The organism is Nonomuraea sp. C10, from assembly GCF_008017515.1.
Taxonomy (GTDB): Bacteria; Actinomycetota; Actinomycetes; order Streptosporangiales; family Streptosporangiaceae; genus Nonomuraea; species Nonomuraea ferruginea.
The window spans coordinates 404,714-460,763 of sequence record NZ_VPFF01000003.1 but is presented as its reverse complement, the minus strand read 5'-3'; the positions used below and the strand labels follow the sequence as shown (position 1 = coordinate 460,763).

Here is a 56,050-nt window from a genome sequence, read left to right as displayed (position 1 = left end):
CCTGCCCGCTCTACGCCTGCCTCCTGCTCTCCGACCTGTGGGGTGAGAGCTGGACGATGGTGGCCCGGTCGGCCGGGGTGGTGCTGTGGGTCGCGATGATCGGGCTGGCCGCCTCGCACGGCGGGCTGTGGCGCCTGGAGCGGGTGACCAGCCACCGCATGGCCCGCGCGTTCGTCCTGGCGGTGCTGGTCATCGCCGTCACCTGCGCCGCCATGGCGGCCTGGGCGGCCCTGCCCACCGGGCGCACCACCGTCACGGCCGTGGTCGCGGGCTGCGCGCTGGTGACGGGATGGGCCGCCCGGCCGCTCGTCCGGCACGCCGTCCTGGCCGTCGAACGCGCCTTCTACGGGCCGCGCGCCCGGCCGCACGAGGCGGTGCGGGCGCTGGCCGTCCGGTTGCAGCAGGCCCCGCACCCCGGCGACGTGCCCGAGCAGATCTGCCGCGGCGTCGTCGAGGATCTGGGGTTGTCGGGCGCGCGGATCGCGCTGGAGACCCGCGCCGGCGCCCGCCTGCTGGCCGCCGCCGGGGCCCCGGTCGACGGCCCGGCGCAGGTCTTCCCGCTGCGTCACCACGGGGAGGTGGTGGGCAGGCTGGAGGTGGCCCGCGACGGGGCGAGCACCCCGGCCGAGCGCGACAGCGAGCTGCTGGCGCTGCTCGCCGACCAGGCCGGGCCGGCGCTGGCCGCGCTGCGGTTCGGCGAGGAGGCGCAGGCGGCCCGTGAGCGGCTCGTGCTGGCGCGTGAGGAGGAACGCCGCCGCCTGCGGCGCGAGATCCACGACGGTCTCGGCCCTCAGCTCGCCGCGGTGCAGCTCCGGCTCGGCGTCGCGCAGGCGTGCGGGCAGGCGTCTCCCGCCGCGCGGGCCCATCTGGGCACGGCGGCGGAAGTGCTCGTCGAGGCGCTGGCCGAGATCCGTCGCATCACGGCGGGGCTGGCTCCCGCCACGCTGGTCGAGCGCGGCCTGCTGGACGCCACCCGCATCCTGGCGCACCGCCTCACCACGGACTCTGTACGGGTCACGGTCACGGCCGGGCCGCTTCCCGCGATGGCCCCGGCGGTGGAGACGGCCGCGTACCGCATCGCCGCCGAGGCCGTGACCAACGCGGTGCGGCACGCCCGCGCCCGCCACGTCGAGGTGGCCTTCACCACCGCCCCCGGCGCCCTCACCGTCACCGTCACCGACGACGGGACCGGCTTCGGCGCGGACACGATCCCTGGCACCGGCCTCCTCTCGGTCACCGAACGCGCCGAGGAGGTCGGCGGCCACGCCGACCTCCACCCCACCCCCACCGGCACCACCATCACCGCCACCCTCCCCACCCCACCCCCACCGGCCCTTCCAGACCACCCCGGACGTCCGGACCGTGGTCATCCCCCCGCCCCCAGCAGTGGGATCGTGGTCGCCCCCCGGACCACCCCGCCTCCGGCGGTGGGGTCGTGACCGTCACCCCCTGCACCTCCGGACTGACCTCGGCGGTGGGGTCGTGAGCGCAGCCCTCCCGGTGCTCCGGACCGCCCTCGGCGTCCGGATTGTGACCGTCACCCTTCCGGACCTTCGCCCCGCCCTCGGCGTCACCTTCCGGCTCCTCCGAACTGACCTCAGCGGTGGGATCGTGGGCGCCGCTCTCTCGGTCTTTCGGACCGTCCTCGGTGGCGGGATTGTGGCCGTTGCACTCCCGGTCCTCCGGACCGCCCTCGGTGTCCGGATCGTGATTGTTCCGATCCCGGACCTAGGCCTCGCCTCCGGCGGCGGGATCGTGACCGTCACCCCCCGCACCTCCCTGACTTCGGCGGTGGGATTGTGAGCGCTGCCCTCTCGGCCCTCCGGACCGCCCCCGGCGTCCGGAGGGTGATTGTCCCGCTCCTGAGCCTTCGCCCCGCCGCCGGCGGCGGGATCGTGACCGTCACCCCCCGGCTCCTCCGGACCGCCCCCGGCGGCGGGGTCGCTGGGCTTTCTGGTTTCCGTCGGTGTGCCGGGGTTTTTGGTTCGGGGGAGGGTTGGATGAGTGAGGGTGGGTCGATGGCTGGTGCGGGGCCGTGGCGGGTGTTGGTGGTTGACGATCATCCGCTGTTCAGGGAGGGGCTGGCGGCGGCGCTGGGTCTGGACGGTGAGTTCGTGGTGGTGGCGCAGGCCGCCACCGGGGAGCAGGCGCTGGTGGAGGCCGAGCGGACGGGCCCGGATCTCGTGGTGATGGACCTGGGCCTGCCGGGACAGTCCGGCATCGAGACCACCCGCCAGCTGCTCAGGGCGCGGCCGGAGGTCAGGGTGCTGGTGATGACGATGTCGGAGGACGACGACAGCCTGCTCGCCGCCATGCGCGCCGGCGCCCGCGGGTACCTGCTCAAGGGCGCTGTACGCGAGGAGATCCTGCTCGCCCTGCGTACGGTCGGGCTGGGTGGCGCGGTGTTCAGCCCGCACATGGCCGGACGGCTGGCCGGGTTGTTCGCCGCCCACTCCGCCGCGCCGGCCAGGGAGGCGTTCCCGACCCTGACCGGACGCGAGCGCGAGGTCCTCGACCTGCTGGCCCGCGGGCTCGGCTACGGGCAGATCGCCCAGCGGCTGTTCGTCACGGACAAGACCGTGCGCAACCACGTGGGCTCGATCTTCGCCAAGCTCCAGGTCCACGACAGGGCGGCGGCGATCGCCCGGGCGAGGGACGCGGGGCTGGGCTCGGGATGACCGGAGGGCCGCCATCCCGGGCCCGCCCGCCGGGTCACCGGTCGGTCCACAGGTTCCACAGCCAGCCCTCCGCGCACTGGTACCGCGACCAGTGGCCGCGGTCGATGCCCTGCTGGCCGGCGGTGATGCAGTCGCTGTGGAAGAGGAACTTGCCCCGGTGGATCGGCAGGTGGTCGGCGGCCGCGGAGGCGGCGAGAGGGGCGGCGGCCATCGTGACGACGAATCCGGCGATGGCGAGCAGCTGCTTCATGGTGATGTTCCCTTCTGGATGTCGGGGCCGGTGGTGGTCACCGGCTCTTCCGGACATCTGAAGCTTCGCCCGCCCCCGTTCCCGGGCGCATGGGTCACCTGACCTGTCCGTTCCCGGGTTCTGATACACCCATTTTCGTACCAGTGTTGTGACGGTGCGTTGACGAGCTGCCGCAATTCAGAGTGATTACGGTATTTGGCGTGGCAGGATTGTCGGTGAAGGGGTGGGGCGACGGAGGCATAGAGGAGCGCTTATGCCGACTTATCGCAATATGAGAGGTCTGACCGAAATCGTGGGCGGGGATTTCCAGCGGACCGGGCCGACCGCGTTGCGCATATTGGTGGGCTCGCAGCTGCGCAGGCTGCGGGAGGAGCGGAACATCACCCGCGAGCGTGCCGGTTACGCCATTCGCGGATCGCATTCCAAGATCAGCCGGATGGAGGGCGGGCGCTGCGGGTTCAAGATCCGCGACGTGGAGGACCTGCTCACCCTGTACGGCGTCGTCGAGCGGGCCGAGCGCGCGACGCTGCTGCTCCTGGCCGAGCAGGCCAACCGGCACGGCTGGTGGCACGACTACCGCGACGTGGTGCCCGACTGGTTCGAGGAGTATCTCGGGCTGGAGCAGGACGCGGAGCTGATCCGTACGCACGAGATCCAGTACGTCCCCGGCCTGCTGCAGACGGAGGACTACGCGCGCGCGGTGATCGCCAGGGGCCACGGCGGCGAGAGCCGCGAGCGGGTCGAGTCGCGGGTCGCGCTGCGGATGCGCCGCCGGGAGCTGCTGGCTTCCTCCGGCCGCAGGCTCTGGGCCATCGTGGACGAGGGCGCGCTGCGCCGGCTGGTCGGTGGCCGCGACGTCATGCGCGCCCAGCTCGGCCACCTCGTCGAGATGGCCGGGCTGGCGCACGTCACCCTGCAGGTGCTGCCGTTCAGCGTCGAGGTCGCGGTCGGCGGCGTCGGCCCCGTCACCCTGCTGCGCTTCCCCCAGGCCGAGCTGGACGACATCGTCTACCTCGAACAGCTCGCCAGCGCCCAGTACCTCACGAAGGACGCGGAGGCGCACCCGTACCGGCATCTGCTGAACGAGCTCAGCGTGCACGCGCCCCCGCCCAAGGCCACGCCGGGCATCCTGCGCCGGATCATGGAGGAGCTGTAGGGCCTACGGTTTGCGGGCGACGCCGACCAGGGCGTCCACCTCCTTGAGCTCGGCCAGCGGGTCAGGGTCGGGCCGCCAGAAGGGGATGGACGCCACCCCGGGCTCGACCAGCTCCAGGCCGTCGAAGAACGCGCCGAACTCCTCCCTGGAGCGGAGGTTGTAGGGCACCGCGTCGCCCTCGTTGTAGTCCTCCTGGGCCTGGTCGAGGGCCTCGCCGGTGACGAGGTTGACGCCGTCCCACAGGGCCAGGTAGCTGCCGGGCGGCAGCCCGTCCATCAGCCTGGCCACGATCGCGTGCGCGCCCTCCTCGTCGGTCACGAAGCCCACGATGCCCATCAGCATCAGCGCGACGGGCTGGGTGAGGTCCAGCGTCTTGGCCGCGGCGGCGAGGATCGCCTCGGGGTCGCGCAGGTCGGCCTCGACGTAGTCGGTGGCGCCTTCCGGCGTGCCGACCAGGAGCGCGCGGGCGTGGGTCAGCACCAGCGGGTCGTTGTCCACGTAGACCACGCGGCAGGTGGGGTCGGCCCGCTGCGCGACCTCGTGGGTGTTGTCGACCGTCGGCAGTCCCGTCCCCACGTCGAGAAATTGGCGGACACCTGCCTCATTGACCAGATAACGCACGATACGGGCGAGCAAGTGACGAGATAGCCGAGCGATATGCACAATGTCCGGAAATGCTTGGCTGAACTGGTCGCCCGCCACGCGATCGACGTCGTAGTGGTCCTTGCCGCCGAGCCAGTAATTCCACATCCGCGCGGCATGGGGAACGGTGGTGTCGATTCGGGAGCCGGGGGGAGGGGTTTCACCCGTCATGTGAGTTACTCCTCTTTTGTCGGGATGCGCCGATCTTCAACGTAGCCGCCGCACCCCTCCCTTTTCCAGCGGCCGGTGTCAGAGGGCTCCGGTGTTCTGCGCGGCCTGGTAGACCTCCATCGCCTCGTCCCCGAAGAAGGGGCCGAACATGAAGCCGGGCGCGAAGTCGTACGTGAAGCTGTTGACCGAGTTGAGCATGCCCAGCCCGGTCGACTCGTTGAACCCGAGGAACCAGCCGCCGCCGCTCGACCCGCCCGTCATGTTGCAGCGCACCCCCTGGCCCCTGGTCGCGACCGGGTCGTTGAACGCCCGCCCGCTGCAGTAGATCAGGGTCGAGCCGTCGAACGGCGACGCCGCCGGGTAGCCGAACGCGAACATCTGCCGCTGCCGCGCCTGGTTGAACGCCACCCCCTGCCCGCCCACGACGTCGGTCAGCGTCCGTCCCTGCAGCGGCGCCACCACGGCGGCGGCGATGTCGAAGTTGATGTCCTCGCGGGCGTTCCACTGCTGCGTGGTGAACAGCCTGGTCGCCACCCAGGTGCCGAAGGGGCGGCGGCCGTTGTCGAAGGCCGGCACGAAGGCCACGTTGCGGTGCGCGGCGCCGTTCAGCTTGACGCAGTGTCCCGCGGTCATCACCACGCTCTCGTTCGCGCTGGTCACGGCCGTTCCCGAGCAGGAGGCGTTGGCGCCCTCGGCGGTGGTGAAGAACAGCCGCCCGCTGGTGCGCACGACGGCCCCGCCGTCGGTCCACCGGAGGCCGGGGCTGTTGGGCACGGCTTGCTGGGTCTGGGTGCCGCGGGCCTGGTTCCCGGAGCCCTGGGTGCGCCACGGCGTCCGCTGCGTGGCCCGCTGCCCTGTCTGAGCCGCATCGCCCCTGGCCGCCCAGGGCTCACCCCGGGTGGGCCCGCTCGACCGGGCGGCGCGCCGGGGTGCCGCCATGGTGTCCATCGGCTGCGCGGCCAGCATCCGCTGCGTGGTCCAGTACTGCAGGACGGTCCTGCGCTCCGACGACGAGTCCGCGCCGGACCACCGGACGGGCCGGTGATCGGCCGTACCGGTTGCCTGTGCCTGCGCGGGGACGAGCGCGCCCGCTAAGGCGAGCGCGGCGACGGAGAGCAGGGCGACTCTGCGGTGCATGAAGTACCTCCCGAAGACCGGAATCTGCCATCAGGAGGTACGCACGGACCCGCCCATCTTTCTCAAGCCGATCACATATGGGTATGGCGGGACGCTCGGAAACAGGGCGGTCGTCGGCCCGTGAGGTAGGGTGGGTTCACCGCGCAAGCCGTTCGCTCACCTTGGAGCCCCAGCTCAGGTGACCGGCTTCGGGTAGCCGACCTCCCCTCTTCGGCCCCGTCGCGCGCCCCCGACGTTTTTCATCTCCGAACGGAGAACCGCATGACCATCCGTACCACCGTCCAGGTGTCCGGTGAGATCGACCTTCACACGGGCGTGAAGCTGCGCCGGCAACTGCTGAACGCGCTCTGCCACGCCACGGACACGCTCGTGCTCGACCTGTCGCGGGTCACCTTCTGCGACGCCTCCGGGCTGTCCGTCCTGGTCGAGCTCCGCAACCGGGCCCGGGCCAAGGGCGTCACCATCCAGCTGGCCGGGCCGAGCCCGTTCATGTCCCGGCTGCTGCGCATCACCGGCCTGTACGGCGGCCTCGTCGAGGCCGCCTGACCACCACCCCGCGGCGGCGGCACTTTGTCCAATCGGACGCGAAAGTCGGTCATCCCGCCGCCGATTGGGTCCTCCTCTATCGGCGTAACCCGGGTTACATTCACGTTGATCTGCCCTCACTTATCCCTCACGTTGACCGAAGGGAGAGGCATGAGAGCGAGAACCGCGATCGCGGCCATGACTGCTGCGGCGATCCTCATGCCGGCCGCGGCCGCCCAGGGCGCGGAGACCACCAGCGCCCCGCCCCCCGATGACCGGTTTCAGAAGGTGACGCTGAACGACAACCCCGGCGAGCCGATGGACCTGGCGGTGTTACCCGACTCCAGGGTGCTCCACACGACCAGGAAAGGCGAAATCTGGTTACACGACCCGAAGACCGGGCTCAACACGCTGGCCGCCGACCTCGACGTCTACCAGCATGACGAGGAGGGCCTGCAGAGCATCGCCCTCAGCCCCGGCTTCGGGAAGGGGTCCAAGAAGGACGACTGGGTCTACCTCTACTACTCGCCGCCGCTCGACACCCCGATCGACGACCCCTCGACGCCCGGCGTGAACGAGGGCGACGCCCCGTTCACCGGCGCCCCCGAGGACTTCGAGCCGTTCGAGGGTCTGATCCGGCTGTCGCGGTTCCGCTTCACCGGCGCCACCGTCGACCTGCGCACCGAGCAGCGCATCCTGGACGTGCCGGTGGACCGCGGCATCTGCTGCCACGTCGGCGGCGACATCGTCTTCGACGCCAAGGGCGACCTCTACCTGTCGACCGGCGACGACACCAACCCGTTCTTCTCCGACGGCTACACCCCGATCGACGAGCGGGCCGACCGGAACCCGGCGTTCGACGCCCAGCGCAGCTCCGGCAACACCAACGACCTGCGCGGCAAGATCCTGCGCATCAGCCCGCGCGACGACGGGTCCTACGCGATCCCGTCAGGCAACCTCTTCCGGCGCGGCACTCCCGGGACCCGGCCCGAGATCTACGCGATGGGCCTGCGCAACCCGTTCCGCATCGAGCTGAACCGGTCCAACGGTGACCTCTACGTCGCCGACTACTCGCCCGACGCCCGCAACGCCGATCCCGCGCGCGGCCCGGCCGGCACCGGGAAGTGGACGGTCATCCGCAAGGCCGGCAACTACGGCTGGCCCTACTGCGCGACCGCGCGGCTCCCGTACACCGACTACGACTTCGCGACCGGGACGTCCGGCGCGGCGTTCGACTGCGCCGCGCCCGTCAACGAGTCGCCGCACAACACCGGGCGGCGCGAGCTGCCTCCCGTCGTCCAGCCGGACGTGTGGTACTCCTACGGCCAGTCGGCGGAGTTCCCCCAGCTGGGCACCGGCGGCATCGGGCCGATGGCCGGCCCCGCCTACGACTTCGACCAGCGTGACACGCGCGGCCGCGACGCCGTGGGCTGGCCGCGTCACTACGACGGCGTCCCGCTGTTCTACGAGTGGACCCGCGACTACGTCAAGGCGTTCCACCGGGGCGGGCGGATCGAGGACGTGCTCCCCTCGTTCGTCTTCGACAACCCGATGGACATGGAGTTCGGCCCCGACGGCGCGCTCTACGTGCTGGAGTACGGCGACGGCTTCTTCCAGGAGAACCCGGACGCCCAGCTCGCCCGCATCGACTACATCGGCAACACCGGCAACCACACCCCCGTCCCGGCCGCCTCGGCGTCGGCGACCGCCGGGCAGGCGCCGCTCACCGTCCAGTTCACCGGCGCGGGCACCACCGACGCCGACGGCGACAGGCTCAGGTACGCCTGGGACTTCGACGCCGACGGCAGGGTGGACTCCCGCAGCCCCGAGGCCGCGTTCACGTTCACCGAGAACGGCCTGTACAACGCCACGCTCCGGGTCAGCGACCCGAGCGGCAGGTCGGCCTCGACGTCGGTGCGGATCGTGGTCGGCAACGACACCCCGGTCGTCGAGATCCTCCGCCCGGCCGAGGGCGACCCGTTCGCGTTCGGCGACGTGGTCGAGTTCGAGGTGCGGGTCACCGACGACCAGCCGGTCGACTGCGCACGCGTGACCGTGGACTACATCCTCGGCCACGACGACCACGGCCACCCGCAGACCACGGCCCGCGGCTGCACCGGCTCCATCCAGACCACCGAGCCAGGCGGCCACGACCCGGAGAACGACGACCTCACCGGCGTCTTCGTCGCGGGCTACACCGACCCGGGCACCGGTGGCCTCCCCGAGCTGACCGGCACCGACCAGGTCGTCCTCCAGCCCACCCGTTAGGAGAACCCCATGTGCTACGGCTACGGCCCCAGCCGGCGGTCGCTGCTCGCCGCCGGGCTCGGCCTCGGCGCGGGCGCGCTCGCCGCCGCCTCCCCAGCCGCCGCGGCGTCGCCGCACCGGCCGCACCACAAGCACCGCGTCCCCCCGGGCCAGATCAGCATGCAGCTCTGGACCGTACGCGACGACCTCGCGCAGAACTACGACGCCACCCTCGCCTACCTCGCCGAGATCGGCTACCCGCGGATCGAGGTCGCGCTCGGCTACTTCGGGCGTACGGCGAAGCAGCTCCGCGAGTTCCTGGACGGGCTCGGCATCCGGGCCACCTCCAGCCACGACGGCATCAGCCCGGATGACGCCGCCCTGGAAACCAAGATCGAGAACGCGCTGACCCTCGGCCAGACCTACATGGTCGTGCCGTACCTCAACTCCGACAGCCTGGACCAGTGGAAGGCCTGGGCCGAGCGGATGAACGTCGAGGCGCGGGCCGCCCGCGAGGCCGGGCTGAAGTACGGCTACCACAACCACGCCCACGAGTTCACCATCGACCTCGGCGGCGGCCGGACGCCGTGGGACGTGCTCACCGCCGAACTCGACCCGCGCCTGGTCCACCTGGAGATCGACATCTACTGGGCGGTGACCGGCGGCGTCGGCCGCGGCGCCCGGGACCCGGTGCGGTTCGCGATCGACGTCATCAAACGGGCGCCGCAGCGCGTGCTGCAGTACCACGTGAAGGACCGTCACCTGGACGGCGACATGGCCGACCTGGGGACGGGCACGATCGACTTCCGGCGGGTGTTCGACGCGCACCGCGTCAACGAGTACATCGTGGAGAACGACACCCCGGACGTGACGCCGAGGCAGACGTCCGAGGTCGGCTACCGCTACCTGAGGAAGCTCCGTTACTAGGGACGGCGACCGGGCGGCCCCCCCGCGGGCCCGCCCGGTCCACCCTCCGGGCGACACTGGAGCCGTGCTCGACGAACTCGGCTCCGTGCCCGCCTTCGACCGCTTCGCCACCGTCGACGAGGTGAACGCCCGCCTCGGCTCACTCGCCGACAGTCATCCCGGCGTGGCGACCCTGCGCAGGATCGGCACCTCCCGTCTCGGCGACCCGCTGCTCTGCCTCACGGTCGGCGACGGGCCGAGACACGCGATCGTCGCGGCCGGCCCGCACCCGAACGAGCCCATCGGCGGGCTGACCGTCAGCCACCTGGCCGCCCGGCTCTGCGCCGACGGCGAGCTGCGCCGCGGCAGCGGCTACACCTGGCATCTCGTCGCCTGCCTCGACCCCGACGGCACCCGGCTCAACGAGGGCTGGTTCGCCGGCCCGTTCACCAGGACCCACTACGCGCGGCACTTCTACCGGCCCGCCCCGGACGAGCAGGTGGAGTGGACGTTCCCGTTCGCCTACAAGCGCTCCTACTTCGACCGGATGCTCCCCGAGACGCTGGCCCTCATGCGGCTGATCGACGACACCCGGCCCGCCTTCTTCACCACCCTGCACAACGGCGAGACCGGCGGCGTCTTCTACTACCTGAACCGGCCCGTCCCCGAGCTGCACCAGGTGCTCAAGGAACTGCCCGGCAGGTACGGGGTGCCGCTGCACGCCGGTGAGCCGGAGCATCCCGCGGTCAGGTCGTTCGAGCAGGCGATCTACCAGGCGCCCACGATGGAGGACGCGTACGACTACCTGGAGGCCAACGGGCAGGACCCGGTCCCGCTCATCGGCGGCGCGGCCAGCGACTCGCACATCAAGAAGTACGGCACGCTCGGGCTGACCGCGGAGATCCCGTACTGGACCGACCCGTCGGCCGCCGACACCTCGCCCACCGGCCGCTCCTACCGCGACCTGATCGGGGCGCAGGCCGTGGGCCTGCGCGAGACCCACGAGGCGCTCGCCCGGATTCTCGCGGCGGCGCAGGGCGACCTGGTGACGTCCTCGCCGTTCCTGCGGGCGAGCAGGGCCTTCATCCCGATGCTGGCGGGCATGGCCGAGACCGACGCGGTGCGGGCCGGCGACCCGTCGAGCGACCGGCCGGCGACCGTGGCCGAGGTGTCGTCCTGCCGGGAGAGCCTGTCCAGCATGCGGCTGCGGTTCGGCGGGATCCTGCTGCGGGCGCTGGAGGGCGAGCTGGCCGTCGGCAACGTCGCCCCCGCCGTCCGGGCGGCGGCCGGTGAGCTGGCCGAGCTGCACGCGGCCTGGTGCGCGGAGGGCGAGAGCCCGGCCCGCGCGATCCCGATCCACGACCTGGTGGCCATCCAGTACGGCGCGGTCCTCGCGGGCGCCGCGCACGCTTGATCCGTTTTCGTACCCGTTGGTAGCTATACGCTGTCGCGCGTGACCATCGCCGTACCGGCCCAGCTGGGCACCCGCCGCTGGACGGCGGTGATCGTGCTCGGCTTCGTCGGCCAGCTCGCCTGGACCGTCGAGAACATGTATCTCAACGTGTTCCTGTACGACACGATCAGCGACGACCCCACGGCCATCGCCACCATGGTCGCCGCCAGCGCGGTCACCGCGACGGTCGCGACGCTGCTGATCGGCTCGCTGTCCGACCGCACGGGCCGCCGCCGGGTGTTCATCGCCGCCGGTTACGTGCTGTGGGGGCTGTCCACGGCGGCGTTCGGGCTGGTCACCGTGGACACCGTGGCGAACCTCGCGCCGGCCGCGAACGCCGTGCTGGTCGCCATGGTCGCGGTCATCGTGCTGGACTGCGTCATGTCGTTCCTGGGCTCCGGCGCGAACGACGCCGCCTTCCAGGCCTGGGTGACCGACGTGACGCGGCCGGCCAACCGGGGCCGGGTGGAGTCCGTCCTGGCGATCATGCCGCTGGTGTCGATGCTGGCCGTCTTCGGCGCCCTCGACCCGCTCACCAGGGCCGGGCAGTGGCGGGAGTTCTTCGTGCTGATCGGCGCGGTCATCACGGTGGTCGGGGTGGTGGCCTGGTTCCTGGTCCGTGACCGGCCGTCCGTGCCCCGGGCCCGCGACGGCGCCCTGGCCGCCGTCTTCCACGGCCTGCGCCCGAGCGCCATGCGCGCCAACCCCGGCCTCTACCTGCTGCTGTCGGCGTGGGCGGTCTGGGGCGTCTCGACGCAGGTCTTCCTCCCGTACCTGATCATCTACGTGCAGCGCTACCTGCAGATCGAGGCGTACGCGGTCGTCCTCGGCGTGGTGCTGACGGGCGCGGCGGCGGTCACCGTCGGGTTCGGCCGGCTGATCGACCGCGTCGGCAAGGCGCGCTTCCTGCTGCCCGCCGTGGCCGTCTACGCGGCCGGGCTGCTGGCGATGTGGGCGGCGCGCGGGATGGTGCCGGTCATCGCGGCCGGGCTGGTGATGATGTCCGGGTTCATGCTGGTCGCCGCGACCATCGGCGCGCTCGTGCGCGACCACACGCCGCCGGAGCGCGCCGGGCACGTGCAGGGGCTCCGGATGGTGTTCGCGATCCTCATCCCCATGCTGATCGGACCGTACGTCGGGGCCCTCGTCATCCGGGGCGCGGACGCGTACTACGAGGATCTCGGGGTGCTCAGACAGGTGCCCACTCCCGCGATCTTCCTGGCCGCCGCCGCGGTGCTGCTGCTGATCGCCGTCCCCGTCCGGATCCTGCGCAAGAGAGAGATCGCATGAGCACGCTCACCCGCTGGGGCCGGGACCTCGACCCCGACGCGGTCCTGCCCGAGTACCCGCGCCCCCAGCTCGTCCGCGACAGCTACCTCAACCTCAACGGCCGATGGGAGTACGCCATCACCGGCGACGGCGAGGAGCCGGTGACGTACGACGGGCCGATCGTGGTGCCGTTCTCGCCCGAGTCGGCGCTGTCCGGCGTCGACCGGCGGCTGATGCCCGGCCAGACCCTCTGGTACCGGCGCGGCCTCACCCTGCCCGACGGCTTCGGCACCGGCGGCAGGGTGCTGCTGCACTTCGGCGCGGTCGACCAGACCTGCCGGGTGCTGCTCAACGGCGTCGAGGCGGGCCGCCACACCGGCGGCTACCTCCCGTTCGGCTTCGACGTCACCGACCTCCTGCGCGACGGCGAGAACGTCCTGACCGTCGCGGTGCGCGACGACACCGACACCGGGCAGCACGCCCGCGGCAAGCAGAAGCTGGAACGGGGCGGCATCTGGTACACGCCGCAGTCGGGCATCTGGCAGACCGTGTGGGCCGAGCGCGTGCCCGCCACGCACGTCGAGCGGCTCACCCTCGTCCCGCACCTGGACGAGTCGTGCGTCGAGGTGACCGTGCACGCCGCCGAAGGGGAGGCGGACGTCGAGATCCTCGCCGCGGGGACCGTCGTCGCCCGCGCCACCGTCCCCGCCGGTCGGCCGGTGCGGGTCCCGATCCCGGACGTCCGGCCGTGGAGCCCGGAGGACCCCTTCCTCTACGACGTCACGGTGGAACTGGGCGCCGACCGGGTGCGGAGCTACGTGGGCATGCGCTCGTACGGGGTGGGAACCGACGCCGACGGGGTGCCCCGGCTGCTGCTCAACGGCCGCCCGTACTTCCACGCCGGGATCCTCGACCAGGGCTACTGGTCCGACGGCATGTACACGGCGCCGTCCGACGAGGCGATGATCCACGACATCGCCACCATGAAGCGGCTCGGCTTCACCATGCTGCGCAAGCACATCAAGATCGAGCCGCTGCGCTGGTACCACCACTGCGACCGGCTCGGCATGATCGTCTGGCAGGACATGGTCAACGCGGGCGGACGCTACCATCCGCTGGTGGTCACCGCCCCGGCGGTCGTGCCGTTCCATCTGCCCGATCGTTTCTTCGGGCGGGCGCACCGGGAGCGGTTCCTCGCCGAGCTCCGCGAGATGGTGGAGCACCTGCGCAACGTGGTGAGCATCGCCGTCTGGGTGCCGTTCAACGAGGGCTGGGGCCAGTTCGACGCCGCCCGCGTCGCGGCGGAGGTGGCCAGGCTCGACCCCACCCGGACCGTCGACCACGCCAGCGGCTGGCACGACCAGGGCGCGGGCGACCTGCGGAGCCTGCACGTCTACTTCCGCCGCTTCCGCGTGCCGCGCCGCCGCGACCGGCGGGTCCTCGTGCTGTCGGAGTACGGCGGATACGGCCTGCGGGTCGACGGCCACACCTTCAACGACCGCAACTTCGGCTACCGGCGCTACGACACTCCCGACCGGCTGGGCGCGGCCTTCGCCCGGCTGCACGCCGAGCAGATCGTCCCGGCGATCCCGCGCGGCCTGAGCGCCACGGTCTACACCCAGTTGTCCGACGTGGAGGACGAGCTGAACGGGCTGCTCACCTACGACCGCGAGGTGCTGAAACTCCCCGAGGACCTGGTCCGCGCGGTCAACCTGCGACTCACGCTCGACCGAACCCCCTGAGGAGAGCCCCTGTGGACAACCCCCTGGACCTGCTCCGCGCCGACGACCGGACGGCCGCCTGGCTCGCCGGGCTGGAGGCCGACGATTCACCGGACGTCGAGGTCGTCCTGCCGGACGCCTTCACCCTGCTCGACCTGGCCGTGCCGCACGAGGACGTCAACGAGATCCTCGCGCTGGCCAAGACGATCAGGGCCGACCCCGGGCTGTGGTGGCTGCTGGAACGCTGCGCCCGGCGGCTGGTGCGCGGCATCGGGCTGATCGACCACCCCTTCGACCTGCCGTACCTGCCCGCCGGGCTGGGCGCGGCCGGGCGCTACTTCCACCTGTTCGTCTTCGTCGCGGCGCTCCCGCACGTGCGCGCCTACCACCGTGAGCGCGGCGTCCCGGCGGACGTCTCCCGGCACACCCTCGCCGACCTCGGCCGCAACGTCGCCGTCCACCGCAGGCGGCACGGCGTCGGCGGCGTGATCCAGCCCTCCTGGATCAAGATGCACTACCGGGGCGAGATCTACCAGCTGGCCCGGCTGCAGTACCAGCGCGCCACCCTCGGCACCCGCATGGGGACCCTCATCGAGGGCGTCATGCCCGGCGCCCCCTCACTGAATCTGCATATTCCCGACTTCTCCGGGCCGTTGACGCCCGCCGCCTGCGACGACTCGCTGGCCCGCGCCCGCGCCTTCTTCCCTCGCCACTTCCCCGACGAAGAGCCCACCGTCGCCACCTGCTACTCCTGGCTCCTCGACCCCCAGCTCGCCGACCACCTGCCGGAAAGCTCCAACATCGTCGCCTTCCAGCGCCGCTTCCGCCCCGGCTACCCGGCCGAGCAGCCCAACGACGGGGGCCCGATCGAGTTCGTCTTCGGCGACCCCGACCTGCCGCCCGACCAGCTCTCCCCGCGCACCACGCTGGAGCACGCGATCGTCGCCCACCTGCGCGCCGGCGGCCACTGGTACGAGGGCAACGGCTGGTTCCCGCTCTGACGGGGTCCGGAATCCGCCCGCCGGCAGGCCGTACAGGAGCACGCGGACGTGGTCCGTGGCGTCGTCCATGCCGCGCCGCAGGTCGCGTAGCAGCGTGTCGGCGGCGTGCGGGCAGTCCGCCGGCCCGCCCCGGGCCAGGTCGATCGTCCTGGCCATCGCGACGAGCGTCCGGCCGAGCCCGTCGTGCAGGCTGCGGCTCAACCGGCGACGCTCCTCGTCCCTGGCGGCCACGTCGAGCTCCTCGGCGCGCTTCAGCTCGCCGGCCGTCCACAGGGTGTGGGCGAGGCGGGCGGCGTACGGCACGAGCGCGGCCAGCGCCCGGTCCCGGCACGCCCAGGGCAGACGCCGGGGACCGACGAGCAGCCGTCCGACCTGTTCGCCGTGCCACACCAGCGGCACCTCGCGGGCCTCGGCGCCGGCCCGCCCGCTCTCCACGGAGGTCTCGCCGTCCGCCACCTCCACCGCGACCCCTCGGACGGCCAGCGCGTCACGCGACACCGCCACCACCGAGGCCAGCGCCTCCTCCGGGGCGCTGTGCCGCAGACACCGGTCCAGCCGATCGGCCAGTCCCCGGACAGACGTCCAGGGGAGGACCGGCAGCCGGGACAGGCCCTTGCGCAACGGCAGGCAGAGCGTGCCCGCGAGGAGCACCGCCGCCAGGTCGTATCCGGCGACCATGCCGCTGATGCCGACGTAGAGTGCGCCGGCGATGGCCGCGGGCGCCAGCCGGTCCGTCACACCCGCGTGGAGATCAGGCTGCCGACCCCGCGCCACTCGGCGTCCGGCATGCGCAGCACGCGCAGCGCGATCCAGCCGTAGGCGGCCAGGTGCAGCAGGGCGCCGGTGGACTGCACGACCGGCGCCTGGTCCATGGTGACGAACGGCACGATCGTGCCCGCCAGCGCGGCGACCGGCACCCACCAGGGCGCGACCTTGACCACGGCCAGGGTCACGAGCAGCGTGATCAGGCCGACGTGCAGCAGGAACCCCGGCAGCAGCATCCCGAACACGAATCCCGGCAGCTCGCCGGCCCGCTGGGTGACCGCCTCGGCCTGCGCGTCGGGCAGGACCTGCGCCAGGGCGAGGTCGTAGAAGTCGGTGGTGAAGAGCGTCAGCCCGTGACCGGCGCCGACCAGCCCGAGCGCCGCCCCGATCCCGCTCGCCCGGGGGGCGCGCTCGCGCAGGAGGTGGGCCAGGGCCAGCACGACGGGGATGAGGGCGAGCGCCGCCCACACGTAGAGCAGCGCGCTGACCTGCACGGCCGTCTCGTGCGTACGGAAGACCGCGGGAGCGTGCTCGGCCCCGGGAGGCGAGGTCAGGAAGGCCAGGAACTCGAAGACGGGCCAGGCGAGGAGGGCGATGCCGGCGACGATCCGGCGGAACGAATCAGGATTTTTCAACACTTGCCCAGCGAATCCGAACCCCGTCCCGCCACGCCCGGGCACTCGTCCCCGTCCATCCGGGAGAAATGCCACGGAACTCCCGGGACACCGTCCCGGTGAACCGGGACAGAGGACGTATACCGTTTGTCCCGAAATATGGGTTTGACCAGGGCTGCGGCTGGACGGGAGGGACGGATGGCGACGGCGCGTGTCGCGTGGGCGTGGTGTGCGCTGACCCTGGTGCTGGCGGCGACGGCCGCCACCCTGGCCTTCGCCAACGGCGCCGCCCCGCTCCCGGTGGTCCACCTGCTGTTCGTGGCGGCGTGCGCGGTGGCGGGCGGGCTCATCGGCGCCCACCGCCCCGGTCACATGGTGGGCCGGCTGCTCGCGCTGAGCGCGTTCTGCTTCGCGCTGATGGAGGCCTGCGGCCACTACGCGATCCTCGGCCTCACCCACCCGGGCCTGCCGCTCGCGGCGGCGCTCGCCTGGCCGCAGACCTGGCTGTGGATACCGGCCAACCTGGCGGCCACCCTGATCCCGCTGTACTTCCCCGGCGGCCGGCTGCCCTCCCCGCGCCTGCGCCCGCCGGTCAGGGGAGTGGTGTCCGCCGCCGCGCTCGCCGCCGTGCCGAGCGCGCTCCGCCCGGGCGACAACCTCCAGGTGGGGATGGGCGCGGCGGTGCCCAACCCGCTCGGCGCCCCCGCCCTGGCCGCCCCCGCGTCGGCGGCCGAGGCGGTGCTGACCGTCCTGCTGGCGGCGGTGTTCGTGCTGGGCGCCGCGAACCTGGCCGTACGGGCCCGGCGCAGCGAGGACGCCGAGCGCCGCCAGATCGCGTGGCTCGTGTACGTGGTCGCGCTGGAGACGGTGGTGATCGGGGCGCGGCTGGTCGCCGGGCTGACCGACGACGACCCCGCCTCGGTGTGGCCGTCGACCAGCGTCCTGTGGGAACTGGTCGGCATCGCGGGCGCCACGCTCATCCCGGTCGCCATCTGCGTGGCCATCCTGCGCCACCGGCTCTTCGACATCGACCTGGTCATCAACCGCACCCTGGTGTACGTGCTGCTGTCGGGCTGCGTGACCGGCGGCTACATCCTCGTGGTCGGCTACCTCGGCGCGCTCTTCCCGGCCGGGGACCTGCAGATCTCCGTGCTGGCGGCCGGGCTGGTGGCGCTCGCCTTCGCGCCGCTGCGCGAACGGCTGCAGAGCTGGGTCAACCTGCTGACCTACGGCGAGCGGAACGACCCGTACGCCGCGCTCACCCGGCTGGGCCGCAGGCTGGAGAGCACCGCGGACCCCGGCACCGTGCTGCCGGGGATCGCCCGGTCGATCGCCGAGGCGCTGCGCCTGCCGTACGTGGCGGTGGAGACCAGCCAGGGCGCCCGCTACGAACACGGTGAGCCGGCCAGGGCCGCCGATCCGGTGCGGCTGCCGCTGACGCACAACGGCGAGCGGGTCGGCGGCCTGGTGCTCTCGCCGCGGCCGGGCGACAGCGGGTTCGGCCCCCGCGACCTGCGCGTGCTCCAGGACCTGGCCCGGCAGGTCGCGGTGGCCGTGCACGCCGTGCGGCTCTCCGCCGACCTGCGACGCTCCCGCGAACGGCTGGTCATGGGCAGGGAGGAGGAGCGGCGGCGGCTCCGGCGTGACCTGCACGACGGGCTCGGCCCCACCCTGGCCGCGCTGACCATGCGGGCCGAGGCGGCGCACGACCTGGTCACCGACGAGCGGGCGCGGCGGCTGCTCGCCGAGATCGTGGACGACGCCGAGACGGCGCTGGCCGACGTGCGGACCCTGGTCGACGGGCTGCGCCCGCCCGCGCTCGACTCCCTCGGCCTGGCCGGGGCGCTGCGCGCGCACGCCATCAGGCAGCCGGCCGGCCTGCGGGTGGACGTGCACGCGCCGCACGACCTGCCCGCGCTGCCCGCCGCCACCGAGGCCGCCGCCTACCGGATCGCGACCGAGGCCCTGGCCAACACCCGCCGCCACGCGGGCGCGACCCGTTCGTGGCTGCGCGTCGAGATCGCGGACGGGACGCTCAGGCTGGAGATCTCCGACGACGGCCGCGGCATCGGTCCGGACGACCGGGACGGATCAGGAGTCGGGCTCGCGTCCATGCGCGAACGGGCCACGGAACTCGGCGGATCATGCACGATCGAGGAACGCCCCGGAGGCGGCACCCGCGTCCGGGTCGAACTCCCCGCGGAAGCGGAAGGGACCGGCGATGACCCAGGATCCTGTTAGCCGACGACCACGCGGGCGGGGAAGGGGACGGGCGGCGACCCAGGATCCTGGTAGCCGACGACCACGCGGGCGGGGAAGGGGACGGGCGGTGACCCACGATCCTGGTGGCCGACGACCGTGCGGGCGCGGAAGGGGACGGCGATGATCAAGGTCTTGGTGGTCGACGACCATGCGGGGTTCCGCGCCGGGTTGCGGACTCTGCTGGCGACGGCCGAGGGGATCGACGTCGCGGACGAGGCGGGCAGCGGGGAGCAGGCGCTCGCGCTGGCCGGGCGGATCCAGCCGGACGTGGTCCTGATGGACCTGGACATGCCCGGCATGGGAGGCATCGCGGCCACCGAGCGGCTGACCCGCGACCACCCGCACATCAGGGTCCTCGTGCTCAGCATGTCCGACGACGACGACTCGGTGTTCGCCGCCGTCCGGGCCGGGGCCCGCGGTTACGTCGTCAAGGGCGCGCGCCGGGCCGAGCTCGTCCGGTCGGTGCAGACCGTGGCCGAGGGCGGCGCCGTGTTCGGTCCGGCCCTCGCCTCCCGCCTCGTCGGCTACTTCTCCGCGGGCGAGCGCGCCGAGCCCGCCCTGCCCGGCCTGACCCCGCGCGAGCGGGAGATCCTCGCCCTGATCGCCGGCCACCTCACCAACCCGCAGATCGCCGCCCGGCTGGGGCTGAGCCAGAAGACCGTGCGCAACCACGTCTCGGCCGTCTTCACCAAGCTCCAGGTGGCCGACCGCGCACAGGCGATCATGCGCGCCCGGGAGGCGGGCCTCTGACGCTCAGCCGATGAGGCCGCGCCGGAAGGCGACGGCGACGGCCGCCGCGCGGTCGTTCACGCCGAGCTTCGCGTAGATGTGCAGCAGGTGGCTCTTGACCGTGGCCTCGCTGACGAACAGGCGCGCGGCCACCTCGCGGTTGGTCGTGCCCTGCGCGATCAGGTCCAGGACCTCCAGCTCGCGGGCGCTCAGCGGGTCGGCTGGCGTGCGCACCTGCCCCACCAGGCGGGTGGCGACGGACGGGGACAGCACCGACTCGCCCCGCGCCGCCGTGCGCACGGCCCTGATGAGGTCGTCGCGCCGGGTGTCCTTGAGGAGATAGCCGGTCGCGCCGGCCTCGATGGCGGGCAGGACGTCCCTGTCGGTGTCGTACGTGGTCAGGACGAGCACCCGGGCCCCGATGCCGAGCCTGGTGAGCTCCTTGATGGCGGCGACGCCGTCCATCCCCGGCATGCGCAGGTCCATGAGGATCACGTCAGGGCTCAGCGCCCGCGCCAGCTCGACCGCCCGGGCGCCGTTCTCGGCCTCGGCGAGCACCTCGAAGTCCGGGTCGCCGGCGAACATGCCGCGGATGCCGTCGCGCACGATGGGATGGTCGTCGGCGATCAGCAGCCGGATCGGGTCGTCAGCCACGCGCCACCGCCGGGACGCTCGCGGAGATCGCGGTGCCGCCGCCGGGCTCGGTCTCGATCTCCAGGGTTCCGGCCAGGCGGCTGACGCGCCCGCGCATCGAGGTCAGGCCGAAACCGCCGCCGTCCCGTACGCGTTCGAGGTCGAAGCCCGCGCCGTCGTCGCGCACGTCCAGCGTCACCATGTCCTCCATGTAGGAAAGGGTCAGCCCCACCCGGGACGCGCCCGCGTGCCTGGCCGCGTTGGCCAGGGCCTCCTGCGCGGTGCGGAGCAGGGTCTCCTCCACCTCCGGGTGCATGGGACGCACGGTGCCGGTGGTGGTGAAGTCGGCGCGCACCCCGTTGAGCTCGCTCCACCGGGCCACGACCTCGCGCAGCGCCTCGGGCAGCGGGGCGGCGTCCAGCTGGCCGGGGCCGACCGCCTGGACGGAGCGCCGGGCCTCGGCGAGGCTCTCCCGCGCCAGCCGCAGGGCGTTGTCCACGTTGCGGCGCCAGTCGCCGGCCTGGTGTGCCGCCTGGAGCTGGGTGATGATGCCGGTCAGGCCCTGGGCGAGGGTGTCGTGGATCTCCGCCGCCATCCGCTGCCGCTCGTCCATCACGCCCGCCTCCCGGGCCTGGACCAGCAGCTGCGCATGCAGGCCGGCGTTCTCCCGCAGCGTCTCCTCCAGCCGCGTCACCATCTGCTTCCGCTCGGCGCTGCGCGCGGCCGTGATCTCGCCGACGAAGCTGAACAGCCCGACCGCGGCCACGATGGCGGCGGTGAGGAGCAGGTACGAGAGGATCTTGGACGGGACGGGGTCCGGCGGCCCGCCGAAGAAGGCCGTGACGCTGATCGCCGCCGTGGCGGTGACCCCGGCGAAGCGCCACATCCCTTTCAGGTACTCCCATGAGTGCAGGTAGCCGATGAAGCCGAAGAAGCCGGCGAACCACACCGCCTGCGTGCACAGCACGCCGATCAGGACGATCAGCCCGATCACGTAGACGACGCCCCGCGGGACCAGCCGGAGCCACAAGGCGGCCAGCGCCGCCAGCGCCACGACCCGCCATGGCGGGCCGTCCTCCGTGAGGAGCGCGAGCATCGTGCTGGCTGCCAGCAGGACGTACGGTGCTGCCGTCAGCTGGCGCTCCAGCAGGCGCTCCCATCGATCGAGCTGCGCCGTCATGCCTTACTCCCAGCGAAAGAACCTGGCCGCGATCATACTGACGACCAGCGCGTACCCGGCCATCACCAGCAGCGGCAGCGGATCGGCCGGACTGCCCGCCCAGATGTCCTGCAGACTCTGCCGGAAAGCCCCCAGAGGGGTGTATTCGCCGACGCGCACCAAAATATCGGGCATCTGGTGCGTCGGCTGCATCAGCCCGGCCAGAAAGGCCATCGGGAAGTACAGCAGGACGCCGATCCCGTTGGCGGACCGCCCGTTCGGGGCCAGCGCCGCGATGAGCAGCCCGATGGCGAACAGGGAACCCGCCCCGAGCAGGAAGACCAGCGCGACCAGCGGCCACCGGGAGGGCAGGTGGGCCCGCAGGACGCCGCCCGCCACGCCCAGCAGCAGGCCGCAGGCGGCCACCGCGAGCACGAGCTGCAGGATCAGCTGCACCACCAGCATCCGCACCGGGCGCACCGGCGTGGCCGAGAGCCGGCGCAGGATGCCCCGCTCACGGTAGGTGGCCAGGGTGGTGGGCAGCATGTAGAGGCCGACGAGCCCCACCGCGATGGCCAGCGCCATCGGCACCAGCACGGTGTCGCCGGGCTCGATCGAGCTGCCGAAGACCACGAGGATGAACAGCGGGATGAGCAGGGCGAAGATCGCCCCGGGCTCCCTGGTGAGCAGCTTCAGTTCGACGAAGGTCAGCTTGGTCACGGGTCCTACTCCTTGGTGCCGAAGGAACGGCCGGTCAGGGCGATGAAGGCGTCGTCGAGGGTGCGCTTGTCGATGCGCAGGTCGCTCACGAGGACGTGGTGCCTGGCGAGGTGGGCGGTGACCGCGGTGGCGAAGTCGGCCCGCCCGCTGACGACCACCCGGTCGCCGGTCCTGCTCACTCCGGTCACCCCCGGCAGGTCCGCCAGCCCGGCGGGCTCGCCGTCCATCAGCGTGAAGCTCATCCGGTGCTCGGCGTCGATCCCGTCGATCAGGCCCGCCGGGGTGTCGAGGGCGACGACGCGGCCGCGGTCGAAGACGGCGACCCGGTCGCAGAGCTCCTCGACCTCGTCCATGAAGTGGCTGACCAGCACCACCGTCACGCCGCTCGCCCGGACCCGCTTGATCAGCTCCCACGTGGTGCGCCGGGCCTGCGGGTCGAGCCCGGTGGTCAGCTCGTCGAGGAAGGCCACCCGCGGGTTGCCGACCAGCGCCAGGGCGATGAACAGGCGCTGCTTCTGGCCGCCCGACAGCTTCCCGAACCGGGCGTCGCGCTTCTCGTCCAGCCCCCACTCGGCCATCAGCTCGCGCCAGTCGCGCGGCCGGGCGTAGAAGGAGGCGTAGAGGTCCAGGGCCTCCCACACCTTGATGTTCTCCGGCAGCTGCGTGTGCTGGAGCTGCACGCCGATCCGCTCGCGCAGCCGCCTGCCGTCCTTGGCCGGGTCGAGCCCCAGCACGCTGATCGACCCGTCGTCGGGCTGCCGCAGCCCTTCCACGCACTCCACGGTGGTGGTCTTGCCGGTGCCGTTGGGGCCGAGGATGCCGAAGATCTCGCCCTCTTCCACGGAGAACGACACCCCGTCCAGAACCGTCAGCTCCCCGTACGACTTGCGGAGCCCGTTGACTTCGATGACTGCCATGGCTCAAGCGTCGTCCGCCGGCGGCTCCGGCGAATCGACCCGCCGGCCATGATCCGCCGCGGATCCGGCTGGCGCGGAAATCAACCGATCGGTTGATGCGCGGCCGAATCCGGAGCTGAAAGTTTCACCGGCGGTTGACGAACGCACCGCCCGCCGCACATGATCACGCTTGTCTCCTGGTCAGGAGGAGGCGTCGAGTGATGACCGTCGAGTGATGACCGTCCAGTGATGACCACTGCCACGGCGAGGTGCACCGATGCCGAGAACCCTGCTCCGGGCCGCGTCCGCGATCGTGCTGACGCTGGCCGCCCTGAACATCCCTGCCGCCCATGCCCAGGACGCCGCCCCTGTCGAGGTGACCGTCAACACGCGTGCCGCCCTCGCGGCCGTACCCGAGACAGGCATCGGCACCAACCATGCCATCTGGGACACCCACCTGGGCTCGGACCAGACCGCCGACCTCCTCAAGGAGGCGGGCGTGAAGCTGCTGCGCTACCCCGGCGGCTCGTACTCCGACATCTACCACTGGGCCGACCACACCGCCCCCGGCGGCTACGTCGCGCCGAACACCGACTTCGACACCTACATGGCCGGCGTGCGCCGCACCGGGGCGAAGGCGATGGTGACCGCCAACTACGGCACCGGCACGGCCGAGGAGGCCGCCGCCTGGGTCAGGTACGCCAACGTCACCAAGGGCTACGGCGTGAAGTACTGGGAGATCGGCAACGAGAACTACGGCAACGGCCACTACGGCGCCGCCTGGGAGGCCGACGACCACCCCGACAAGAGCCCGGCCGAGTACGCCCGCCACGTCGTCGCCTACGCGGACGCCATGAAGGCCGTCGACCCCACCATCAAGATCGGCGCCGTGCTCACCACCCCCGCCAACTGGCCCGACGCGATCGTGGCCGAGGGCGACGCGGGAAGCTGGAACCAGGTCGTCCTGTCTGCCGCCGGATCCAAGATCGACTTTGTGGTCCTGCACTGGTATCCGGGGGCCCTCGACCGTACGGGACACGTACCCGACATGGTCCAGCTCGCCCGCGAGCAGATCGCCCGGTACGCCGGCCCCGGCGCCGAGCGGATCGGCATCGCGATGACGGAGTTCAACACCGGCTCGAGCAGCAACGGCACCAACACCCAGCCGGGCGCCCTGGCCGCCGCCGACGCGTACGCGACGCTGCTGGCCAACGGTGTGTTCACGGTCGACTGGTGGAACGTGCGCAACGGCATCGGCGCCGTCACCGAGGTCGAGGGGCACACCGACTACGGCGACTTCGGCCTGCTGTCGAGCGCGGCCTGCACGTCCGACGGCTCGGTCTGCGAGCCCGCGCTGAACACCCCCTTCGCGCCCTACTACGCGCTCCAGATGGTCAGCCGGTTCGCCCGTCCCGGCGACCAGTTCGTCCGGGCGGCGGCCGACCAGCCCGCGGTCTCCGCGCACGCCGCCCGCCGCCCCAACGGCGAGCTGGCGGTCATGCTGATCAACACCTCGCGCGACACCTCGTACGCGGCCGCCCTCGACTACGAGGGCTACACCCCCGCCGCGGGGGCGGCCACCGTGCTCACCCACACCAACGGCGCCACCGCGATCACCACCGAGACCGCGGGCACTCCCGCCGGACGGCTCCTGCCGCCGCTGTCGCTCACCACGATCGTCCTGCGTCCCGCCGCCCCGCCGTCCGGCCCCGGCGCCCCCGGTCAGCCCACCGCCACCACCGTGACCGACACCACCGCCACCATCACCTGGCCGCGCGCCACCCCCGGCGCCCGCCCGGTCGCCAAGTACGAGATCCACCGCCAGCACGGCGCCGTCACCGAGCAGCTCGGCGAGACCGGCGGCACCTCGTTCACGGCCGCCAACCTCAGGCCCGGCACCCGCTACACCGTCAACGTGATCGCCCGCGACAGCGGCGGCGGCCTCTCCTGGTCCTCTCCGCCGCTGACCTTCACCACCAAGGCCCCCGCCACGAGTTCCTGCACGGCGAAGCTGACCGTGCAGTCGGACTGGGCCAGCGGCTACGTCGGCAGCATCGAGATCACCAACACCGGCGCCCCGGTCAACGGCTGGACGCTGAACTTCGCCTGGCCGAGAGCCTGGCAGAGCCTCGGCAGCGGCTGGAGCGCGACCTGGACCCAGAACGGCCAGGACGTCAAGGCCGTCAGCGAGCCGGGGAGCGGCGCGCTGGGCACGGGTGCGACGACCACGATCGGCTTCGTCGGCAATTACACCGGCCCGAACGTCCTGCCGTCGGTCTTCACCTTCAACGGAAGGGTCTGCGGCACCGGCTGACGCGTCATGAAAGGGCATCGAAGGCCACGATTCGATCGACGGCCTTCGATGCCCTTCAAGTCTTTCTGAAACCAGTGGGACTTGTAGTGATTGATCCCTATTTGGGTGCTAGCGTCCTAATTGAAGGATCAATCGAAAAGGGGGAGACGTCGTGAGTAGCGGATATGGCGGCTGCCGCCGCCGTCGGTACCGTCGCTGCCGCCGCAGAAGGTGGTGGGGCTACTGGAACGACTGGGACTACTGGGACGACGGCTGGGGCTACTGGTGGTGACCGCAGTCCCGACCTGACGGATCGCGACGGTCAACGCCCGGCGTTAGGTCGCCGTGATCCGTCCTCAACACCGGCCGGCTGCCGTTCGAGCAGGGTCTTGAGTTCGGACAGCAGTTCCGGCCATCCCCCCTTGATCATCTCCAGAACGGTGCTGCCCGGCTCGAACCCGTCATGGACGACGGTGAGCTTGACCCGGTCCCCGGCCGGTTCGAGATCGAAGGTCACGCGAGAGCGGGGCTCGGCGGCGATCTCGGCGAGGACATCCGGGGCGACGCCGGCGTCGTCGGCCCACTCCCGGGTGAAGGTGTGCCAGCTGTACGAGAGCCGCCGGTAGGGATCGGACTCCAGGACCACGCTGCCGCCGTCGTCGACGACCGAGCCCTCGGTGCGCCAGACGACGGGGGCGCCCTTGGTCCAGGCCGACTCCAGCGTGAGACCCCAGTAGGCCCGGGTGAACTCCGGCTCGGTCAGCGCGCGCCACAGGCGCTCCGGCGTGGTGACGATGTAGGACGTGTAGACGAACTCGGGCTTGGACACAGCCGTCTCCTCAAGGGCTCGCTTCAGCGCCGACAGCGACTGGACGCGCCGCCGGTCGTAGCGGCGGATCCAGCGCTCGGCGATGTCGTTGATCGGGGCGGCGTTGAGGTAGTGGAGCTTCTCCCGGCCGTGCCTGACCGTGGTGATCAGCTCGGCGGCCTCCAGGGCGGCCAGGTGCTTGCTGACCGACTGGCGGGCCATGTCCAGCCCGTCGCAGAGCTCGCTCAGGGTCTGGCCGTCACGGGCGTTGAGACTGTCCAGGAGCATGCGGCGGCTGGCGTCGGCCAGCGCCTTGAACACGTCGTCCACAGCTACCACCTCGAATGCGCAGCCGTTTGGCTGCCTATGAACGATAGGCAGCCAAACGGCTGCATGTCAACAGGTGCGCAGCATGTTGAGCAGGGCCGTCTTCTCCTTGCGGGTGACGAAGAGCCGGTAGTGACGCTTCACGGTGATCCACGACGTCGCGTACCGGCACCAGTGGGCGCGGCGCGGCGGACGCCAGCTTTGCGGGCCCTTGGCGCCCTTGGCGATGTTGGCGGAATGGCTCACGGTGAGCAGTTCGGGCCGCCTGATGTCGTTGGCGAACGCGCGCCGCTTGGCCGGGCTCCACCGCTTGGCGCCCGACCGCCAGGCGTACGCGAGCGGCACCACGTGGTCGACGTCCACGTACCTCTCGCTCTTCAGCTTCTTGCCGTCGTACGGGCTGAACCAGACTCCCTTGACCGGGTGGCAGGCCGCGTTCCGGCGGACGCGCCGCCCGTCGCGGGCCAGGACGAGCTCCCGCGTACTGCACCTCCCCTTGCGGTCCGCCCAGTGGGGGCGGAACTTCTCGCGGCTGTAACCGCGGATGGACAACGGCCTGGCGACCTTGAGCTGCGCCAGCATGCTCCGGGCCCGGGCGGCGGCCTGCTTGCGGGATTCGGCCGCCGCGGGCGGGGCAGTGAGAACGGCGGTGATCGGGAGGACGAGGAGAGTGAGCACGGCGACGTTGGTCGCCCGCCGCAGGAAGATCATGGTTTCACCCATGACGAGCGGCATCCCCGCTCGCGGCGCGGATAACCTCGCCGTGAAAGGATCGATGGCGTGACGCGCCTGCTGATCGTGCACCACACCACCTCGCCCACGCTCCGCGAGCTCTTCGAGGCCGTCCGGGAGGGCGCCACCACCGACGAGGTCGAGGGCGTGGAGGTCGTCACCCGCCCGGCGCTGGCCGCCACCGCCGTCGACGTGTTCGCGGCCGACGGCCTCATCCTGGGCACCCCGGCCAACATCGGCTACATGAGCGGCGCGCTCAAGCACTTCTTCGACACGATCTACTACCCCTGCCTGGAGGAGACCCGCCGCCTGCCGTACGCCCTGTACGTGCACGGCAACAACGACACGACCGGCGCCGTCCGCGCGGTGGAGTCGATCGCCACCGGCCTCGGCTGGGAGCGGGTCCGGCGCCCGGCGTCGGTGACGGGCGCCCCCGGCAAGGACGACCTGGAAGCCTGCTGGGAGCTCGGCGCCACGGTCGCCGCCACGATCAGCCCCGGCTGACGGCGGCTCAGCGGCTCACCGCGGTCTCCCGCTCCATGCGCGACAGCTTCTCGGGATTGCGCACGGCGTAGAGCCCGGTGATGAGGCCGTCCTCGACGCGCACCGCCATGACGGTCTCGACCTCGCCATCGGCACGGATGACCAGCGCGGGGCAGCCGTTGACCAGCGCCGGCTGCGGCGACGCCGTGCGGGCGACCCTTTTCAGCAGCGCGGCCACCTGACCGGCTCCCACGACGGGCGCGGGCGCGGCCGGCACGAGTCCGCCGCCGTCCGCCAGCAGGACGACGTCGGGCGCGAGGACGTCGAGGAGCCGCCGCAGGTCGCCCGTCTCGACCGCCCGCCGGAACGCCTCCAGCACGTCGCGGGTCTCGGCCGGTGAGGCGGCCCCGCGCGGCCGGCGGGCGGCGACGTGGGACCGCGCCCGGTGGGCGATCTGGCGGACCGCGGCCGCGCTCTTGCCGACGGCTTCCGCGATCTCGTCGTAGGCCAGGTCGAACACCTCACGCAGCACGAACACCGCCCGCTCGGTCGGCGTCAGCGTCTCCAGCACCAGCAGCATCGCCATCGAGACGCTCTCGGCCAGCTCGACGTCCTCGGCCACGTCGGGCGCGGTCAGCAGCGGCTCGGGCAGCCACGGGCCGACGTAGGACTCCTTGCGCCGGCCGAGCGTGCGCAGCCGTTTCAGCGCCTGCCGCGTGACGATCCGTACCAGATAAGCACGCTGATCCCGCACCGTACCGAGATCGACGCCCGCCCACCGCAGCCAGGTCTCCTGCAGGACGTCCTCCGCGTCGGCGGCCGAGCCCAGCATCTCGTAGGCGACCGTGAACAGCAGGTTGCGGTGGGCGAGGAACGCCTCGGTCGCCGGATGCTCGCTGCCTTCGCCCATCACTGCTCCTCGCCTGTCCGTTCCCGACCGTGCCACGCATACGATCCCGCTCGCCGCCGCCGTGTGACACCCGGACTCGGTGACATACGTCACACCCGCCCTGCTGTCACAAGCGTCGCGCCGCCGGGATCTCTTGCTCGTCAGACCGCGTACGGAAGGAACATCATGAGTTCAGCACTGGAAGCCCTGCGCCGCGACTTCGGCGGCGACATCGTCGAACCGGGATCGGCCGAGTACGCGTCGGCCAGTCGTTCCGTGCTGGTGACGGGCAGTCCTGCCTGGGTCCTGCGGCCCAGGAGCGTCGGGGACGTGCGGGCGGGCGTGAGATTCGCCGCCGGCGCCGGCCTCCGGCTGTCCGTACGAGGAGGCGGCCACGCCTTCGCGGGCTTCGGCACCAACGACGGCGGCGTGGTGATCGACCTCGGCGCGCTCGCGAGCGTGGAGGTCACCGACAAGGAGCGTCACCTCGTACGGATCGGCGGCGGCGCCACCTGGGGCCAGGTCGCGACCGCGCTGGCCCCGCACGGCCTGGCGATCTCCTCGGGTGACACCAAGGGAGTCGGGGTCGGCGGCCTGACCTTGAGCGGGGGCATCGGCTGGAAGGTCAGGAAGCACGGCCTGGCTCTGGACAACCTGGTCGCCGCGGAGCTGGTCACCGCCGATGGGGAGACCGTGCGGGCCTCCGCGCGGGAGAACCCGGAGCTGTTCTGGGCGATCCGCGGCGGCGGCGGCAACTTCGGGATCGTGACCGCCTTCGCGTTCGCGGCACACCCGACGACGGACGTCTTCTTCGGCCGGATCGCCTTCCCCGCGGGGGAGACGGCGGCCGTGCTCCAGGGCTGGGCGGACCTCCTCCGCACCGCCCCGGAAGAGCTCACCTCCGTCGCGGAGTTCGCCAACCCCTTCGCGGGCGGCCCCGAAGCGCCCGTCGAGATCCGCGTCGCCTTCGACGGCGACGACCCGGAGCGCGCGGCCGGGGCCATCGACCCGATCCGCCGCCTCGGCACGGTCATCGACGACGACGTCGCACTGCGGCCCTTCGCGGACACGCTCGTGGAGGGCGCCACCCCGCCGCCGGGTTTCCGCGTGTTCACCCGGAGCGCCTTCACCGGCGGTGACGCGGCGCCCGCCGCGCTCAAGGTGCTGGCCGAGGCCGGGGCGTCGGAAAGGCCGCCGTTCATCGCCGTCCGCAGCGTCGGCGGCGCCGTGTCCCGCGTGGCCCCCGACGCCACCGCCTACGCGCACCGCCAGGCGGAGCTGATGTTCACGACCACCGTCGCGGGCCCCGAGCCGGTCGTCGAGGCCGCGCGTCCCGCCCTGGAAGCGCTCTGGGCGAAACTCGCGCCGCACGCAAGCGGCGCCTACGCCAACTTCCTCGCAACCGCCACCGAGGAGGACGTCGCCGCCGTCTACCCGGCGCCGATCTACGAGCGGCTCGCCGCGGTCAAGCGTCAGTACGACCCCGGCAACCTGTTCACCGGCAACCACAACATCCGGCCCCGGTAGACAGGAACCGGCCGGCCATGTCAGTGGCCGGCCGGCCGCGTCACTGGCGTTTGCGATCGATGAAGCGCTGGAGCACCAGGAGGACGATCGGCAGGATCAGCCCGAAGGCGAACTCCGTCAGCTGGATCAGCCGCGTCGCCAGCCCCACGGCTCCTCCCGCCACGAAGAGCGCCAGCGACACCCAGGCCCAGTGCCTCCGCAACCACCGCAGGGACCCGGCCCACCGGCGCCGCGGCAGCAGAGGACGCAGGACCTTCTCGATCGGCAGGTGCTTCCCGTCCTTCTGCCGGATCACGATCGCGCCTTCCATCCAGACGATCTGATCCCCGGCACGAGCGAGCCTGACGCTCCTGAGCGACGCCAGAGCCTCCACGCAGGGCCACACCCCCCACAGAGTGATGTGCGTGCTCATGCTGTTGGGCCAGGAACCGTCCTGACACTGCTCGGTGACGATCGTGTCGAAGGACTGCGCCAGCTTCCCCGCCACGTCGATGCTCTGGAACCGCGGATGGTGCATCAGCGCCGTGGTCGCCACCGGCAGCGCGTAGTGCGTCAGCGACGGCGGGAGCCAGTATTCCTCGCCCTTGTCCGTACGCAGGAAGAGGACGTTGGACCGTTCCTCCCGGTTGCCGATCTCCACCAGGGAGGAGGTGTCCAGGTTGGCGAGGAGCCAGTCGAAGCCCTTGGCCACCTTCTCGGACGCCGGGTCGACGCCGGCCTTCACCAGCGTGGTGAGCGCCGACGCGGTGTGGGCGACGCGTGCCTGGTTCTGGCGGGGCTCCGGGGCCCAGCCGCCGGAGGGCAGCTGCTGCTCGATCAGCCACGACACCCCCTTGTCGACCGCCGGGTCCTGGGGCGCCGCCTCCAGCAGGGCCCGCAGGGCCAGGCACGTCAGCCAGACGCGGGGCGGGCAGCCGTGGAAGGAGCCCCAGCCGCCGGACCTGTCCTGGTTGTTGCGCAACCAGGACACCGCCCGTGAGAGGTCGGGAGTCGTCGGCTGGTCGTCGCACCGCAGCGCGGCCAGGCACCGCACCACCCAGGCGGTCGCCTCGACCACCGGCTTGTCCTTGCTGGTGTTGGTCCACCAGCCGCCGTCGACCTTCGGGTCCTCGTCCTTGATCTGGCGGACCCTGAGGAAGTTGAGCGCGTCCTCCAGGTGGGGCGGAGACTCACCGGCGACGTGGAAGGTCAGCAACGCCACGGCGGTCGCGGTCGCCCCCGGCGGGACGGTGTCGAGCAGGTGGTACCAGCCGCCCCCACCCGCGGGACTTTCGTTGTACATGTGGCGCAACAAGTCCATCGACTTGTTCAACGCGCTCTCGGACTGTGACAGATCGATCTCGTGCAACAAGGCCGTTCCCCCGTCGCCGCTTTTCCCGGAGCGTACCGTTCCCCCCATTGCAACTAACGTCACGCTTTGATATAGCCGAAGTGTCCGGTCGCCATACCTCATTCGGGACGGTGCAGATCGGTGGTTTCTGGCTTTCGTATTGAGGACGGCGATATCCTCGCGATCGGCGGCACGACCGAGTGGGCCCGATCCCTTCCCCGGCGGGCTTCCCTGGCCCATCTCACCACCGCCACCGGGACCTGGGCCGCGGAGGAGGGCATTGTTACCCGCCCGATCCCGGGCGCCCTGCCGTATCCAGCGGGTTTCTACCGGCGCATTCACTGCGACATGGAGACGGCCGGTCATCTGCTGCCGGAAGCCTTCGAACTTCTCCCGCCCGGCGGAGTCCTCATTCCACGGTACGGCACGCCCGAAAATCGAGACGGCGCCGTCATGCTTTCTGAAAACGTGTCAAAAACCGGCCAAGAGGAGGATTGTGTATTTTGCGGTCGTTTCCGGTTTCGGATGAACCAGGACGCCGGTGTTCCCGGTGCGGCCGCCCTGCTGTGGGGTGACGAGTTCCTGTGGTGCGCGCCGGATCTGGCTCCTCTCACCGAGGGCCATCTCCTGCTGGTCTCCACCCGCCACTTCCCGTGCTTCGGCGCGTGCCCGCCCGGCCTGGCGCGGGAGGTCGCCCGGCGGAAGCGGGAGGTCACCCGGTGGCTGGAGGCGGTCTACGGCCGTCCCGTGACGGTCTTCGAACACGGCCCGGCCGGCCCGCACGGCGCCGGCTCCTGCATCGACCACGCGCACCTGCACTTCCTGCCCGGGGCCGGTCCGGTCCGCGCCGGGATCGAGCGCGAGGCCCTGTCCGGCGCCGACGCCGGCCCGGCGGAGCTGTTCCGGAGCGGCGTCTCCTACCTCTACCTGGAGGACGCCGAGGGAACGACCACCTACCCCTGCCCGGGGTCGTTGCCCACGCAGTTCCTCAGGATGTGCGCCGCGCCGCCCGGCGAGCGGTGGCGCTGGCAGGACATCTACGGGCTGCCGGAGACGCGCGAGCGGTTCATGGCGACGCTCCGGAAGCTGCTCCCGTCCGCGGAGGCCGGGGCGAGCCCCGTTGACAGCAGCCAGCGCAGCTCACGCGCGGTGAGCAGGTCGCCGAAGCCCATGGGATCGGAGACGCGCTCGTAGCCGGTGGGGTAGTCGACGTGCAGGCGGTCCTGCTGGTAGATCGTCGACCGGCTCGCGCCACCGGCCCCCGAGCGGATCATCCACACCGGTGCGGCCTTGTGCACCGCGTCGAGCAGGGGAAACAGAAGCTCGGGGCCGCCCTCAGGGGCGCCCACCACGCCGCGCAGCGTTTCCAGCTCGCCCACCACGACGTCCGCCGCCTCCAGGAGCGGCAGCAGCCGGGCCGGGGGGATCCTGCGGTGGATGTCGTGCGGCACCAGGTCGAGGCAGATCACCGTGGAGTGCGACCGGGCGACGGCCGCGGCTTCCAGCACGGCTTCGGCCGACCGGGCGTGCAGCAGTTCGTATCCCGTCAGGAAGAGGGCGTCCGCCGCGGCGATCTCCCGGATCGCCGCCCGCACGTCCGGCACGCCCAGCATCTGGAGGTCCGACAGCGGTTCGGCGACCATCAGGCGGACCCCGTGCCCCTCCGAGGTGTCACGTATGACGAGCACCCTCGCGGTCGAGGCGCCTTCCACCACGGTCAGCCGCGGCGTCACCCCCATGGCGGTCACCTGGGCCCGTACCGGATCGGCGAACTCGTCACGCCCGATTCTGGACACCAGCGTGACGGTGGCGAAGAGGCCGATCGCCTGGCGGGCCATCTGCAGCGCGACGCCCGCCGGAGTGATGCGCACCGGCGCGTAATGGAACTGGTCGCCGCACACGTCGCGAAAGCGAAGGGAGTCGACCCGCACGCGGACGTCGATCCGGATCTCACCGATCGCGACCAGACTGAACCGGCGCTCTCCGTCGGCGGGAATCATGGTCAGCGGCGGCAGACGGCTTCGGACGGATGCGCGCCGCGCAGCCGCAGGAACCGCTCGACCGCCCCATCGATCCCGGGAATGAGCGGATAGCGGGCGACGGCGTCGAGCCGCACCCACCGCACCTCGTCGATGTGGTCGCCGGAGATCTGGCCGGAGGTGGTCACCTCGTGCGACAACGCCCGGCACTGCCGGGCCACGGCGATGACCCGGACACAACCGCCGTCGTCGGCCGGCATGGCCCAGTCCCACATGTGAAAGGGAGGGCCGGGCTCGATCTCGATGCCCGCCTCCTCGCGGACCTCGCGCACGATGTGCTCGTCGAGCCCTTCGTCCGCGCCCCGCATTCGCCCGCCGGGAACCTCCCACAAACCGGGGTTGTAGGGGTCGGATGGCGATTTGCGGACGAGCAACAGGCGGTTCCTGTCGGCCATGAAGGCTTTCTGCGCGACGACGATGCGCACCTTTTCCTCATTCGCCAGATCAGCCTCTGTCAGGCCGCCCAAGAGCCGGTCCACCATAGACTTCACCTTTGCCGAGTGGGAACGCCTGAACGCCGGTCGCGACACGGCCGGCGCCCCACACTAGCGCTTCTACCTCGTCCGTCAGGCAGTTTCCACCAGTCGTGAAGCGTTCGACAGCGCCTTGGCGGCGGTGGATCATCCGAAGTGCGGCTTATTCAGTGTGGCAGTTCGGGTCGCCGACATCCAGACTCCGCAATAATGTTGCCCGAAAGCGACTTTATGTTGCCTGCCCTCTGAAGCCCCGTTTAAGACGCCCTTTCCGCGCTGCATCCGGGAACTCTTCGACGCCGACGAGCGTGCAGCCCTTCACCTATCGCCGGCCGCTCGGCCATGAAAGTGAAGAGGGCCGGGCGCTAGCGAGGCCCGAGCCCGGTCTTCCCGTCGATCAACTCGCGCACGACGTCGAGGTGTCCGGCATGACGGGCGGTCTCCTCGATCATGTGCAGCGCGATCTGCCGTAAGTCGGTGATCCGATCTCCCGGCGGATGAGGATGGCGCCCCCGGGGCCGCATCGACAGCGGCATGGCGGCGAGGACGGCGTCGGACCGCTCGCACTGGGCGCGGTAGAAGGCCAGCACCGTCGACGGCGAGCGCGGGGTCGTGAGCGGCTCGTGGTCGTCGGCCGGCCAGGGCAGGGGCTCGGCCGAACCCAGGGCGACCTCCTGGAACCAGTGCCGCTCGGCGTGACCGAGATGCTCGACGAGACCCAGCGGCGTCCACCCCGAGGGCAGGACGGCGGTCGTCAGGGCGTCGTCGCCGAGACCGTCGATGATCGCCAGCACGGCGGCGCGCTGCGCCTCCAGGAATGTCAACAGGGACTGCTTCTCGCTGTCGCCCACCGGCCCACACCCTTCGCCGACCAGCCCGCCGCACCGCAGGTTAGCGGCCGGCCCCGACAGTTCTCGGGCGCCCGCCCTCCGGTTACGCGGTTGTGGTGGCTGGGCGCGGTGGATAGGTTGGCCCACCGTGCACTATTTGGACGTGGCCTGTCGGCTGCTGCTCGCGGCGGTCTTCGTCACGGCGGCCTGGACCAAGGTCTCGGGGAAGGCCGGCTGGGCCGCCTTCGTCGGTTCGCTGCGCCAACTGGACCAGGTGCCCGGCCCCCTCCTGCGGCCGGCGGCGTTCGCCGTGGTCGCGACCGAGATCGTCGTCGCCGTGCTGCTGCTCGTCCCCGTGCGGGTGGCGGGGTGGATCGGCTTCGCCCTGGCAGGCTGCCTCCTGCTGTCCTTCACCCTGGTGATCGGGCGGGCGCTGTCGCGCGGCAACCGCGCCCCCTGCCGGTGCTTCGGAGCGTCGAGCACGCCCCTGGGCCCGATCCACATCGTGCGCAACCTGATCCTCGTCTGCGTCGCCGTCCTCGGGCTGGCCGGCGCCTCCGCGCCGGGCGCGTTCGAGGTGCCGTACGCCCTGCTCGCCGGTGTCGCCGGACTGGTCGCCGGCATCCTGATCACGGCGTTCGAGGACCTCGTCGCGTTGTTCAGGCCGACGGCGAGATAACAGCCGGTTTGATCCCTATGTCGTGTTATGCGCAGAGAATGCCCTGTCGATAATCATGGACCGCTTCGCCTGACTAGACCTGTACTATCCTGGCCGCTCCGAAAACGATCAACTCGGAGGATTACGCCGTGTCAGTCTTGTGGGCCGCGTTAGCGATCGTCTTCATCATCTGCCTGCTCAACCTGGTGCTCACCGTCGCGGTGATCCGGCGCCTGCGCGAGCACACCGAGCTGATCAACCGAGGGGGCGGGCATCCCCCCGGACAGGAAGAGATCACCCTGCCCGCCGGCGCCCGCGTCGGCGAGTTCAGCGCCGTGACGGGCGACGACCGGACGGTGACCCGCGACGATCTGCGGCCGGGGATGCTCGTGGCCTTCTTCTCGCCGCGCTGCCCGACCTGCGAGGAGCAGAAACCCGCCTTCATCCGGTACGCGTCCGGCCTGCCGGGCGGGCGCGACCAGGTGATCGCGGTGCTCCTCGGCTCGCCCGAGGAGCTCGGCGGACTGCGCGAGGAGCTGGGCGGGATCGCGCAGATCGTCATCGAAGGGGACGTCGACGGCGCCATGGCCGCGGCGTTCGGCCTGCGCGGATACCCGGCCTTCTGCCTCATGGGCCAGGACGGCGTCCTCCAGGTGACCGGTTTCAAGGTCGACGTCCTTCCCGACTCCGTGGCCCTGTGACGACCGGCAGGCGGGTGGCTCTCGCCGCCTGGCGGCTGGCCTGGCGGTTCGCGGCGCGTACGACCATCGCCCAGCTCGTGCTCACGGTGCTGGGCGCGGGGGCGCCGGTCGCCGTCGCCTGGCTGACGAAGATCGTCTTCGATCAGCTGAGCGCCCCCGGCGGGCCCGCGGACCTGACGGGGCCGATCGCCGGCCTGGTCGCCGCGGGCATCCTGACGGCCCTGCTGGCGCAGGTGCTGCGCTACCTGAGGGCCGAACAGGGACGGATCGTCGCACTCGCCGCCCTCGACCAGCTCTACGCCGCGGTCAACCGGCTGGTCGGTCTGGGACGGTTCGAGGACCCGCAGTTCGCGGACCGGTTGCGCTTCGCCCGTCACGCCGGCGGCTCAGGACCGGCCGAGATCGTGGCCGTGAGCCTGAACCTGCTCCAGCAGGTCCTGGTGACCGCCGGGTTCGTCGTCTCATTGGTCACGGTCAGCCCCGTTCTGGCGGTCGTCGTCCTGGTCGGCGCGCTCCCCGCGGTCGGCGCCGAGTTCGCGCTCGCCCGCCGGCGGGCCGAGACCATGAACACCGTGGGGCCGCACGAACGGCGCGAGCTGTTCTACGGCCAGCTGCTGTCCGACGTCGAGGCGGCCACCGAGGTGCGGCTGTTCGGCGTCGGCTCCTTCCTCCGGGGACGGATGCTCGGCGAACGCCGTACCGCGAACCGGGTGGAGCGGGCCATGGACCGGCAGGCCCTGAGCACGGAGGCGCTGCTGACCATGCTCTCGACCGGGGTGGCGGGCGGCTGCCTGGTCTGGGTGGTCAACGCCGCGGCCGCCGGGACGGTCACCGTCGGTGACGTGGCCATGCTGGTGGCCGCGGTGGCCGCGGTGCAGGCGGCGCTGCTCGGCGTCGTGCGCGACCTGGCCGGAGCGCACACCCAGCTGCTGATGTTCGGTCACTACCTCGCCGTCGTGGAAGCGGACCAGGACCTGCCGGTGCCGGCCCGCCCGCGTCCGGTGGAACCGTTGCGGCACGGCATCGAGCTGCGTGACGTCTGGTTCCGCTACCGGGAGGACCTCCCGTGGGTGCTGCGCGGCGTTACCGTGACGATCCCGAAGGGCCGGGCGGTGGCCCTCGCCGGATACAACGGCGCCGGCAAGAGCACGATCATCAAGCTCCTGTGCCGCTTCTACGACCCGGACCGCGGCGAGATCCTCTGGGACGGCGTCAACCTGCGCGACCTCGACCCGGCGCAGCTGCGCGCCCGGATCGCGGGCGTCTTCCAGGACTTCGTCTCCTACGAGCTGTCGGCCGCCGAGAACATCGGCATCGGTGACGCGGAGGCCCTGACGGACCGCCCACGCATCGAGGCCGCCGCGCGGGACGCGGGGGTGCACGACATCCTCAGCGGGCTCCCGCACGGGTACGACACGCTGCTCAGCCGCATCTACTTCGCCGGCGACGAACTCAACGGGACGACCCCGGGCACCACGCTCTCCGGCGGGCAGTGGCAACGGGTCGCCATCGCCCGCAGCTTCCTGCGCGGCGGCCGTGACCTGCTCATCCTCGACGAGCCGAGCGCCCGCCTCGACGCCGAGGCCGAACACGAGATCCACCAGGGCTTCCGGCGGCTGCGCGACGGCGGCACCAGCCTGCTGGTGTCGCACCGGCTCGGCACGATCCGGGACGCGGACCTGATCCTGGTGCTCGACGGCGGCACCGTGGCGCAAGCCGGACGGCACGACGAGCTGGTCGAGGCAGGAGGGCTCTACGCCGAGCTGTTTTCCCTCCAAGCCGCCGGATATCGGGATTGACCCGGACCTGAATGGATCTTTACTGTAGGTCGAAACGGGTCAAGATCGGGCGACGCCTACCGGCGTCAAGGAAACGGCCCGTGAACCTCACAAGGGAGTAGAGCATGCTGCGACTCTTCAACACCCTCGGCGACCGTATGTTGTCGGCTTTCGTGCCCAAGGTCACCGCTCAAGCCGCCTGCACGACCTGGAAGGAATTCTGCTACTGCAGCGGCGTCTATTCCATTTCCCGGTGGTGCGACCGCGGTTGCGACAGCAGCCAGACGACCTGCGGCCCCTGCAACGTGAGAGGGGCCAAGTACAGCTGCTAGCCGACACATAGGCGCGAGTGGCCGCCGGCACGGAGCCGGTGGCCGCTTCCGCGTCAGTGTCCCCCTACCCCGCAGTTCCGCCGACGAGTGAGGCGCCTTCCGTGCAGGTCGTGATCGCAGTGCTCCTGGCCGGTGCCGGCGTGGCGGCCTTCGCCGCGGTGCTGCGGCGCAGGTTCGTGCTGGCCACGGTCGCGGGCTTCAGCATGGCGCCCACCTTGCGCCCCGGCGATCGTCTCCTCGTACGCCGCACGCCCCTGTCACGCCTGAGCGTGGGCGACATCGTGGTGGTCGTGCCGGACGCCCGGATGGCGGACCCGCGCCACCCCGCCGGATACGTGATCAAACGGCTCGCCGCCGTACCGGGGGACCCCGTACCGGATCACGTACCGTCGCCCGCGCACGAACGCATCCCACCGGGCCGGATGGCGATCCTGGGCGACAACCCCGACGCCAGCCGCGACTCGCGGGACTACGGCCTGGTCACCCAGGAGCAGCTCGTCGGCGTCGTCGTACGCGCCATCGGCACCTGAACCCCTGACGCCGATTCTGCGGCGAGAATTCTCGCGGAACCTGTCGAGGATCGGTGCCGCCCGTTCGTCACCCGGACGACGCAGTTCTGTCGACCACGAGGAGTGACGATGAAGTACGCGATGCTGATCTTCGGCGACGACCGCGAGTGGAGCGGGCTGTCCCCGGCCGAGGAACAGGACGCGATGAAGCAGGTCTACGACTGGTACGAGCGGTGGCAGCCGACCGGCAAGATCGCTGACGGCGGCGCCGAGCTGCAGCCCCGGGAGACGGCGAAGACCGTGCGCGCCGACGGGACCGGTCAGCCGATGATCAGCGACGGACCGTACCTGGAACTCAAGGAGGTCATCGGCGCGGTCGTCATGCTGGAGTGCGACGACATCGACGAGGCCGCGCGGATCGCGGCCACCTGGCCGCTCACGGCCGGGATGAGCGCGCTGGAGGTCCGTCCGGTGATGAGCCGCGAACAGCTCTGACGCTGGGCGCCGGTCTCACAGCCGGCGCCTCAGCTCACCCACTCGACGCGACATCAGCTCCCGTTCGGCCGGGTTGGTCGCCAGCTCCAGAGCCCGCTCCGCCGCCGTCAGCGCCTCGGCCGTACGGTCGAGCGCGGCCAGCAGGTCGGCCCGGGCGGCGTGCCACAGGTGATAGCCGGCGAGCCGGGTCCCGAGCGCGTCGACCTCGTCCAGCGCCGGAGCCGGGCCCACCGCGAACCGCGTGGCCACCGCCCGGTTCAGCAGCACCACCGGCGACGGGTCCAACGCGTACAGCCGGTCGTACAACCCTCGCACACCGGCCCAGTCGGTGGCCTCGTACGAGACGGCCAGGGCGTGGAGCGCGGCGATGCCCGCCTGCACCTGGTACGGCCCGGGCCGGCCCTGGCGCACCGCCGCCCGCAGCCGCAGCGCCGCCCGTTCGATCGCCGCCCTGTCCCACAGCCGCCGGTCCTGCCGGCCGAGCAGCACGATGCGGCCCCGCGAGTCGAACCGCGCGTCGACGCGGGCATGGTGCAGCTCCAGCAACGCCGCCAGACCCGCGGCCTCCGGCTCACGGGGCAGCAGCCCCGCGAGCTGGCGTGCCAGCTCGACCCCCTCGCGGGCCAGCTCGCGCCGCTGGGCGGACCGGCCACTGGACAGATAGCCCTCGTTGAACACGAGATAGATCACCGCGAGCACGGTCGGCAGCCGGTCGACGTACTCATGTGGCTGGGGCACCTCGAACCGGATGCCGCGCTTCCGCAGCAGACGCTTGGCCCGGGAGAGCCGCTGCGCCATCGTCGGCAGCGGCACCAGGAACGCGGCCGCGATCTCGGCCGTACTCAGGCCACCGGCTGCGTACAGCGTCAGCGCGACCCGGGCCGGCTCGGGGAGGTCTGGATGGCAACACGCGAACACCATCGCCAGCCGATCGTCCACGCCCGGTTCAGGCGGCGCTTCCGCCGCCAGCCGCGCCATCTTCTCCCGGCCGACGGCGTCGCGGCGCAGCCGGTCCAGCGCCCTGCGCCAGCCCGTGGTGACCAGCCAGCCGGTGGGGCTGTCCGGCACGCCCTCGTCGGGCCAGCGCCTGAGCGCCTCGGCCAGCGCGTCCGACAGCCCCTCCTCGGCCCGGTCGAAGTCGCCGAGCCGCCGGCTGAGCGCGCCGAGCATGCCGGCCGCGTCCGTCCGCCAGATCCGGTCCAGCAGTTCCGCCACGTCACTCACCGCACCAGTCTGCAGTCCTCGCAGGACGGCGCAATCACCTACCGCGGACGCGGTAGATTCGCGGTTCCTGCGGCGTCCGCGGTAGGGAGAGATGTCTCCATCAGTAGGATGACCGGCGGCGGGTTCAGCGGACATAGTTCTTGGCGTCCAGTCGCGGGAAGCGGAGGAGCGCCTCATGTCCGTCCTATTCGACCTCGCCGCACAGGTGGCCTCGCCCGTGTGCACGACACCGACAGAATGCGCGGGTCAAGGTGTCGACACGTTCCTCGGGACCCCTGAACGCGTCTGGGCCAGCGCGGCCGCACTGGTGGCGGTGGGCGGCGTGGTTCTCGGCTGGCTGGCGTGGCGCTCCGTCCGCCGGGCAGGCAGCGGCGGGAGGAGGAGAGCCATCGCGGCCCTGTTGATGGGGCTCGTCGGCGGGCTCAACGGCGCGGTGAAACTGGCCGTCGCCGACGGCGGTCTCGGCACCGGCAACGGAGTGTTCGGGGCGGCCATGGCCCTGGCGCTGGGGCTGGCCGGCGCGGCCCTCGGCGGGCTGGCCCTGGCCCGCTCCCGCCGCGCTGAGCCACACCCCGCGTCTCCGCGGGCTTCTGCCGGCAAGTGAACGGCCGACCGCCCATGGCCACGCCGCCACGGAGATCGCCATTACATTGGCCGCATGACCGAGCTCGGACCCGTCGCCTGGCCGCCCGCCCCCATCAGGACCGAGCGGCTCGTCCTCCGTGAGCCCGAGGCCCGGGACCGTACAGCCATCATCGAGCTGTTCACCTCGCCCGAGGTGGGCGCCTACCTCGGCGGCCCTCGACCGCGTGACGAGTTCGAGCGCGCGTTGCCTGCCGTGCCCCGGCGCCGCCCCGGCCTGTTCGCGGTCGATCTCGACGGGTCGATGATCGGCGTCGTCGACATCAAGCGGCGCGAGGCCGATCGTCCGGGTCGCGTCCGCCCGGACGGCGGCGAGGTCGAGCTCGGCTACATGTTCCTGCCGGAGGCGTGGGGATTCGGGTACGCCGCCGAGGCGTGCGCGGCGGCACTCGACTGGGTCGCCGGCGCGCTTCCCCGCGAGCCGGTGGTGCTCACCACCCAGACCGCCAACGACCGCTCGATGCGCCTCGCGGCGAAGCTGGGGTTCACCGAGGTGGCGCGGTTCGAGGAGTTCGACGCCGAACAGTGGTTCGGCGTGTGGTCCGGTTGAGCGGGGCCGGTACGTCACGCCCGCGCGGCCACAGGAGCCCCGTCGGTCGTCTCCAGCACGAACAGCCGTGCGGCCAACGGTGCCAGCGCGACACCCATCAGAGCGAACATCATGATCCCGGACACGGCGTCCGGCGCCGCGAAGTCGGCTGCCAGCGCCACCACCAGCGTCACCGCCGCCCACCGCGGTGCCAGCCGCGTCCGCCAGAGGGCGACGGCGAGGGTGAGAGTGCCCACGACGGTCGTCAGCAGCACCGGGACGATGAGCACGGCGAAGGGCGGCGCCGCGAACATCGCCCCGGCGATCTCGGCCGCACCCGCCCGGTCCGCGTGGTGGGCCAGCGGGTACTGGGCCATCACGTACGCGACGGGACCGATGTGGAGCGCCCACCCCAGCGCCGCGAGGACCGCCCCCGTGACGCCCAGCCGCGAACCCTGGGCGCGGAAGAGCCCGGTGAGCCCGAGCAGGGCACCGGCGAAGCACAGGAACGAGACGACGAGCAGCACGTTCGCACCCATCCAGAGGGCGGGCCGAGCCTCGATCAGGGCGAGCTGCGCGGCGGCGTCGGCGGACGACGGCAGCAGGATCGTGCCGGCCAGGCCGGCGACGGCGGCGGTGAGCAGTGCGACGGCGGTGCTTCGGCGTGACATGGGGACCTCCGGGGGAGCAGCGGCTGTGCCGCCGACGCTAGGGACGACCGGCGCCGGAATCGTCGGAGGTCACGCCGAACCGCGTACGAGCCCGCTCGTACGCGCCTACCTCCCCGGGGCGATGCCGCACGGACAGCGCGCCGCTATGGTTCGTGCCATGACCGACGACGGCGCCGGCGCCCTGGCGCGGTGGCTGCGGGCCCGGCCGCGGCTCGTCGACTTCACGGTGGCCGCCGTCCTCGTCGCGCTCGGCGCCGGGCAGGTGATGGCCGGGGACGGCGGCGCGACGGCGCTGATCGTCTCGGTCGCCATGACGGCGCCCGTCGCGTGGCGGCGGCGACGGCCCCTGCCGGCCGTCCTGATCGGGTGGTCGGCCCTCTTCGTCGCGGAGGGCCTGGGCGCGGACGTCACGAGCCAGGGGTACGCGGCGGTGATCGCGCTCGTCATCACCGTCTACTCGGTCGCCGCCCACGCCCCGCTCCGCCAGGCGCTCGCCGGCCTGGTCGCGGCCCTGGCCCTGGTGTGGGGCGCGATCCCGTTCGCCGCGTCACAGACCGTGGCCGACTTCGCGTTCACCGGGCTGATCACGCTCGCGCCCTGGCTCGCGGGCCGCACCATCCGGGACCGGCAGCTGCGCATCACCGAGCTGCGACGCCTGGCCCGCGAACTGGAGCACGAGCGGGAGGAACGGGCCCGTGAGGCGAGGGACGCGGAACGTTCCCGCATCGCCCGGGAGATGCACGACGTGCTCGCCCACACGGTCAGCGTCGTGGTGGTCCAGCTCGGCGCGGTCGAGCGCATCGTGGAGTCCGACCCGGGCAAGGCCCGCTCCGTGGCCGCCTCGGTGCGCGCCACCGCGAAGTCCGCGCTCTCCGAGCTGCGGTTCCTGCTGGGCCTCGACGGCGTGCCCGCGGCCGGGCCGCGTCCTTCCCTGGCCCGGCTCGGCGACCTCGCCGACGACATGCGTGCCGCCGGCGTGCCGGTCGAGCTGACGGTCACGGGTCCGGTCGGCGGGCTGCCGCCGGCGGTCGACCTGGCCGCCTACCGCATCGTCCAGGAGTCCCTCACGAACGTCATGCGCCACGCCCCGGGCGCACCCACCCGTGCCCTCGTGGTCGTGGACGAGCATGCCGTGCGTCTCACGATCGAGGACGACGGCACCACCCGGCCAGGGACACCCGAGCGGGCCGGCTACGGCCTGATCGGGATGGCGGAGCGGGCCCGGCTGTGCGGGGGCGACCTCGAGGCCGGGCCCCGGCCGGGCGGAGGCTTCCGCGTCCACGCGCGGCTGCCCCTGGTGCGGGCCGTGAGCGTGGCGTGATCCGGATCCTGCTGGCCGACGACCAGTCGCTCGTACGCGCCGGGTTCCGGCTCATCCTGGAGACCGAGGAAGATCTCGAGGTCGTGGGCGAGGCCGCCGACGGCCGGCAGGCGGTCGGCGCCGCCCGCGAGCTCCGACCGGACCTCGTGCTCATGGACATCCGGATGCCCGTGCTCGACGGGATCGGCGCGACGCGTGAACTGGCGAGGGCCGGCGCCACGGCCAAGGTCCTGATACTCACCACCTTCGACGACGACGCCCTCGTCCACGACGCGCTGCGCGCCGGCGCCAGCGGGTTCCTCCTCAAGGACGTGGACCCTCCCGACCTCGTCCATGCCTGCCGGACCGTCGTCCGTGACGAGGCGCTGCTCGCGCCGGCCATCACCCGCAGGCTCATCGAACGGTTCCTCGCCACCCCGCCTCCGGGCCGCCCGCCGGCCGCGTTCTCCCGGCTGACGGCGCGCGAGCTCGAGGTGTTCACGCTGATGGCTCGGGGCCTGGACAACCAGGAGGTCGCCGACCGGCTGGTGATCTCCGCCACGACCGTACGGACGCATATCACCCGCATACTCGCCAAACTCGGCCTGCGTGACCGGGTGCACGCCGTGGTCCTCGGCTACGAGTCCGGGTTGGTCCGCCCCGGCGAGGGCGGCTGATCAGATCCGCTCCTTGCGCTTCGGCAGCGCAAGGCATCCCCGACGGACCCTCAAGCGACTGACACAGACTTCAAGAGACGCCGATCCGCCTCAGGGGGAAGCAGCCGCAGTTGGTCCACTGCGACCCCGTCACGCGCGCCGCAGGCTGATCAGCCCGCTGCCGTTGATCGGACCTCACAGCGAAAGCACTCCTGGAGCGCTTTTCAGACGAGGTGGTCAGGGGCAGGGCCGAACCGCCGATCCGCGGCAACGTGATCAGTCGACGCACATCGCGTTATGGGTGGACTCGAAGACCCATGTGCCGCCACCTGGAGAGGAATAGATCAACAGCGTGCTATAGGTCCCAGGGGTGCAGTCGTGGCCGACCGCGAGGACGTCTTGTCGAGCCCGCTGTTCGGCCGCCGCTAACCCGGCCGCGTAGGTGTTGCCCGCCCCCCGAGCAGTGGCGCTGCGGGGGGTGTCATAGCCATCGGCGTGCGCGGCCATGGGCGCGGTCGCCAGGCCGACCGCCACCACCGCTGAGACGAGACCGAGCCGGCGGAGCCAACTGACTTTCTGCATGCTTCTCCTTACGAGGGACGGGCATTTGATATCGATCAAAACAGATTTAGCGCATATCGATCTAGCGGCGGTATCGGCCACTTCGTCAATAAGAATCCGGCGGCCGTTATCCTCACGGTGAAACGCATGGCCAAGGGCACTCTGGGGAGTCAGTCTTCGATTGTTCGTACGGGCCGGTTTCCGCACCCGATGATGTAAGTTTCATCCGCCGTTGGAAGTCATGCGGGGCAAATGGAACGGCGGGTAGCTGATGCGCGGACGCCCTCAAGCTCGGTGGTTCATGGTGCTGCCCGCTGATCTCGGAGAGCTCGTCCAGAACCTTCGGGCGCTGGATATGGGCATTAGGCGACGTCGAGGTCAAGAAGGCGGAGGGCGGGCAGGGCCTGTATCGGAAGTCGGTCGGGAGTCGCTGAGCTGTGGCGGTCAACCCACCCGACCGGTTTCCTGCGATCTCCTGGTCGATCTTCACGTAGAGTGCGACCAAGAGGGTCCAGAGGCTCGTCCTCATGCACGGATCATTGAGGCCCTCGCTCCTGTCGCGGGCCGGAACTCGGGATCTCCTCCTCCGGATGACCGCCGATCACACCATCTGACAAAGCGGGCTGGGCCGCGTCCATGTCCGAGACGTACGAAGGCGGTCGATGAAGCGCTACATCCTGACCGGCACCCCCGGAGCCGGGAAGACGACGATCCTGCGTTGGCTGGAGTGTGACGGCTACACCGTCGTCGAAGAGGCGGCGACGGACGTCATCGCCCTGGAGCAGGCTCGGGGTGAACCTGAGCCGTGGACGAAGCCGTCCTTCGTGGGGGCGATCGCCGCCTTGCAGCGCCGCCGGCAGGAACAGGCCGCGGCCCTTCCCGGTGATGTACAGATCTACGATCGATCGCCCGTCTGCACCTACGCCCTGGCCACTTACCTCGGCCATCCTGTCTCTCCGGCTCTGTCCCGCGAATTGGAACGCATCCAAGCTCAGCAGATCTACGCCAAGAAGGTGTTCTTCGTTCAGAGCCTCGGGTTCGTCACACCGACCGACGCGCGATCGATCACCTTCGAGGAGTCCCTGCGATTCGAGCAGATCCACCAGGACACCTACACCTCACTCGGCTACGAGTGCGTGCCGATCGCTCCAGGCCCGCTGCCGGACCGGGTGGCGACGGTAAAGAAGCTGCTCGAAGCCGCATCTTGACCGCCCCGTGGACCTGCGCGGTTTGTCCTGCCAGCTCGGCTTGTCCCAGGCCGAACTTCCACCTCAGCCAATAGGCTCTCGGCAAGCTGGGAGACGCCTCAGTGCCGTCCACGCAGCACGTGGAAGCCGCATCTTCGTAGGCAGGCTGTTCAACGAAGGTCGGGGCTGCGTTCGCCATTCTTCGCAGGGCTCCGGTTTGGCGATGAAGCCGGCCACGCAACGTCGTCGATCGCGAGCCACGGCGCGGCGGCCACGGCCGTGGGCGTGAGCCCGGCGAACGTCTTGACCTCACGGTGGAGGTGGGATTGGTCGACATAGCCGCTCTCGGCGGCGACGCCGGCGGCGGCGTTACCCGCCGCGAGAAGGTGGGCGGCGTGGTCGAAGCGCACCAGTTGGGCGGCGCGTTTGGGGGTGATGCCGAGCTGGGACCGGAATCGGGACCACAGGCGTTTGCGGCTCCAGCCGACCTCGTCCGCCAGGCCGTCGACTCGCACCCGCCCCCGGCTGGTGAGCGTCCGCCGCCAGGTGTAGGCGACTTCCGGATGAACCGGCGGGCGGGCGCGCAGCCGTGGGCCGAGGACATCCGCCACGATCGTGAACCGTTCGTCCCATGACGCAGCGGCGCGCAGCCTGTCCTCGGCTTGCTCGGCGTCGCGACCCCAGACATCCTCAAGGGCTACCAGCGTCCCGGTGAGCTCGATCGATGCGCCGAACACCGCGGCCGCCGCCACCGGCTCGAACCGGATCTGGAGGCACTGTCCGACCCCTCGGCCGGTTGCTCGAAAATCGCCTGGGAGGAGCCCGACGACGACACTGCCGCGCTCGCGTCGGCCGTGGATGTCGTAGACGATGCCTTCTCCGTCGCTCAGATCGACGAGCAAGGTGACAGACGGGTGCGCGACCATGGCGATGTCGACGGGTGCGGGGGAACGGTGATGGAACCCGGCCATGCTGATCCCCGGCAGCCGACCTGATAGGCGCGGGACGGCGACCTCCACCTGCGCCCAGTCGGGTGGTGCCCCTGTCGACAGCACATGACCACTCTAGGCGTCAGGGATCGCGGGCCTGGTGCCAGTGGCATGTTCCGTAAAGCCCAGCAGCAGTTCGCTGGTCGTCTCGGGGGCTTCCAACATGGGTAGGTGCCCGACGCCGGGCAGCAGTTCGACCCGGGAGCTGGGCACCGCGTCGTACTGGTGCGCCGACGACGGCTCCCAGCGGGGGTCGGCGGCGCCGAAGATCACCATAACCGGTACCTGGAGGGCGGCCAGACGCTCGGGCACGCTTCGCTCGGCGATGTACGCGCTGTTTCGGCGCAGCACCGTCCTGAACACGCGGTAGGAGATCCCTCGCAGTTCGGCGACCATGTCGTCCGGGATCTGCACCGGGCGAGCGGCCGTCGCGCTGAGCCCTCTGCGGATCATCGCGTCCGAACGCCTCGACCACAACAAGGGACCGAGAGGCGGGCCCAACAGGACCCGGAGGACGAACGGCTGCGGAAGCAGCGCAGCGGGACTCGGGCCGGTGCTGATCAGCACGAGCGACCTCACCAGGTCGGGGCGCTGTTCTGCCAGCGCGGTGGCGACGTAGCCGCCGCTGGAGTGCCCCACCGCGGTGACGGGACCAAGGCCGAGGTCGTCGAGCACCGCCGCCACCCGGGCTGCTTGGTCGGGCACCTCGTACGATGGCGCGGGCGGGGACTGGCCGCAGCCTGGGAGGTCGACCCGGATGAGGTGATGGTGGCCGGCGAGTTCCGGGACCATCGGGCTCCAGGAGGCGCCCGAAGCCCCCGATCCGTGGATGAGCAGCAGTGGCGGCGCCTGTCGCGGGCCGTTGTGGACCACGTGCATCCGATGCGAGCGCTCGAACTCGTACTTACTCATGATGGGACTATGCACGGACGCTAGACCATCAGTCTTGGACGAATGTTCCCGCAGACTCGACGACCGACGGACCTTGGGCTGGGCTTGGGCGTTGCGCCGGCGTACGTAGGCGCCGATCGCTGTGTTCCGCTCGTCATGACTGCGGTGGTCGGTGCCGTTCAGCGCGGTGCGACTCGGCTCCGTCCCGGGTCGCACCTCAGTGGCATGTCGGCTGACGGTCGCCGTCGGCGCCGAAGGTCAGCAGGCGCTCGGCCAGGCGCTGGACGGCGGTCCGCAGTTCCCTCGGCGACACGATCGTGAACCGGAAGCCGAGCCCGGCGAGCATGGCGGCCATGCCGTCCAGGGACTCGGCCCGCATCCGCAGGAGGACTCCCTCCGGGGCCTCGGTGAGGGTGGCCACCGACGGCGGGACGCGGCGGGCAGCCTCGGCGAGGGGAACGTGCAGGACGACCTCGACGACGTGCGCGTACGGCACCTGGGCCAGCGACGCGGTCACCTGCCGCACCGGGTCGGACTCCTCGGGAATCTCGTAGGAGGCAGCCCCCGGCACGACGGTGGAGATCCGGTCGAGCCGAAAGGTGCGGGTCTCGCCGGACCGGTGGTCGTGACCGGTCACGTACCAGCGGCCGGAGTGGAAGACCAGGCCGTGGCCGTCCAGTTCGCGTTCGGTCTGGTCGCCCTTCCAGGAGCGGTAGCGCAGGGTGACCCGGCGGCGGTCGCGGATCGCGGCGGCCAGGGTCAGCACGGCCCGGCTCGCGGGTGTCGGCGCCGCACGTTCGGCGAGGGTGAAGCCCAAGGTCTCCTCCAGCGCGCCGACCTGTTCCCGTAGCGTGATCGGCAGCACCCGCCGGATCTTGGCCAGGGCGGCCTCGGTGGCCTCGGCGGCGAGGCCGAGGCGGCGTCCGGCGAGCAGGCCGAGAACCACGGCGGTGGCCTCGTCGTCGGTGAGCATCAGCGGGGGCAGCTTGTAGCCGGGCATCAGGTGGTAGCCGCCGTAGCGGCCGCGCTCGGCGGTGACCGGGATGCCCAGTTCGGCGAGCCGGGCGGCGTAGCGCCGGACGGTCCGCTCGTCCACACCGAGGCGCTGCGCCAGGTCGCGGCCGCCCAACTCGTGGTGTGCCTGGAGCAGTTCGAGCATCGCCAGCATCCGGGTCGCCGGATATGACACAGGTTCACCTCTTAATCCGGGCGGATTCTGTCCGCTATCAGCTTTAGCGTAGCGACGTCGGCTCACTGGAAGGACGATGAGATGGCGAACTACGTGCTGGTTCCCGGCTTCTGGCTCGGCGCCTGGGCCTGGGACGAGGTGGCGCAAGAGCTGCGCGCCGCGGGACACCAGGTGCGGGCGGTCACCCTGACGGGGTTGGCGGAGCGGGCCGGGGAGCTGTCGCCGGAGGTCGGCGTGGAGACCCATGTCCTGGACATCCTCGCGGCGATGGACGGATGGGAGGAGGTGGTCCTGGTCGGGCACAGCGGGGCGAATGTCCCGGTGACCGCGGTCGCCGACCGGCATCCCGATCGGCTCAGCCGGGTGGTCTATGTCGACACCGCGCCGCTGCCGTCCGGTGTGGCGGTGATCGACTTCAATGACGAGGCCACGCAGAAGGCCTGGCGCGCTCAGGTCGGGGACGGCTGTGCGCTCGACCCGCCCGCCTTCGAAGAGGGAGAGGGGATGTTCGCCGGACTGACCCGGGAGTACTGGGCGCAGATCAGCGCGAAGGCGACGGCGGAGCCGTGGGGCGCGGTCACCCAGTCGGTTCAGCGGCCGGGGCGGATCCCGGCGACGCCGAAGACCATGGTCGCCTCGACGATGCCGGTGGCGGTGATTCGCGAGCTGATCGCCTCGGGGAATCCGGCGTTCGCCGAGCTCGGCACACCCCAATGGACCTTCGTCGAGCTGCCGACCGGCCACTGGCCGATGTTCACGCGACCGGCGGACCTCGCCGCGTTGCTCTGACAATCTCCTCGTTCACCCTCGGGAGAAGCCCTTACGTGGTGACGCGGACGAACCTCAGTGAACAAAGCCACAGCGATCGCCACGATCGCGGGTGCGGCGTTGTTCGGCGGGCCGTCTCCTCCGCGCACGTCGGTGGCAGCCGTCGCAGCCCGAACGTCCGATACCGCCGCACCCAGCAGGAACCGCTCTTCCCCCGCGCAGCTGAAGCGTCGACACCGCGCTCCGCCTCGGCCTGCGCCGTGGGGAACTCCTCGGGATCACAAAGCTGTCTGACTATATTGATTTACCACTCTAAAAATCGATGTCAAGATATTGATTGCCCCGTAAACACATGAAATATCGGAGGCATCCCTTCAAGTAAGCACAGAGGAGCCTCCGGTGAAAATCCCCCCAATCACCGCACGCCTGGCAGTGGCGCTGGGAGTCGCCCTCGCCATGGTCGCAGTGGGCGCCGTCCAGGCCACCGCAGCCCCCGCCGCCGTCAAGGACGCCGCCGACATCGGCGACACCGCCGAGGTCCCGGGTGGTTTCGCCTCCTGGAAGGAGCTGGTGGCCACCCAGGAGAAGCTGGTCAAGGCCGCCGACCGCGTCACCGCCGCCGTCAAGACGCGGGACGACACCGGGTTCGCCGGCATCGTCGCGGCGCCGGAGAACCGTGAACTGCGCGTCTACTGGAAGGGAGACACCCCCGAGCGCATCGACGACCTGGTCGGCCGACTGCGCCGGGACGTCCCGGTCAGTGTCCTGCCCGCGGCCTACTCGGCCCGGGAGCTGGAGGGCGAGATGAACCGTCTGGTCCGCGCCTCCGGCGGCGCGATCACCTCGATCGCGCCGAACGTCGACGGCTCGGGCCTGACGGTCTCGGGCGCCGACCACGGCCTGACCCGCTCGAAGGTCGCCGGCTCGGCGGTGCCGGTCACCGTGGAGGCCGGCGTCACGCCGGCCCCGGCCAGCCGCTGGAACGACGACGCACCCTGGCTGGGCGGCGCGGCCTGGCGCAACGCCGGCACCGGGCTCGGCTGCTCGACGGGCTTCGCCGTCACTCTCGGCGGGGTGAGCTGGATGCTGTCCGCGGCCCACTGCGGCAGCGTCGGGCAGACGGCCACCGACCCGACCGGCCAGGTGATCGGCCCGATCGCCTACGCCAACACCAGCCGCGACGTGATGCTGATCCGCGCGAACACCGCCGGTCGTGTCTACAACAACGACCCCGCCGCCACACCCTCGGAGTTCAGCAACCCGGTCGTCGGCACCTCCGCCTCCTACGTGGGCATGTGGCTCTGCACCTCCGGCGCCTACTCGGGCACCGTCTGCCTCTGCCAGGTGAAGGCGATCAACGTCACGATCTTCGGTCCCAGAGACACATTCCGTGGCCTGGTCCGCGCCGAGAGTCCGACGTACAAGAACGCGGCCGGCCAGGGCGACAGCGGCGGCCCGGTGGAGACTCCGGAACCGTCCGGCATCACCCAGCAGTACGCGGTAGGGGTCATCTCCCTCATCGACACCAGTGCTCAGGTGCCCTGCACCGGCTACGTCGTCACCGGCCGGGTCTGCTCCTGGCGGCTGTACTACGCGCCGTGGAGCAACGCGACCTCCGCATTCCCGGGAATCGCCATCATGACCGGCTGACGCCGCGACCTGACGAGAGGCCGAACGGGTACGCGGGCGGGACCGAAGAACGCTCTTTGAAAACCTTCGGGTGTGGTGATGAGCAGGACGGGTGTGCCGATCGTCGTCGACGCCGCCCGTGCCCCGTTCGTCACCGTTGTTCCTCCTCGGCTCGTCGGTGCGCGTCGCTGCCCTCTCGGTAGAAGAGGTAGCCCCCGTGGTGCAGTACGTCTCCGTCGAACGTCCCGTCCGCGCTGAATCCGGTGTCGTCGGCGTACTCGATCCGGGTCCCGGAGACCACATAGGAACCCGTGTAGGCGCTCTCCCGCTCTCCGCGGGCCTCGTCGTAGCGGCCGTTCGCGAGCAGTTCCTGGCGGATGTGCCCGTCGGCCGTCACCCACATTCCGACGTACGGGTGCGGTGACGCCTCTCCGTTCTCGTCCGGGCGTGTCCGCGGTGTCGCCGTGGCGGGTGACGGCGTCTCCTGCCGGCCGTGCTGCGCCGCGTTGTCAGGGCCTGCGAGTCCTTCGCTGTCCGGCCCCGCGGAGCACGCGGCGAGACCTCCGGCGAGGAACACGGCGACGCCCATGCCGCCGACCATGGTTTCGAGGCGGGTCTTCACGAGGTCCTCCCTCGCATATCGTCCCGGTCTCCGGAGCGAGTCACCGTCAGCGAGCCGAGCAGACGCAGCGCGTTCGCGGTCCGGGTGCCCTCCTGAGCGTGGTAGACGATCAACTGCTGCCCTGGAGCGGAGCGTACGTCGAAGGCCTGTAGCTGCAGGGTCAGCTCGCCGACATCGGGATGAAGCAGGACCTTCGCGGCGTCACTCTTGCCGCGTGCGTCCCGCCGCCGCCAGAGGTCGGCGAACTCGCGGCTGTTCTCCATGGCAGTCCGCAGCACCTCCTGGATCCTCGGGTCGTGCGGCCAGGCGCCTTCGAGGAAACGGAATCCCGCGACCACATTGGCCGCGGCCTTCTCCCAGTCGATGTAGAACGAGCGAACCGACGGGTCGAGGAAAATCGCGAGCAGCAGGTTCGTGCCGGGTTGGAGGTGGTCGAAGACCGCGCGCCCCAACGTGTTCGCGGCCAGGACGTCGTAGGCCCGTCCCAGGAGCAGGGCCGGCGTGCGGTCCCACAGCTCGGCCAATGCCAGCAACTGGGGGGCCGCCTGCTCGATGCTGCCCTGCCGGCGTGGGGGCGGGATCACCCCCCCGATCCGGTACAGGTGCAGCCGGCCGTCGTCGTCCAGCAGCAGCGCGTCACTCAGTGCGTCCAGGACCTGCGGCGATGGCCGCCGCTCACGCCCCTGCTCCAGCCGCAGGTAGTAGTCCACGCTGATGCGGGCCAGCATCGCGACCTCTTCGCGGCGCAGGCCGGGGACGCGCCGCCGCCCGTCCTCGGGCAGACCGACATCGGGCGGCGCCACCTGCGCGCGCCGGGCCTGTAGGTAGTCACCCAGTCTTGAGGTTGTCATGCCGACCAGGCTAGTTTTCCCCGCGGCCGGGAGCCTGGTCCCAGTGCACCCAGGACGAACACGGCCTTCTCCCCTGACCAGGCCCTGTCAACAATCAAACGCATGACCGAAATCTTCACTTCCGCTGACCTTGACGCCGTCCTCACGGGCGCCGCTCGTCCACTGCTGCTGACCGATGCCACCGTGCACACCCTCAACCCGGTCATCGGGACCATGGAGCACGCCGACGTGCTGATCGGCGCAGGACTCGTCGTCGGCGTCGGCCCGGGCATCATCACCGCCGCCGAAGACGACGACGCCGTGGTGATCCGTGCCACGAGTACCACGATCATCCCCGCCGTCCTGGACCTCAGCGCCATGCTCGCGTACGCCCCGCACACAGAGGGTCCGGGCACAGCGGGTTCGGGCACGCTCACCCCGGGTGTCCCGGCGCACCTCGCAGTCCTGGACGACGCCGACGCGCCGGACCTGCCCACGGCGCTGCGTACCTCGCTGACCGATCCGGGGCGGCTGCGCGCGGTCCTGCGTGACGGCGTGCCGATCGCATGGGGCGGGACCGTGCTCGCCCCGTCGTCGCGGCACCCCGCGACGACGGACGCCGACGGAGGCGTCACGGGCCGCGTAGACCCGGACCGGGTCGGCGTCTGGATCGACACCGAGGACTTCCTGCACCAGGAGCTGACCGCCGACGGCCGCTACGACGAGACCCGCGGCGGACGCGCGCACGCGTACCAAGGCCGCTACTGGATCGACGGCGACCGCATCGACTATCTCGACGACCTCGGATTCTGGGCCTTCGGCCAATTCGACGGGGACACCCTGCACCACGCCGGCTACACGATGCGCCGTAAGGACGTCCGATGACAGAGAACCTCCTGCCCACCCTCGAAACGCTCACCACCGCCGAGCGTGATCCGGACCGTCTGGTCCTGCTCACCGGCGGTACCGTGGTGACCGTGGACCCCGTACTGGGGACGCTCGAAGACGCCGACGTGCTCCTGCGCGGCGATCGGATCGCGGAGGTCGGCCGCGGCCTGACGGCGGCGAACGCGATCGTCATCGACGTGTCGGGTTCCATCGTCGCCCCCGGGTTCGTCGACACGCACCGGCACTCCTGGCAGGCCCAGATGCGGCGCACCATCCCCGACGTCAACGACCTCGCGGGCTATCTCCAGTCCACGCTCATGCAGGTCGCGCCGCTGTACCAGCCGCACGACATGTACGTCGGAACCCGCCTCGCGGCGCTCACGGCGCTGGACTGCGGGATCACCACGATGCTCGACTTCTCCCACAACTCCCGAACCGGCGAGCACTCCGACGCCGCGATCACCGCGTTGCTCGAATCCGGCATCCGCGGCGTACACGCGTCGATGAGCCCGCATTTCGGCGACTGGGACCAGCAGTGGCCGCACGACCTGGCACGACTTCGGACGACCTACTTCTCCGCCGACGACCAGTTGGTCACGCTGAGACTCGCCGCTCTCGCCACCCCTGATATCGCCGGGGCACGCCTCGCCTACGGCCACGACCTGGCCCGGGTCGCGGCTGACCTCGACATCGGAGTGAGCCTCGACGTCATGTTCGGGGCGGCGGCGTCCGAGGCGATCGTGCGGTGGGAGCGAGAAGGACTGCTCGGACCGCACATCGAGTCGATCCACTCGACGGCCCTGTCCGGCGACGCGTGGTCCGCGATGCGCGACACGGGCGTCACCGTGTCGCTCGCGCCGACCTCCGACATGCAGATCGGCCTCGAAGACGCCGTCCCACCGGTCGACGAGGCGCTCGAACACGGCATCCGGCCCGGTCTGTCGGTGGATGTCGAGGTCGCGCTCGCGTCGGACATGTTCACGCAGATGCGCACCCTGCTCGCCGTCCAACGCATGCGCGCCGTCCACGCCGCCTACGGCACCGACAACGAGCCCGTACGCATCACGACACGCGACGTCCTGGACTTCGCGACGCTGTCCGGCGCCCGAACGCTCCGGCTCGACGACACCACCGGGTCCATCACACCCGGCAAGCAGGCGGATCTCATCGTCGTCGACGCGGAGGACCTCAACACCATGCCGCTGCACGACCCGGTCGGGACTCTCGTGCTCGGTGCCGACCGTGGCAACATCACCTCGGTCTGGGTCGCCGGTCGCGTCCGCAAGTGGGCCGGGCGCCTCGTCGGCGTCGACGTGGACGACCTGCGCACCCAGGTGCACGACTCGGTCGACGCCATCACCGGTCGGCAGGCCGCTTGATGCCCTGAGCGCCCGGCCTGATTCCGCCGACGGGTAGCGAGACGTTCGGGTCTTCATCAACCGCGTCCGGAAGGAATGCCAGTGCTGCAAGCACGGATGGGACGCCTCCCGTGAGCGGCCCACGTGCTGCGCCCTTGAGGCTCCGAAATGCTGCGGGGTCGTATCTGTCCACACGGATGATCCAGTCCATCCACGCGGTCCTTCGGAACGCGCTCGAACGGGCCGTACGTGAGGAGATCATTCCGCGGAACGTCGCGAAGCTCGTCACGGTCTCCGTGCCCTCGTACAAGGTGAACCATGGTCTGACGACCGAGCAGGCGCGACGCGTGCTGAAGGTCGCTCTGCCTCGGCCTGCGGCGCGGGGAACTGCTCGGCCTTCGATGGGAGGACGTCGACCTTGACGCGGGCACTTCGGAGGTGGTCCAGACTCTCCAGCGCGTCGATGGCGAGCTCCGGTTCGTCCGTCCCAAGACGGAGAACTCCGAGCGCACGATCCCGCTGCCCGAGATCGGTGTCGATGCTCTCAAGGAGCACCGTAGGCAGCAGTTCGCCGAGCGGTCAGACGCCTGGCCTGGCTGGGAGGATCATGGGCTCGTCTTCCCGTCTCGGCGCGGAACGCCGATGGAGCCCGAGAATCTCCACCGAAGCTGGGGAGCCGTCCGTCAGGCCGCCGGCCTCGGTGAGATACGCCTTCACGACATGAGGCACACCTGCGTGAGCCTCCTCCTGGACCTCGGCGTCCCGCCGCATATCGTGCCCGAAATCGTCGGCCACAGCGACATCGAGGTCACCATACGATCTATGCTCACGCTTCTCTCGACGAGAAACGGAAAGCACTCCGACGGCTCGGAGATTCGCTCCAGTAAGAGATAAGGGCCTTCCCCGCTTGGGGAGGCCCTTATGTCTGTGACCTGGGGGCTCAGGCCGCCAGGATTACCAATCCTCTGTTTTCGGGCA

General features: G+C 71.2%; 56 protein-coding genes and 1 pseudogene (1 of these 57 only partly in view). 32 read left to right on the top strand and 25 right to left on the bottom strand.

Going from position 1 to position 56,050, the window contains the following annotated elements; genetic code table 11:
- The 3 genes from FR742_RS33665 to FR742_RS33655 all read left to right on the top strand — a co-directional run.
- On the top strand, positions 1–1,439 hold the 3' portion of the coding sequence (locus tag FR742_RS33665) for a histidine kinase (protein ID WP_148035342.1). 697 nt of this gene lie to the left of the window's left edge; 1,439 of the gene's 2,136 nt are visible here — the last part of the coding sequence; its start codon lies off the left edge, out of view; the stop codon is at positions 1,437–1,439.
- A 43-nt stretch (positions 1,440–1,482) separates the two neighbouring features.
- Entirely contained in the window at positions 1,483–1,803 is a 321-nt protein-coding gene (locus FR742_RS33660) for a hypothetical protein (RefSeq protein WP_148035341.1), read from the top strand.
- A gap of 245 nt (positions 1,804–2,048) precedes the next feature.
- Complete coding sequence (locus tag FR742_RS33655; RefSeq protein WP_315970654.1) at positions 2,049–2,678, top strand: response regulator transcription factor; 630 nt, start codon at positions 2,049–2,051, stop codon at positions 2,676–2,678.
- Positions 2,679–2,712: 34 nt separating this feature from the next.
- Here FR742_RS33655 and FR742_RS33650 read toward each other — a convergent pair whose 3' ends face one another.
- Positions 2,713–2,928 (bottom strand): hypothetical protein, encoded by a 216-nt coding sequence (locus FR742_RS33650; RefSeq protein ID WP_148035339.1) that lies wholly within the window; start codon positions 2,926–2,928, stop codon positions 2,713–2,715.
- A gap of 292 nt (positions 2,929–3,220) precedes the next feature.
- Between FR742_RS33650 and FR742_RS33645 the strand changes: the two genes are divergently transcribed.
- Positions 3,221–4,084 carry a helix-turn-helix transcriptional regulator gene (locus tag FR742_RS33645; protein ID WP_261808940.1) on the top strand — a complete coding sequence of 288 codons (864 nt, stop codon included), beginning with the start codon at positions 3,221–3,223 and terminating at the stop codon, positions 4,082–4,084.
- 3 nt (positions 4,085–4,087) lie between these two features.
- On the opposite strand, the gene FR742_RS33640 is transcribed toward FR742_RS33645, so the two are convergent.
- The gene (locus tag FR742_RS33640) at positions 4,088–4,897 is read right to left on the bottom strand and encodes an SAM-dependent methyltransferase (protein WP_148035337.1); all 810 of its coding nucleotides are present in this window, start codon (positions 4,895–4,897) and stop codon (positions 4,088–4,090) included.
- Positions 4,898–4,975: 78 nt separating this feature from the next.
- A complete protein-coding gene (locus FR742_RS33635; RefSeq protein ID WP_148035336.1) occupies positions 4,976–6,034 on the bottom strand; it encodes a serine protease in 1,059 nt (352 codons plus the stop codon).
- A 261-nt stretch (positions 6,035–6,295) separates the two neighbouring features.
- Between FR742_RS33635 and FR742_RS33630 the strand changes: the two genes are divergently transcribed.
- From FR742_RS33630 to FR742_RS33600, 7 genes are all read left to right on the top strand, one after another.
- Positions 6,296–6,580 carry an STAS domain-containing protein gene (locus FR742_RS33630; protein WP_148035335.1) on the top strand — a complete coding sequence of 95 codons (285 nt, stop codon included), beginning with the start codon at positions 6,296–6,298 and terminating at the stop codon, positions 6,578–6,580.
- 150 nt (positions 6,581–6,730) lie between these two features.
- Positions 6,731–8,827 carry a PQQ-dependent sugar dehydrogenase gene (locus tag FR742_RS33625; protein WP_148035334.1) on the top strand — a complete coding sequence of 699 codons (2,097 nt, stop codon included), beginning with the start codon at positions 6,731–6,733 and terminating at the stop codon, positions 8,825–8,827.
- A 9-nt stretch (positions 8,828–8,836) separates the two neighbouring features.
- Positions 8,837–9,733, top strand: coding sequence for a sugar phosphate isomerase/epimerase (locus FR742_RS33620; protein ID WP_148035333.1), 897 nt, complete (start codon positions 8,837–8,839; stop codon positions 9,731–9,733).
- A 64-nt stretch (positions 9,734–9,797) separates the two neighbouring features.
- Positions 9,798–11,126: a M14 family zinc carboxypeptidase gene (locus FR742_RS33615; protein WP_148035332.1), complete on the top strand. Its 1,329-nt coding sequence runs from the start codon at positions 9,798–9,800 to the stop codon at positions 11,124–11,126.
- 39 nt (positions 11,127–11,165) lie between these two features.
- The gene (locus FR742_RS33610) at positions 11,166–12,455 is read left to right on the top strand and encodes an MFS transporter (protein ID WP_261808939.1); all 1,290 of its coding nucleotides are present in this window, start codon (positions 11,166–11,168) and stop codon (positions 12,453–12,455) included.
- Positions 12,452–14,176 (top strand): glycoside hydrolase family 2 protein, encoded by a 1,725-nt coding sequence (locus FR742_RS33605; protein WP_148035331.1) that lies wholly within the window; start codon positions 12,452–12,454, stop codon positions 14,174–14,176. The genes FR742_RS33610 and FR742_RS33605 overlap by 4 nt, the downstream gene beginning before the upstream one ends.
- Positions 14,177–14,187: 11 nt before the next feature.
- Complete coding sequence (locus FR742_RS33600; RefSeq protein WP_187281491.1) at positions 14,188–15,156, top strand: acyltransferase domain-containing protein; 969 nt, start codon at positions 14,188–14,190, stop codon at positions 15,154–15,156.
- 84 nt (positions 15,157–15,240) lie between these two features.
- On the opposite strand, the pseudogene FR742_RS46645 reads toward FR742_RS33600, so the two are convergent.
- Both FR742_RS46645 and FR742_RS33590 read right to left on the bottom strand, forming a co-directional pair.
- Positions 15,241–15,312 (bottom strand): annotated as a pseudogene (locus tag FR742_RS46645) (hypothetical protein); the annotation flags it as partial.
- Between the two features lie 578 nt (positions 15,313–15,890).
- Positions 15,891–16,559, bottom strand: a complete 669-nt coding sequence (locus tag FR742_RS33590; protein WP_148035329.1) for a hypothetical protein — start codon at positions 16,557–16,559, stop codon at positions 15,891–15,893.
- A 174-nt stretch (positions 16,560–16,733) separates the two neighbouring features.
- Here FR742_RS33590 and FR742_RS33585 point away from each other — a divergent pair, with 174 nt between their 5' ends.
- Positions 16,734–18,776 carry a GAF domain-containing sensor histidine kinase gene (locus FR742_RS33585; RefSeq protein ID WP_148035328.1) on the top strand — a complete coding sequence of 681 codons (2,043 nt, stop codon included), beginning with the start codon at positions 16,734–16,736 and terminating at the stop codon, positions 18,774–18,776.
- Here the strand turns inward: FR742_RS33585 and FR742_RS44830 are convergent.
- Positions 18,773–18,925 (bottom strand): hypothetical protein, encoded by a 153-nt coding sequence (locus FR742_RS44830; RefSeq protein WP_187281490.1) that lies wholly within the window; start codon positions 18,923–18,925, stop codon positions 18,773–18,775. The two genes, FR742_RS33585 and FR742_RS44830, sit on opposite strands and share 4 nt — an antisense overlap.
- Between FR742_RS44830 and FR742_RS33580 the strand changes: the two genes are divergently transcribed.
- The gene (locus FR742_RS33580; RefSeq protein WP_187281489.1) at positions 18,918–19,547 is read left to right on the top strand and encodes a response regulator transcription factor; all 630 of its coding nucleotides are present in this window, start codon (positions 18,918–18,920) and stop codon (positions 19,545–19,547) included. The genes FR742_RS44830 and FR742_RS33580 overlap by 8 nt on opposite strands.
- A 3-nt stretch (positions 19,548–19,550) precedes the next feature.
- Here the strand turns inward: FR742_RS33580 and FR742_RS33575 are convergent, their stop codons facing one another.
- From FR742_RS33575 to FR742_RS33560, 4 genes are read right to left on the bottom strand one after another with little or no spacing between them, the layout of a single operon-like run.
- Complete coding sequence (locus FR742_RS33575; protein ID WP_148035327.1) at positions 19,551–20,180, bottom strand: response regulator transcription factor; 630 nt, start codon at positions 20,178–20,180, stop codon at positions 19,551–19,553.
- Positions 20,173–21,339, bottom strand: coding sequence for a sensor histidine kinase (locus FR742_RS33570; protein ID WP_148035326.1), 1,167 nt, complete (start codon positions 21,337–21,339; stop codon positions 20,173–20,175). Before FR742_RS33570 ends, FR742_RS33575 begins: the two co-directional genes overlap by 8 nt.
- A gap of 3 nt (positions 21,340–21,342) precedes the next feature.
- Positions 21,343–22,038 (bottom strand): ABC transporter permease, encoded by a 696-nt coding sequence (locus FR742_RS33565; protein WP_148035325.1) that lies wholly within the window; start codon positions 22,036–22,038, stop codon positions 21,343–21,345.
- A 5-nt stretch (positions 22,039–22,043) separates the two neighbouring features.
- Positions 22,044–22,955 (bottom strand): ABC transporter ATP-binding protein, encoded by a 912-nt coding sequence (locus FR742_RS33560; RefSeq protein ID WP_148035324.1) that lies wholly within the window; start codon positions 22,953–22,955, stop codon positions 22,044–22,046.
- 256 nt (positions 22,956–23,211) lie between these two features.
- On the opposite strand from FR742_RS33560, the gene FR742_RS33555 reads away from it, so the two are divergent.
- The gene (locus FR742_RS33555) at positions 23,212–25,248 is read left to right on the top strand and encodes a cellulose binding domain-containing protein (RefSeq protein WP_148035323.1); all 2,037 of its coding nucleotides are present in this window, start codon (positions 23,212–23,214) and stop codon (positions 25,246–25,248) included.
- A gap of 301 nt (positions 25,249–25,549) precedes the next feature.
- Here FR742_RS33555 and FR742_RS33550 read toward each other — a convergent pair whose 3' ends face one another.
- Both FR742_RS33550 and FR742_RS33545 read right to left on the bottom strand, forming a co-directional pair.
- On the bottom strand, positions 25,550–26,365 hold the full coding sequence (locus FR742_RS33550) for a metalloregulator ArsR/SmtB family transcription factor (RefSeq protein ID WP_148035322.1): 816 nt from the start codon (positions 26,363–26,365) through the stop codon (positions 25,550–25,552).
- A 66-nt stretch (positions 26,366–26,431) separates the two neighbouring features.
- Complete coding sequence (locus FR742_RS33545; RefSeq protein ID WP_261808938.1) at positions 26,432–27,085, bottom strand: HNH endonuclease family protein; 654 nt, start codon at positions 27,083–27,085, stop codon at positions 26,432–26,434.
- A gap of 57 nt (positions 27,086–27,142) precedes the next feature.
- Here FR742_RS33545 and FR742_RS33540 point away from each other — a divergent pair, with 57 nt between their 5' ends.
- A complete protein-coding gene (locus FR742_RS33540; protein ID WP_148035321.1) occupies positions 27,143–27,598 on the top strand; it encodes a flavodoxin family protein in 456 nt (151 codons plus the stop codon).
- Positions 27,599–27,605: 7 nt separating this feature from the next.
- On the opposite strand, the gene FR742_RS33535 is transcribed toward FR742_RS33540, so the two are convergent.
- The gene (locus FR742_RS33535) at positions 27,606–28,487 is read right to left on the bottom strand and encodes an RNA polymerase sigma-70 factor (RefSeq protein WP_148035320.1); all 882 of its coding nucleotides are present in this window, start codon (positions 28,485–28,487) and stop codon (positions 27,606–27,608) included.
- Positions 28,488–28,652: 165 nt separating this feature from the next.
- On the opposite strand from FR742_RS33535, the gene FR742_RS33530 reads away from it, so the two are divergent.
- Positions 28,653–29,993 carry an FAD-binding oxidoreductase gene (locus FR742_RS33530; protein ID WP_148035319.1) on the top strand — a complete coding sequence of 447 codons (1,341 nt, stop codon included), beginning with the start codon at positions 28,653–28,655 and terminating at the stop codon, positions 29,991–29,993.
- Between the two features lie 40 nt (positions 29,994–30,033).
- Here FR742_RS33530 and FR742_RS33525 read toward each other — a convergent pair whose 3' ends face one another.
- The 4 genes from FR742_RS33525 to FR742_RS33510 all read right to left on the bottom strand — a co-directional run bounded on the left by FR742_RS33525 (position 30,034) and on the right by FR742_RS33510 (position 34,686).
- On the bottom strand, positions 30,034–31,275 hold the full coding sequence (locus FR742_RS33525; RefSeq protein ID WP_187281488.1) for a prenyltransferase/squalene oxidase repeat-containing protein: 1,242 nt from the start codon (positions 31,273–31,275) through the stop codon (positions 30,034–30,036).
- A gap of 1,085 nt (positions 31,276–32,360) precedes the next feature.
- The gene (locus tag FR742_RS33520) at positions 32,361–33,323 is read right to left on the bottom strand and encodes a carbohydrate kinase family protein (protein ID WP_148035317.1); all 963 of its coding nucleotides are present in this window, start codon (positions 33,321–33,323) and stop codon (positions 32,361–32,363) included.
- A 2-nt stretch (positions 33,324–33,325) separates the two neighbouring features.
- A complete protein-coding gene (locus FR742_RS33515; RefSeq protein WP_148035316.1) occupies positions 33,326–33,844 on the bottom strand; it encodes an NUDIX domain-containing protein in 519 nt (172 codons plus the stop codon).
- Between the two features lie 356 nt (positions 33,845–34,200).
- On the bottom strand, positions 34,201–34,686 hold the full coding sequence (locus FR742_RS33510) for a DinB family protein (RefSeq protein ID WP_148035315.1): 486 nt from the start codon (positions 34,684–34,686) through the stop codon (positions 34,201–34,203).
- A 127-nt stretch (positions 34,687–34,813) separates the two neighbouring features.
- Here FR742_RS33510 and FR742_RS33505 point away from each other — a divergent pair, with 127 nt between their 5' ends.
- The 6 genes from FR742_RS33505 (at position 34,814) to FR742_RS33480 (ending at position 39,138) form a co-directional block, all read left to right on the top strand.
- On the top strand, positions 34,814–35,344 hold the full coding sequence (locus FR742_RS33505; RefSeq protein ID WP_187281487.1) for a MauE/DoxX family redox-associated membrane protein: 531 nt from the start codon (positions 34,814–34,816) through the stop codon (positions 35,342–35,344).
- 128 nt (positions 35,345–35,472) lie between these two features.
- Positions 35,473–36,024 (top strand): redoxin domain-containing protein, encoded by a 552-nt coding sequence (locus FR742_RS33500; RefSeq protein WP_187281486.1) that lies wholly within the window; start codon positions 35,473–35,475, stop codon positions 36,022–36,024.
- A complete protein-coding gene (locus FR742_RS33495) occupies positions 36,021–37,823 on the top strand; it encodes an ABC transporter ATP-binding protein (protein ID WP_261808937.1) in 1,803 nt (600 codons plus the stop codon). Before FR742_RS33500 ends, FR742_RS33495 begins: the two co-directional genes overlap by 4 nt.
- A 104-nt stretch (positions 37,824–37,927) precedes the next feature.
- Positions 37,928–38,134 carry a hypothetical protein gene (locus FR742_RS33490; protein ID WP_148035312.1) on the top strand — a complete coding sequence of 69 codons (207 nt, stop codon included), beginning with the start codon at positions 37,928–37,930 and terminating at the stop codon, positions 38,132–38,134.
- A 110-nt stretch (positions 38,135–38,244) separates the two neighbouring features.
- Complete coding sequence (locus FR742_RS33485; RefSeq protein ID WP_222709224.1) at positions 38,245–38,664, top strand: S26 family signal peptidase; 420 nt, start codon at positions 38,245–38,247, stop codon at positions 38,662–38,664.
- Positions 38,665–38,772: 108 nt separating this feature from the next.
- Complete coding sequence (locus FR742_RS33480; RefSeq protein WP_148035311.1) at positions 38,773–39,138, top strand: YciI family protein; 366 nt, start codon at positions 38,773–38,775, stop codon at positions 39,136–39,138.
- 15 nt (positions 39,139–39,153) lie between these two features.
- Here the strand turns inward: FR742_RS33480 and FR742_RS33475 are convergent, their stop codons facing one another.
- A complete protein-coding gene (locus FR742_RS33475; protein ID WP_148035310.1) occupies positions 39,154–40,362 on the bottom strand; it encodes an RNA polymerase sigma factor in 1,209 nt (402 codons plus the stop codon).
- 175 nt (positions 40,363–40,537) lie between these two features.
- Between FR742_RS33475 and FR742_RS33470 the strand changes: the two genes are divergently transcribed.
- Both FR742_RS33470 and FR742_RS33465 read left to right on the top strand, forming a co-directional pair.
- A complete protein-coding gene (locus FR742_RS33470) occupies positions 40,538–40,966 on the top strand; it encodes a DUF6223 family protein (RefSeq protein ID WP_148035309.1) in 429 nt (142 codons plus the stop codon).
- Between the two features lie 54 nt (positions 40,967–41,020).
- Positions 41,021–41,554: a GNAT family N-acetyltransferase gene (locus FR742_RS33465; protein WP_148035308.1), complete on the top strand. Its 534-nt coding sequence runs from the start codon at positions 41,021–41,023 to the stop codon at positions 41,552–41,554.
- Positions 41,555–41,568: 14 nt separating this feature from the next.
- Here FR742_RS33465 and FR742_RS33460 read toward each other — a convergent pair whose 3' ends face one another.
- Positions 41,569–42,204 carry a DUF4386 family protein gene (locus FR742_RS33460; RefSeq protein ID WP_148035307.1) on the bottom strand — a complete coding sequence of 212 codons (636 nt, stop codon included), beginning with the start codon at positions 42,202–42,204 and terminating at the stop codon, positions 41,569–41,571.
- A gap of 157 nt (positions 42,205–42,361) precedes the next feature.
- Here FR742_RS33460 and FR742_RS33455 point away from each other — a divergent pair, with 157 nt between their 5' ends.
- Together FR742_RS33455 and FR742_RS33450 are read left to right on the top strand one after the other, a co-directional pair.
- Positions 42,362–43,525: a sensor histidine kinase gene (locus FR742_RS33455; protein WP_148035306.1), complete on the top strand. Its 1,164-nt coding sequence runs from the start codon at positions 42,362–42,364 to the stop codon at positions 43,523–43,525.
- Positions 43,522–44,181: a response regulator transcription factor gene (locus tag FR742_RS33450; RefSeq protein ID WP_148035305.1), complete on the top strand. Its 660-nt coding sequence runs from the start codon at positions 43,522–43,524 to the stop codon at positions 44,179–44,181. Before FR742_RS33455 ends, FR742_RS33450 begins: the two co-directional genes overlap by 4 nt.
- Positions 44,182–44,436: 255 nt before the next feature.
- Here the strand turns inward: FR742_RS33450 and FR742_RS33445 are convergent, their stop codons facing one another.
- Positions 44,437–44,742: a hypothetical protein gene (locus FR742_RS33445; RefSeq protein ID WP_148035304.1), complete on the bottom strand. Its 306-nt coding sequence runs from the start codon at positions 44,740–44,742 to the stop codon at positions 44,437–44,439.
- 641 nt (positions 44,743–45,383) lie between these two features.
- Here FR742_RS33445 and FR742_RS33440 point away from each other — a divergent pair.
- Complete coding sequence (locus tag FR742_RS33440; RefSeq protein WP_148035303.1) at positions 45,384–45,929, top strand: AAA family ATPase; 546 nt, start codon at positions 45,384–45,386, stop codon at positions 45,927–45,929.
- Between the two features lie 149 nt (positions 45,930–46,078).
- Here the strand turns inward: FR742_RS33440 and FR742_RS33435 are convergent, their stop codons facing one another.
- The 3 genes from FR742_RS33435 to FR742_RS33425 form a co-directional block, all read right to left on the bottom strand.
- A complete protein-coding gene (locus FR742_RS33435) occupies positions 46,079–46,963 on the bottom strand; it encodes a helix-turn-helix domain-containing protein (protein ID WP_261808936.1) in 885 nt (294 codons plus the stop codon).
- Positions 46,964–46,972: 9 nt separating this feature from the next.
- Positions 46,973–47,809 (bottom strand): alpha/beta fold hydrolase, encoded by an 837-nt coding sequence (locus FR742_RS33430; protein WP_261808935.1) that lies wholly within the window; start codon positions 47,807–47,809, stop codon positions 46,973–46,975.
- A 196-nt stretch (positions 47,810–48,005) separates the two neighbouring features.
- Positions 48,006–48,977 carry a YafY family protein gene (locus tag FR742_RS33425; protein WP_148035302.1) on the bottom strand — a complete coding sequence of 324 codons (972 nt, stop codon included), beginning with the start codon at positions 48,975–48,977 and terminating at the stop codon, positions 48,006–48,008.
- Between the two features lie 81 nt (positions 48,978–49,058).
- Here FR742_RS33425 and FR742_RS33420 point away from each other — a divergent pair, with 81 nt between their 5' ends.
- Positions 49,059–49,766, top strand: a complete 708-nt coding sequence (locus tag FR742_RS33420; RefSeq protein WP_148035301.1) for an alpha/beta fold hydrolase — start codon at positions 49,059–49,061, stop codon at positions 49,764–49,766.
- Positions 49,767–50,144: 378 nt separating this feature from the next.
- Entirely contained in the window at positions 50,145–51,395 is a 1,251-nt protein-coding gene (locus tag FR742_RS33415; RefSeq protein WP_148035300.1) for a trypsin-like serine protease, read from the top strand.
- A 130-nt stretch (positions 51,396–51,525) separates the two neighbouring features.
- Here FR742_RS33415 and FR742_RS46145 read toward each other — a convergent pair whose 3' ends face one another.
- Positions 51,526–51,996, bottom strand: coding sequence for an Atu4866 domain-containing protein (locus FR742_RS46145; protein ID WP_261808934.1), 471 nt, complete (start codon positions 51,994–51,996; stop codon positions 51,526–51,528).
- Positions 51,993–52,847, bottom strand: a complete 855-nt coding sequence (locus tag FR742_RS33405; protein WP_148035299.1) for a helix-turn-helix transcriptional regulator — start codon at positions 52,845–52,847, stop codon at positions 51,993–51,995. Before FR742_RS33405 ends, FR742_RS46145 begins: the two co-directional genes overlap by 4 nt.
- Before the next feature lie 102 nt (positions 52,848–52,949).
- On the opposite strand from FR742_RS33405, the gene FR742_RS33400 reads away from it, so the two are divergent.
- The 3 genes from FR742_RS33400 to FR742_RS46140 all read left to right on the top strand — a co-directional run bounded on the left by FR742_RS33400 (position 52,950) and on the right by FR742_RS46140 (position 55,966).
- Positions 52,950–53,711 (top strand): Atu4866 domain-containing protein, encoded by a 762-nt coding sequence (locus FR742_RS33400; RefSeq protein WP_148035298.1) that lies wholly within the window; start codon positions 52,950–52,952, stop codon positions 53,709–53,711.
- A complete protein-coding gene (locus tag FR742_RS33395) occupies positions 53,708–55,093 on the top strand; it encodes an amidohydrolase family protein (RefSeq protein ID WP_148035297.1) in 1,386 nt (461 codons plus the stop codon). The genes FR742_RS33400 and FR742_RS33395 overlap by 4 nt, the downstream gene beginning before the upstream one ends.
- A gap of 351 nt (positions 55,094–55,444) precedes the next feature.
- Positions 55,445–55,966 (top strand): site-specific integrase, encoded by a 522-nt coding sequence (locus FR742_RS46140; protein ID WP_315970669.1) that lies wholly within the window; start codon positions 55,445–55,447, stop codon positions 55,964–55,966.
- Positions 55,967–56,050 lie beyond the last annotated feature (84 nt).

Excerpts from the sequence above, each read along its gene's own strand:
- FR742_RS33630 (WP_148035335.1), top strand. The coding sequence starts at position 6,296 with ATGACCATCCGTACCACCGTCCAGGTGTCCGGTGAGATCGACCTTCAC.
- FR742_RS33555 (WP_148035323.1), top strand. The coding sequence starts at position 23,212 with ATGCCGAGAACCCTGCTCCGGGCCGCGTCCGCGATCGTGCTGACGCTG.
- FR742_RS33405 (WP_148035299.1), bottom strand. The coding sequence starts at position 52,847 with ATGACAACCTCAAGACTGGGTGACTACCTACAGGCCCGGCGCGCGCAG.
- FR742_RS33535 (WP_148035320.1), bottom strand. The coding sequence starts at position 28,487 with ATGGGCGAAGGCAGCGAGCATCCGGCGACCGAGGCGTTCCTCGCCCAC.
- FR742_RS33440 (WP_148035303.1), top strand. The coding sequence starts at position 45,384 with ATGAAGCGCTACATCCTGACCGGCACCCCCGGAGCCGGGAAGACGACG.
- FR742_RS33445 (WP_148035304.1), bottom strand. The coding sequence starts at position 44,742 with ATGCAGAAAGTCAGTTGGCTCCGCCGGCTCGGTCTCGTCTCAGCGGTG.
- FR742_RS33525 (WP_187281488.1), bottom strand. The coding sequence starts at position 31,275 with ATGTACAACGAAAGTCCCGCGGGTGGGGGCGGCTGGTACCACCTGCTC.
- FR742_RS33465 (WP_148035308.1), top strand. The coding sequence starts at position 41,021 with ATGACCGAGCTCGGACCCGTCGCCTGGCCGCCCGCCCCCATCAGGACC.
- FR742_RS33580 (WP_187281489.1), top strand. The coding sequence starts at position 18,918 with ATGATCAAGGTCTTGGTGGTCGACGACCATGCGGGGTTCCGCGCCGGG.
- FR742_RS33570 (WP_148035326.1), bottom strand. The coding sequence starts at position 21,339 with ATGACGGCGCAGCTCGATCGATGGGAGCGCCTGCTGGAGCGCCAGCTG.
- FR742_RS33530 (WP_148035319.1), top strand. The coding sequence starts at position 28,653 with ATGAGTTCAGCACTGGAAGCCCTGCGCCGCGACTTCGGCGGCGACATC.
- FR742_RS33650 (WP_148035339.1), bottom strand. The coding sequence starts at position 2,928 with ATGAAGCAGCTGCTCGCCATCGCCGGATTCGTCGTCACGATGGCCGCC.
- FR742_RS33585 (WP_148035328.1), top strand. The coding sequence starts at position 16,734 with ATGGCGACGGCGCGTGTCGCGTGGGCGTGGTGTGCGCTGACCCTGGTG.
- FR742_RS33455 (WP_148035306.1), top strand. The coding sequence starts at position 42,362 with ATGACCGACGACGGCGCCGGCGCCCTGGCGCGGTGGCTGCGGGCCCGG.
- FR742_RS33490 (WP_148035312.1), top strand. The coding sequence starts at position 37,928 with ATGCTGCGACTCTTCAACACCCTCGGCGACCGTATGTTGTCGGCTTTC.
- FR742_RS33635 (WP_148035336.1), bottom strand. The coding sequence starts at position 6,034 with ATGCACCGCAGAGTCGCCCTGCTCTCCGTCGCCGCGCTCGCCTTAGCG.
- FR742_RS33625 (WP_148035334.1), top strand. The coding sequence starts at position 6,731 with ATGAGAGCGAGAACCGCGATCGCGGCCATGACTGCTGCGGCGATCCTC.
- FR742_RS33560 (WP_148035324.1), bottom strand. The coding sequence starts at position 22,955 with ATGGCAGTCATCGAAGTCAACGGGCTCCGCAAGTCGTACGGGGAGCTG.
- FR742_RS33430 (WP_261808935.1), bottom strand. The coding sequence starts at position 47,809 with ATGAGTAAGTACGAGTTCGAGCGCTCGCATCGGATGCACGTGGTCCAC.
- FR742_RS33420 (WP_148035301.1), top strand. The coding sequence starts at position 49,059 with ATGGCGAACTACGTGCTGGTTCCCGGCTTCTGGCTCGGCGCCTGGGCC.
- FR742_RS33400 (WP_148035298.1), top strand. The coding sequence starts at position 52,950 with ATGACCGAAATCTTCACTTCCGCTGACCTTGACGCCGTCCTCACGGGC.
- FR742_RS33460 (WP_148035307.1), bottom strand. The coding sequence starts at position 42,204 with ATGTCACGCCGAAGCACCGCCGTCGCACTGCTCACCGCCGCCGTCGCC.
- FR742_RS33395 (WP_148035297.1), top strand. The coding sequence starts at position 53,708 with ATGACAGAGAACCTCCTGCCCACCCTCGAAACGCTCACCACCGCCGAG.
- FR742_RS33620 (WP_148035333.1), top strand. The coding sequence starts at position 8,837 with ATGTGCTACGGCTACGGCCCCAGCCGGCGGTCGCTGCTCGCCGCCGGG.
- FR742_RS33515 (WP_148035316.1), bottom strand. The coding sequence starts at position 33,844 with ATGGTGGACCGGCTCTTGGGCGGCCTGACAGAGGCTGATCTGGCGAAT.
- FR742_RS33545 (WP_261808938.1), bottom strand. The coding sequence starts at position 27,085 with ATGGGTGAAACCATGATCTTCCTGCGGCGGGCGACCAACGTCGCCGTG.
- FR742_RS33470 (WP_148035309.1), top strand. The coding sequence starts at position 40,538 with ATGTCCGTCCTATTCGACCTCGCCGCACAGGTGGCCTCGCCCGTGTGC.
- FR742_RS33520 (WP_148035317.1), bottom strand. The coding sequence starts at position 33,323 with ATGATTCCCGCCGACGGAGAGCGCCGGTTCAGTCTGGTCGCGATCGGT.
- FR742_RS33640 (WP_148035337.1), bottom strand. The coding sequence starts at position 4,897 with ATGACGGGTGAAACCCCTCCCCCCGGCTCCCGAATCGACACCACCGTT.
- FR742_RS33605 (WP_148035331.1), top strand. The coding sequence starts at position 12,452 with ATGAGCACGCTCACCCGCTGGGGCCGGGACCTCGACCCCGACGCGGTC.
- FR742_RS33480 (WP_148035311.1), top strand. The coding sequence starts at position 38,773 with ATGAAGTACGCGATGCTGATCTTCGGCGACGACCGCGAGTGGAGCGGG.